Below are 57,671 nucleotides of genomic sequence, written 5' to 3' on the forward strand. Positions count from 1 at the left end.
GAGGGCGTGGTGACGGGCGTCGTCCGTGACTTCAACACCAACTCGCTCCACCAGGAGATCGACCCGACGGTCCTCGTGGTGGCTCCGGACTACGCCTACGTGGGCGCGGCGCGCATCCAGATGAACCAACGCACCGAGGCCCTGGACGTGCTCGAAGCCGCCTGGACTGACACGTTCCCGGCGTTCGTCTACGACTACGGGTTCCTCGACGACAACATCGCCAACTTCTACCAGGGCGAGGAGTCCTTCCAGCGCATCATCAACGCGTTCGCGCTCGTCGCCATCCTGATTGGCTGCATCGGGCTCTTCGGGCTCGTGAGCTACACGACGGCGCGGCGCGCCAAGGAGGTCGGCGTGCGCAAGGTGCTCGGCGCGAGCACGGGGCACATCGTGGCCCGGTTCGCCCGCGAGTTCGTGGTGCTGGTGCTCCTCGGCTTCGCGGTGGCGTCGCCCCTCGCGTTCGTCATGCTGCGCGCCTGGCTCGAAGACTTTGCCTACCGCATCGACCTCGGCCCTGGGCTGTTCGCGCTCGGGCTGGCCGCCTCGCTGACGCTGGCGCTGGTGACGGTGGGCGTGCGCACCTACCGCGCCGCCTCCGCTGACCCGGCGCGCGTGCTCCGCGCCCAGTAGACGTGTGAACGTGTGTAGGTATGAACGTGTGGACGTGCATGCAGGCCGGTACCGCGAGGCAAGGCTAGCAGCCTTGCGTTGCGCACCCGACTGCTGCTCAGTCTCGCACTTCGCGCCGCCAGCCTTCGGCGAGGTCGAACAGCGTACGGCCCTCCGCGACGCGCGTGCCGACGTGGTCCTGGCGTACGGCCTGGATGAGCGCGGCGGCCACCGTCGCGGCGTGGACGGGCTTGACGCGTGCGGGCAACAGCGGACGCACGAGCGCGCCGAGGCCCTGCCCGATGCGCTCGCCCAGCCGAAACTCGCCGCGGCCGCCGAGCAGCAGCGACGGGCGCAGCAGCGTCACGCTCTCGAAGCCGACGTTGCGCAGCAGCGCCTCCGTCTCGCCCTTGGACCGGAGGTAGAACGTGCGCGCGTCCTCGTCGGCCCCGAGCGAACTCACGTAGGCGAAGCGCGTTGCGCCCGCGACTTTCGTCACCCGCGCGAGCGAAACGGGCATATCGCGGTCGATTTCTAGGAAGCGCGCCTGTGAACCGGCCTGCTTGATTGTCGTGCCGAGCGCGCAGAGCACATGGTCCGCGCGGAGGTCGACGGCACGGTCCTCCAGCTTTGCAAAATCGACGAGCACCTGCCGTACGTTCGGGTGCTGGACGAGGAGGCCGAGCCGGTCCGAGCCCGCCAGGTCGCGGCGCGTCGGGACGAGAATGCGGGTGTACTCGGGCGTGCCGAGGAGCATGTCGAGCGCATGCCGACCGACGAGGCCGGACGCACCGGCGAGGAGAATGGTCATAGCGTCACATCGGCTGGTGCTAGCGAGTGCGGTACGTCGGGCATGGTCAGCCCGCCTGTGGACGCGAGCCAATCAGCGACGGCATCGGCGGCACGGGGCACGTCACCGTCGGAGACATCGACCTCAAACACGGGGAGCGAGGAGGCGGCCGCGAGTCTCCGCAGCACCTCTTGGTCGCGGATGAACGGCGCGAGGTCGTCGTACTGCGACGGGTTGCCAGACACCTTCAGCCGCTCCGCCCGGGCCGCCTCGAACGAGTCGGGGTACCGCGTGCAGAGGATGATGCGGAAGTTGAGCGGACGCAGCCGGTCTTCCAGCCAGCCGAAGCCGTAGTGCGCGCCGTGGAGTTGGCGTTGGACGAGTTGCGTCGAGAGATGAAAGCGGTCGATGATCCACGAGTAGAACCGCTGGAGTTCGAAGAGGTGGACCCACGTGCGGTAGGTCTCCATCGCCAAGGCCTCCTCCTCGGGTGCGAAGTTGACGAGCCCGCGCCCCCACGGGTCGTTGGTGAACGCGCACCATTCGCCCGAGACGAGCGGCGAGTGGTATTCGTACTTGCGCGGCCCGACCACGCGCGGGTGCCGGTTGAGTGCGAAGGCGAGGTCCGTCTTGTGCGTCAGCCGTGTGCCTTCGAGGATGAGGTGCGGGCAGAGCTTGGGCATCGGCTAGACGTCGTCCTGCTCCCGCGTGAGGAGCCCCTGCTTCTTGAAGTAGATCATCGTCGTGTCCAGCGTACCGTGGCGCATGCGCTGCTTGACCTCGTGGACGCTCATGCCGTCGTTGAGCCAGATGAGCGCGGCGGTGTGCGTGAGCGAGTGCGGCGTGATGCCGGGCTTCTTGAGGTCGGCGGCCTTGAGGTGCTGATTGATGCGGCTACGGATCGAGCGCGTGTTGAGGCGCTCGCCGTCGGAGCGGTGACCGTGGCTGACGAAGAGCGGGTCGGCAGGGCGGATACGCCCGCGCGCGTCTAGGTAGAGGCGGATCGCGTCCATCACGGGCGGGTCGATGGGGACTTCCTGGTCTTTCTCGGTGTGACCTTTGCCTTGCACGCGGAGGGTCCAGCCCATGAGCGTCTGCTCCAGGTCTTCGAGGTCGGCGCGCACGATCTCAATCTCGGCGAGGCCCGCGTAGAGCATCAGCATCATGATCGTGTGGTCGCGCTTGCCGATGGTGGTGTCCGTCTCGACGTGGTCGAGGAGGTGGCGCACCTGCTCGACGGTGAGCACCTTGCGCGAGTGGTCCGTGGGGCGGCGGTTGCCCTTGACCGCCTTCGCCGGGTTCTCGGCAAGTTCGCCGCGCTCGACGAGGTACTGGCAGAGCCGCCTCAGCGCCGTGAGGTAGGTGGAGACGCTAACCTGGCTCAGGCCGCGCTCTTTCATCAGGTAGGTCTTGTAGCCCTCCACGTCGGCCGTGCGGAAGCGGAAGCGCTCCATAACCGGGCGCTGCTGGAGGACCGCGAAATAGCGCTCGAATTCGTTGAGCGAGCGGCGGTACGTGCCGATGGTCTCCTTGCTCTTGCCCGCGAGGTATTCCGTTACAAAGCCGTCGAGGCGCGCCTCGAGGTCGCCGAGGGAAAGCGCAAGGCCGGGGAGCCCCGTTGAGCCGCCGATGGGAGCGGCGCTACCGATGCGGGCGTCTGGGGAGTCGGGCATGGGAGCAGAGCGAAGTGAGCAACATCAAATCAGGCTACACACGTACCGTCTTGTCATGCTGAACTTGGTTCAGCATCTCCGCGAAGCAACGAAACCCCGCAGTCGTTAGAGATCCTGAATCGAGTTCAGGATGACAACAGATGCAACACGGTAGGCAGGGGGAACCAAGAGGAGCAAGTTCTCAATGTCGGATAACGGTTATCGGACGCCGGTGCGGACGCACCGTTCCCTACGTGCAACGTCGATCGTGCCGGTGCCACTTGTGCTGTCACCCCCGATCACTTCACGCCGACGCGCACATTCTTGCCAGGACGCTGCCGCAGCAGCCCCTCCTGCGCCACCGACGCTACGAGTCGCCCGTCCTGCGTGTAGATCTGGCCGAGCGCGAGGCCCCGCGCGCCTGCCGCCGACGGACTTTCGACGTGGTACAAGAGCCACTCGTCGACACGGAATGGGCGGTGGAACCAGAGCGCGTGGTCGAGGCTGGCCGCCTGGAGGTTGGGGTCGAAGAACGTCAGCGCGTGCGGACGGATCGCCGACCCGAGCAGGTTGTGGTCGGAGACGTAGGCCAGGACAGCCTGCTGCGCGAGCAATGCCTCGGGACCCTCCGCGTCGGTGACCGTGCCCGTCGTGCGAAACCAGATGTCGTGGACCGGCGGGCTCGCCTCGGGCGCGAATGGCTCGTGGTAGTTGACCGGCCGGAACTCGAACGGGCGCGGCTGGAGGTAGACATCGCGCACCGACGCCGGAAGACGATCCGCCCGCCTAGTGAGCAGTTCGAGCTCCGTCGGGAGGCCGTCGGGGCCGGGCACGTCCGGCACCGTGTCCTGGTGCTCGATGCCGTCCTCGACGCGCTGGAACGACGCCGACATGTTGAAGATGGGCCGCCCGTGCTGGATGGCCACCACGCGCCGCGTCGTGAACGAGCCACCGTCGCGGATGCGGTCCACCTCATACACGATGGGCGCCTTCACGTCGCCGGCCAGGATGAAGTAGGCGTGCAGCGAGTGGCACGGCCGGTCCTCGGGCACGGTGCGGCTGGCGGCCACGAGCGCCTGCGCGAGCACCTGCCCGCCGAAGACACGGTTCCAGCCAAGGAAGCGGTTCTGCCCCCGGAAGATGTTCACCTCGATGGGTTCGAGGTCGAGGAGTTCGAGGAAGTCGGCGAGCGCAGCGGACATGGCGGGACGTGCGAAGTGCGAAGTGCGAAGTGCGAAGTGCGAAGTGCGAAGTGCGAAGTGCGAAAAGGTGCGGGCCACGTAGCGACGCGTCAACCCCGCAGGTTGGATCTACCCGGCTCTTCGTCTCCCCGGATCACCGATTCGCCTCAGCCATAGAGCGCCTGCGCGTCCGGCACGCGACCCTGGAGGAACGACGCAGCGGGGTCTACGAGCACGCGGCTTTCGAGCGATGCACGGCCGACGAGCATCCGGAAGCGCATCGTGCGACGGTCGGTGAGCGTGACAAGGATGGGCCACGACGGCGCATCCACCTGCGGACCCAATCTCAGCGTCGTCTCGATAGCGAGGCGCGTCTCGCTCTGCCCGTTGGACGACGTGACCGCGTGCTCGTCAACCACGGCCGCTTCGCATGCGACGACCACGCGCTCGTTCGCCCGCAGCGGGTGCACGTTGAAGCGCACCCACGGCGCTCCGGCATCGGTGAAGCGCTCCAGGTCAAACGCATGCAGCACCGCAAACTCGGCCCCGGTGTCCACCTTCGCCTCGACCCCGAGCAGCCCCAGGTCCGGCAGCGCCACCCACTCGCGCCAGCCGACAGTCAGCATAGAAGAACGTTGTGAGTACTCCACGTGGTTAGTACACGATTGTGACGGACTGGTCGTCTGTGTTGAAAACCAGTATCCGAGATTCTGGCCTCGTGACTATGACAGCCGTCTCAAAGTCAACCTGATAAGCATCTCTCACTTCGTGAGCCAGACTGCGCTCGGCAAATGGAAGCCAAGGTGGTCTGTAGAGCACTCTGGCATGCGAGTACTCGTTCGTAAACGCCCACCCTGAGGTTGAAATGCGATAGCGAAACACCTCGTCAATCGACTCCTCAGCGAACACGGTCTCTGCGTGGGGAGCGAGTGTCAACAGGAAACCAACGGGTAGCGAGACCAGCCCCAGAAGTACAAGCGCACCGAGTGCGAGAAGTCCAACCTGCTCAATTCCGCCCCAAAGCCAGTGCACCCCCGCTGACAGGGCTGCCACAGAGATAAACCAAAGTACCGGAAGAGCCGCCAGGTCGACCGCTGTGCCCGCGAAGCTCCACCCGCATGCACGGAGCACCCACGCCGCGCTCGCCAGTCCTGTAAGGCTGAGACATGCCCACTGCAAATACGGTGAGCGCAGCCAATTCGCGCAGAGGCACGATGCAGCCGTTGCAACGATCCAGAAGCCGTTCCAGATAAGCGCTGCCTCCATCACTCACGGGCACCTGGCGCCAGTAGAAACAGCACCGCCATGCGCACGGCGACACCGTTCGTGACCTGGTCGAGGATGACGGCGCGCTCGTGGTCGACGACCTCCGTCGCGAGTTCGACGCCGCGGTTCACCGGGCCGGGGTGCATCACGACGAGGTCGGGGTGCCGATCGAGGTGGTGGAGGCCGATGCCGTAGCGCGCGTGGTACTCGCGGAGGCTCGGGAACAGCCCGCCCGCCTGCCGTTCGAGCTGGATGCGGAGCGCCATCGCCACGTCGCAGCCGTCGAGCGCCTCGTCAAGGCGGTCGGTGACGCGGACGCCGAGCGTCTCCGCCTCGACGGGCAGCATCGTGCGTGGGCCGCAGAACGTGACCTCGGCCCCAAGCTTGGTGAGCGCGTAGGCGTTCGAGCGCGCCACGCGGCTGTGCGCCACGTCGCCGAGGATCGAGACGCGCAGGCCCGAGAAGTCGCCGCGCGCGAGGCGGTTGGTCCCGTCGGCGTCGAGGAACTTGGGGAGGTCGAGATCGGCGATGGTGTAGGCGTCGAGGAGGGCCTGCGTGGGGTGCTCGTGCGCGCCGTCGCCCGCGTTCACCACGGCCGAGTCGATGCAGCGGGTGAGGAAATGCGGCGCGCCGGCCGACTTATGCCGGATCACGACGAGGTCGATCTTCATCGCCTCGATGTTGCGCGCGGTGTCCTTGAGGGTCTCGCCCTTCGACACGGACGAGCCCGACGCCGAGAAGTTGACCGTGTCGGCCGAGAGCCGCTTCTCGGCGAGCTCAAAGGAGATCCGCGTGCGCGTCGACGGCTCGAAGAAGAGGTTCACGACCGTCACGCCGCGCAGGCTCGGCACGCGCTTGATCGGGCGGTCGAGGACGCTGCGGAACTCGCGCGCGGTGCGGAGCAGGAGCCGGATCTCGGCGGCGGAGTAGGTCTCCAGCCCGAGCAGGTGGCGATGCTGGAGATGTTGGATTTCCGATATCGGATTTCCGATTGGAGAAGCAGACGGGTTGGGCATAGCCAATCGATAATCGTCAATCGTCAATCTTCGTTCGTTCGACGAGCCACACGCCGTCCACGCCGTCGGTCTCGGTGAGGCGGACGCGGACCTCCTCGCCGGGGGTCGTCGGGACGGTGCGGCCCACGAAGTCGGGGCGGATGGGCAGCTCGCGCAGGCCGCGGTCGATCATGCAGAGCACGCGCACCGAGGCAGGCCGCCCGAGGTCCATCAGCGCGTCGAGCGCGGCGCGCGTGGTGCGGCCCGTGTAGACGACATCGTCCACGAGGACGAGGCGGCGGTCGTAGACGTCGAACGGGATATCCGTCGGCTGGACGACCGGCTGGCGGAGACGGCGGCGGAAGTCGTCGCGGTAGAGCGTCGCGTCGAGCTTGCCGAAGGGCAGCGTGAGCCCCTCGAAGGCCTCGATCTTGGCGCGGAGGCGCGCAGCGAGGAAGACGCCGCGCGTCTGCATGCCCACGAGCGCGAGGCGGTCGCCCGGCTCTGCGTCGTCGTCGAGGTGCTCCACGATCTGCCGCGCGAGGCGGTTGAGCGTGCGGTCGAGGTCGTCCGCGTCCATGAGGTGCGCCTTGACGCGGTCCCCTGGGGACAGTGTGAGGTCCGTCGAAGTAGGGCGATCCATAGAAAGCGACAGGGCGGTGAACCAACGGACGGGCAGCGGCGACAAGCTACGCACCGAGGATCCGTTGAGACGCCGCCCCGGCGTTTGTGGATGGGCATCAGACGCCGCGCTCAGCTCCGTGTGACGAGGTGCCAGAGGAAGCGCAACTCTGGGCGCGTGGCGGCGGCGATGAAGCCAAGCGTGAGGATGCCCAACGCAAACGGCACGGCGAACCCGAGGCCAAGTGCGCGTCCAAGCGACACCCGTGCTACCCCACCGAGGTCGACCAGCGCGCGGAGCTGCCCGACGAGCTCCGCCACGGCCCACAGCCCGAGCAGCCCGAGCGCCCACACGGCCAGGCTCAGGCTGGGCGGCTGCGATGCAAGCACCATCGCCGCGAAGAGCAGCACCAGCACGGGCCAACGTGCCCACACCGTCAGCGTGAGGGCCTGCGCGGGCAGCAGCCGGTTGGCGCGGGCAAGTACGGCCATCAGCACGACGTTGAACAGCTGCGCTAGCGCGTAGAGGCTCGCCAGGACGATCACGAGCAGCATCGACTGCTGGAGCAGCGTGTTGAGCCCGCGCAGCACGTTAGGCGGCAGCCCAGCCACGAGCAGCCCAAGCACGTCGGTCTGGCCGAGCGTCCGCAGCGCGATCGCCCAGATCACGCCGACGCCGAGCGCGAGCACGCCCGCCATCGCCGCCGTCGGCCAGCCCTCGACGCCGCGCGAGCGGCGGACGGCATCCTGGTACATCGACGGGCGGGCGACGTGCTCCGTGGCGAGCACCTGGAAGGTCGGCGTAAGCCAGTAGAGGTAGGCGAGCGCCAATACGAGCAGCCAGCCGACCATCACGAGGAGCGAGGGACGCTGTCCAGCCGGGGTCACGCCCGCATCGATGGCGAAGAGCGTCTGCTGCCCCGTGAAGAGACCGCGTGCCACGTCCAGGGCCGGGCGCGGCTGACCGTCGCCGTCGTGCAGGCCGTATTCGGTCGCGCTGACGCTGGTGGCGAGGAGCGCTCCCTCCTGCCCAGAGTCGCGCCAGCGGTAGGCGAGCAGCACCCACGGCGCGGCATCGAGCGCGGCGCGGAGGTGGGTTTCGAGCTCGCGCGCCTGCGCCTCAGCGGAGGCGGGCACGGCATGACCGCCGTCGCGCCCCGGACGCACCGCAGCCCCGGCAGCCAGTCCGACCGGCACGTCCGACCGGGCTCGCCAGCGCCCCATCAACGCGGCGGGGTCGGCGTCCAAGACGTCGAAGAGGACCGCGTCCACCTCGTCGGCGCACACATCGTCCTCGACGAAGCGCGAGACGTAGTAGGTCGTCGCGCCGGGTGGCCCAGTCTCACGCACGAGGCGTTGGAGCCGCGCGAAGTAGACGCACGCGGCCGGGTCGCTTGTGTCGCTGCTGGTGGCGAGCCCGAAGTGCCGCGCCGACGGGTGCGCCGCGCTCCGAGCAAGCGCATCGGCGAGGGTGCGTTCTGCAAAGGCGAGGGTGTCGCGCAACCGCACCGCAGGCAGCGTGCGGATCGGGAGGTCCTGGTAGAGCACGAGACCCCGACGGGACGCCGCGGCCAGCACGAACTCCCGCTCGACCACGCCGGTGCGAACCACCCGCACGCCCGCCTCCGCCATCGCCGCGAGGTCGTCGAGCGCCTGCGTCGAGTCGGCGGGTACGTCCCACACGACGCCCACGGGCACCGACGGCTGCGCCGTGGCGCACAGCGGCACGACAAGCAGCGAGACAAGAACGAGCAAAGGGGGGGGCCAGCGCATGCCGAAAGCTACGTCGCCACTCACCCCGCTTCTGCCGAGTCGAGTGCGTCGGTCGGCAGCTTGAGCACGAAGGTCGCCCCGCCGCCCGGCGTCGGCTCTACGTCCAGCGCACCGCCGTGGCCCTGCGTCACGATGTCGTAGCTCAGGCTCAGCCCCAGCCCGATGCCCTGACCGGCAGGCTTGGTGGTAAAGAACGGCTCGAACACCTTCGCGTGCAGACCGTCCGACACGCCAGGCCCGTTGTCGCTCACCCGCACCTCGACGCGGCCCGCGCTGCGCTGGGTCGTCACCGTCACGCGGGCATGGGCATCGGGCGCTACCCTCTCGGCGAGCGCGTCGGTATCTGCGAGCGCGTCGAAGGCGTTGCCGAGCAGGTTGAGCAGCACGCGCCCGATCTCCTGCGGGGCCAGGTCCACCGTTCCCACCTCCGCATCGAAGTCGCGGACGATCTCGACGCCAAAGCCTGGGTCGCGGGCACGCGCCCCGTGCCACGCCAGGTCGATGTGCTGATCCACGAGCGCGTTGAGATCGACCGGCTGGCGGGCGCTCTCGCCCGTGCGCGCGTGGTCGAGCATCGCCCGGACGATGCCGTCGGCGCGGCGCGCGTGCGCCTCGATGCGCTCGGCGTGCACGCGGAGGTCGGCCTGCAGCGCCTCGACCTCTTCGGGGTCGTCCTCCGCCTCCAGGTCGTCGAGCAGTTCGCGTGAGAGCGCTGCGAAGTTGGTGACGAAGTTGAGCGGGTTCTTGATCTCGTGCGCGACGCCCGCCGTGAGCATGCCTAGCGACGCCATCTTCTCCTGCTGCACGAGCCGCGCCTGCGCCGCCTTTAGGTCCGCGAGCGACTGGTTCAACTCCGCCGTCCGCCGCTCGACGAGCAGTTCGAGGTCGCGGTTGCGCCGTTCGAGCGCGCTCGCGAGCGTCGCCCCTGGATCGAGGATGGGGTCTTCCACCGAGAAGTGCGAGTGCGCCAGCCGCCAGCGCCCGTCGAGTTGTTCCAGGACAAACGTGTAGCGTGGCTCGATGGTGTGCTCCTCCGGCTCCGCATGAATGACCACGCGCAGCTGCCCGGTCACGATAGCGAGGTCGTCTCGCACCCGCCGCACATCGACCCAGACCTCGTCGTAGGTGGTCGCATACGGCATCTGCGCTTGCTCGATGCGGATGCTCTCGACGAAGGACGACGGATCGGTGTAGAAGTCTTCAGGGCCACTCCCCAGGCCCGCAAAGTGCGGCGCGAGGAGGGTGTACAGCCGGTCCAGCGCCTCAGGCTCCTCTGCGCTGAGCGTCTGAAAAATGTCGACTACGGCCTCCACGACCTCGGCGTCGCGCTCAGCGTCATAGAGCATGGCAGGAAAACACGGCGGACGATCGAGGGCGGTGTGGTCCCCATGATAAACCGTTGAGGCGTATCACTCCGCGTCAAACGCGCCCGCATCTACGTCCGTCAGAAAGGCGATGAGCCCCGCGAAGTAGCGCTCCATGTCGTCATACTGCGCGAGGTGGCTGCCGTCGGGGCAGTGGAGGTGGCGCCCGCGCTGCACCTGCGTCGCCATCCACGCCATGTGCTCGGGGTCCATCGTGTCGTGCGCGGCGCCGATGGTGAGCGTCGGGATGGCGAGTTGCGCGAGGTCGGCCGTCCGGTCCCACGACTCCAGCTTGCCGATGACGCCGAACTCGCTCGGTCCCTGCATCGGCACATAGACGGCCGGGTTGAGGTGGTTGAGCGAGCGCAGGACCGGCTCGGGCCAGTCCTCTGGCGGCATCCGCAGCACGTGCTCGGGATAGTAGTGCGTCATCAGGAGCGCCTCGTAGCGCGGGTCCTCGTAGTCACTGGCGTCTTCGAGCGCGCGCACCTCGGCGAGCACGTCGGGCGGGAGTTGCGGCCCGAGCACCTCGGCGGCGTAGCGGTTGTAGGCCGGGATGCTCGCCATCATGTTCGAGACGATGAGGCCCTTGAGGTGCTGCTGGTAGGCTAGCGCGTACTCCAGGGCGAGCAGGCCGCCCCACGACTGCCCGTAGAGGAAGAAGTTGTCCCGCGTCAGCCCGAGCGCCTGGCGGACCTGCTCCACCTCCTCGACGAAGCGCGCCGTCTCCCAGAGGCGGTCGTCGTCGGGCTGGTCGCTGTAGTGCGAGCCGAGTTGGTCGTAGTAGTAGAACTCGATGCCGGCCGCTGGGAAGAAGCTGTCGAAGACCTCGTAGAGTTCGTGGGTCATGCCGGGGCCGCCATGGAGCAGCAGCACCTTGATGCGCGGGTTGTTGCCGACGCGCTTGGTCCACACGCGGAAGGTGCCATGCGGCGTGGTGACGGGGAGCATCCGGACGCCGCCGGTCAGGATGTCGGTACGGTCGGTTCGGTCGAAATAGGTAGCGAGGCGATCCATGGCGCGGGTGAGGTCAGGGGGGCGGGTAGCAAAAGCCCCACCGCCGGCGTGCGACGATGGGGCTGAAGGGACAGGCTAGGACAGAACGAGCCTAGCTGCCCACGTTCTCCGTAGCCGGGATGGGGAAGCGGTCCCACACGTCGTCAGCCTCGATGACGTTGCCATCCCTATCGGTCCGCTCTTGGCGGTCGATCGGTAGCGTACTGAGGCGGTCGTAGCGCCGAGTGTCCACCCAGCGATGGCCTTCTCCGTAAAGCTCGTAGCGCCGTTGACGGAGCATCTCGTCAACGACCGCGCTCTGCTCGCTAGCTCCGCTGTAGTCAGCGAGACCCGCTGCGTTTCGGATCGTGTTGAGGTCGGCAATGGCCCCGGCGAGGTCGCCGGTCTGCGCGCGTGCCTCGGCGCGGAGCAGCACCAGCTCAGCGTTGCGCGTGACCGGGACCCCGTCCGTGACGGACTTGTACCGGAAAAAGCTGAACTGGGAAGCTAGTTCGTCGAACGAGGATACCGTAGGCTCTCCATCGTCGCCGAGCCGCTGCTCTACTTTGTCAATGCGCGTATCCCCCTCTTCAATCTCGTTGGCGTAGCTCGGGTGGGCTAGGATGGCGTCGCCGACCGCGTTAGTGGGCGGAAAGAAGACCGGGTTGGTCAAGTCACCGCCCCCCGTGGAGAAGAGGTGGGCCACACCCGACCCAAGGTCAGCGGCCCCGATCCCGTCCACGTCAAACGCGTCCGCGAGAAGTGTGAGCACCTGCGAGAAGTCACCTCGATAGGCTGCTACTCGGGCGGCAATCGCCCGGTTCATGTAGGTAATGTCTACCGTCGTGCCGAAGAAGGACGCGCTTCCCTCCAGATCGCCAAGCCCCTCGTCGAGCAACGCCGCGATCTGCGCGAGCGAGGCATCGTAGCTCTCGACCGGCCCAGCGACTTCCTCTCTAACACCGATGAACCGAAGACCGTTCTCGAACGTCAGGTTGAGGTTGAGCAGATACTGGTAGGCTTTCCAGGTCTTCGCGTAGCCCCGGGCATAGCTGGCCTCCTCAGCGGCGAGGCGGTCCACCGCGTTTTCGAGCGCGGCGTTGGACTCCACGAGCTGGAGCAAAATGTTGGCATTGCGAACGACCCGATACCTCGCATTCCAGGGCCGCGTTATGTAGAACGTATTGTCGTCCAGCACCGACGTGCCTCGGCCAAGCAGATCCCCCGTGAAGCGGGGCTCTGCGTTGCTAGTCCGCCAGTACTCCCGGCCGATCACGCCCACATCGATGAGGTAGAGGTCGAGGTCAACCCGCGAGGCAGCTTCGACGCCGAGGGCGACGGCCGAGAGGTTTTCGATGGAGGGGTCAGCGAGAATGTCTTCGAGGGCAGGGCCGTTGGGGCTCGACTCGTCGTCGACGGTGAAGAGGTCGCAGCCTGCCAGGCTCCCCACGAGGAGAAGTAGCGCTGCGGCGCGTAGGGTTAAGATCTTCATGTTTTTAAGTGCGATGGCGTTCGGTACAAGAGTCAAGGAGCGTCCTTCCATAGTGGGCTGGCGTTAGAGGCCGAAGCTGATGTGGAAGAGGAAGCTCCGGGACGAGGGGAACGGAGTCACCTCGACGCCTGTCGCCACGGGCTGCGTGCCAAAGTTGTTCACCTCGGGATCGTAGCTCTTGTAGGGGGTGAAGACGAACGCGTTGTTTGCCGAGACGCCTACACTCAGGCCACGCACCTGCGGCAAGTAGCGCCCAACGGCCTCGTCAGGAATCGTGTAGTAGAGCCCGATCTCGCGGATCTTGAGGTAGGATGCGTCCTGCACGAACTGCCGGGCCGAGACGCCAAGTTGGGAGAGCCGCTCCCCAGCACTCTCGTCAAAGTCGGGGCTGGTGCCGCCGAGGTCCGTGAGCAGTTCCGAGAGGTTGAGGTTGTCTCCACCCTTCTTCCAGTGCGCGAAGATGGTCAGGCGCAGATTTTTGTAGAGCGTGATATCGTTGAGGAACGACATCTGGAAATCCGGGGCCGCATCACCGAGCACGAACACGCCGTCCGAGGTACCATCGCCGTCGATGTCATCGATGCCGATGATCTGCGTGGGGCTCTGGCCCTCTTCGATCTGGATCGAGCCAAGGGTGTTGCCGAAGCCACCACCGAGGGCTCGGAAGGAGGGCACGGTCAACTCCGTCACTTCTGCTTCGTTGGTCCAGAAGTTGGTGCGCGTCACCCAGCGTACCGCACGGGTGTTGACTGGGATCAGGCTCAGCCCGATCTCGAAACCGGTGTTGGTCAGCTGTCCGCCGTTGAGCGTCTCCAGGGTGAAGCCCGAGGACGGCTCGACCTCGCGGGTGAGCAGGAGGTCGTCGATCACCTTGCGGTAGACGGTGAACTCGAGATTGGCGCGACCGTCGAAGCCCGACACGTCGAAGCCCCCTTCGATCTCTGTGGCGCGCTCAGGCTCCACGTCGGGGAAACCGCGCTGACCACCGATGATGATGCCCAGGCCACCGCCAACCGCGATTGGGTTGAAGATGGTGAACTTGGAGCCGAAGGCCGCGGTATTGCCCGTTTGGCCGAACGCCGCGCGAAGCTTCACCTGATCGAGCAAGTCGACGTTCCAGAACGGAAACTCGGCGAGGTTCGCCGCGAGCGAGGCTTTCGGGTAGAAGTAGATCTCGTCCACGTCGCCGTTGAGCGACGAGCGCTCGGCACGGAAGCCGAGCGTAGCCACGACTCGATCAGCGTAGTTCACTTCCTCTTGGACGAAGAACGCCCGGTCATCCTGGACGAGCCGCTGCTGGTTGGTCTGGAGCGAGGCTGCCAGGTCCACGTTGAACTGGTCCGGCACGAGGCCAGCCCCCACGCTCGTAACGATGTCCTGGTCCTGCGTGAACGCGGTAAAGCCCGCCTGTGTGGTAAAGAACACGTTCGGCTCCGGCAGCGAGAGCGTGTGGACGAGCGCGCCGCGAATGTTGGCGTTGAGGTTGTTGGTACGACCCTGGATGCTCTGACCGGGCAGACCCGCTCCCTCATAGAATTGGAGCTCTTCGGGGAAGCGGGCGTCCTGATCAAGGTTGAAGAAGTCCGCGCCGCCCTCCAGGATAGCCTGGAGCCCCTGCGTGTTCTGCTGGAAGACGTTGTAGGTGACCCGCCCGGAGGCGATCACGCGGTTGGTGGTCTCCTCGATGGACGCGAGGTCGCGCACCTGGAACGGGTTGGAGGTGTTGAACGGGTGGTCCGGGTAAGTGCCGTCCTCGTTCGGTAGGATATCGATGAAGCTCGGCGTAGCTGTCAGCGAGACGCCGAAGGTCGTGCCCGAGTTGTCGTTGCCCGTGAGACCGCGCAGGGCCGTCGAGCGGACGTAGTTGGCCGTCACGTCGGCAGAGAACTTGCTCGAAAAGCGGTGCGTGATGTTGACGCGTGCCGACTGCTTTTCGTAGCCCGTGTTCTCGATGATGCCTTCGTCGTCCTTGATGAGGCCCGAGACGAAGAACTGCGTGCGGTCGTTGCCACCCGAGGCCGAGAGGGAGGTCGTCGAGAGTAGCCCCGCGTTGCCGTAGAACTCGTCTTCGTAGTCGATGAAGGACCCGCCTGTCCGGTTGAAGAGGTCGCGGATAGCCTGCTGCCCAGCCTGGAACTCGGCGATCTCTGCTGGGGTGGCGTCATCGCGCGGGGCGGACGGGCCATACTGTGCGACGGCCGTCTCTTCCGTGAAGCGCCGCGTGCCCACCTTGTTCACGATGGTGGTAAAGCCCAGCGACTGGCGGACGCTGAACTGGACGCCGCCGCCTGCATTGCCGCGCTTGGTCTGGATGATGACCACCCCGTTGGAGGCACGCGCCCCATAGATCGCCGCCGCAGACGGCCCCTTGAGGATCTCAATCGACTCGACGTCCTCGGGGTTCAGGTCCGCGATGCGATTGGCGGGCTGGTCCTGGCTTGAGGCGTTGCCGCCCGCTGCCGCCGCCGTGACAGCGTTGACGCCGTTCGAGATCGCGTCGTTGTTGAGGATCACGCCGTCGACAATGAAGAGCGGCTGGCTCTCGCCGTTGATCGTCGTGATGCCGCGCAGCTTGACCGCGATGCCACCGCCGGGTGCGCCGGTGTTCGAAGTAATGACGCCCCCGGTAATCTTCCCGCTGATCGCGCCATCGAGCGTCTGCGGCGTCGAGATCTCGGCGAGTTCGCGCGCGGAGATCGTCTCGACGGAGTTAGCAAGGTTGGAGCGCTTCACCGACGAGGCGAGGCCGCTCACGACGACCTCGTCGATGCCGAGCACGTCTTCCTGGAGACGGATGTCGAGCGTGATGGTCCCCGAGGCCTCGGGAATGCTCACCTCACGCGTACGGTACCCCACGAAGGTGACTTCGAGGAGGCTCGCTGCAGGGGTGAGCTGGAGCTCGTAGCGCCCGTTCACGTCGGTCGTGGTCCCGATCTGGGTGCCGACGATGCGGACGTTGGCGCCGGGCAGCGTCTCGCCGGTCTCGGCGTCGGTGACTTGGCCGCTCACCGTGAGCGGTGTGTCCTGGGCCAATGCCGCAGGGGCGAACGTGGCGGGGGCGAGGAGCGCGACGAGCAAGGCTGTCACGGTCCCCCATCCGTAGCGGTGGATCATGGTTGGGGTCCTGATGATGGGAGTGAGGGTGCCGTCGCGCACCGCGGCAACGCGCCAGAGAGAGGCGAGGGAAGACGTGTCAGTAGAGCGGCGGTGTTTGACGTGCGCGCTCATGTTAAGAAACAGTGATCCCAAAATGCCACACTGGCCCAATTTTGCCCCTATGTCGCTCTTTTACGGACCCGTCCCCGTCCATTCTGCCACTATCGACGCAGGTGCCCGACGACACCGGCCCCCAATGAGCAGGCCCCACCGCCGGAGCAGTGGGGCCTGGGCTGACCCTGGCGAGGTCATCCTTGAGGACTCATATGGGCAAGCTAGCCCGAGGGGATGACAGGGTGTGTCACCCCGTTGTGACGATACCGATTATGATCATGTTGGCATCAGTCCATCATCTTGCGGAGGAACGCCGGGACGTCGGGGTCGTCCTTGCGGATGCGCTCGCGGTCCTGCGGCGCGTCCGTGGCCGGGCGACGGATGGTGACATCGCGGCGCGCATCAACATCCTCGTCGTACTCCCGGCGCAAGAACGCGGGGACATCGTACTGCTTGAGGTTGTGCTCGCCCTTATAGTCGACCGCGGCGGCGTCCTTGCGGCGCGTGCGGCGGATCACGTTGGGTTCGATCAACTCGGGCGCGTCTTCGGGGCGCGGGGCCGTCTCGCGGACCTGGGGCTCACGCGCGGGCGGCACCGGATGCACGTCGACCGGCGGCGCGGCGGGCATCGGAGCGGGGCGCGACACGGGCATCGGGGCAGGCTCCTCGCGGGCGCGGTCGAAGCCGGTGGCGATGACGGTCACGGAGAGCTCGTCGCCCATCGCGTCGTCGATGACGGTGCCGAAGATGACCTCGGCGTCGTCGCCGGCCTCCTGCTGGATGACCTTCGTGGCGTTGGTCGCCTCGCGCATCCCGAGGCTCGCGCCCGCGGTGATGTTCACGAGCACGTTGCGCGCACCGGAGATGGAGATGCCGCCGAGCAACGGGCTCGCGATAGCTTCGCGGGCGGCCCGCTCGGCGCGGCCCTCGCCCGTTGCCACGGCCGATCCCATGAGCGCCGTGCCGCCGTTGCTCATCGTCGTCTTTACGTCGGCGAAGTCGAGGTTGATGAGACCGTGCACGGTGATGAGGTCCGAGATGCCGCGCGTGGCGTTGTAGAGCACGTCGTCGGCCATCCGGAACGCATCGATGAGCGACGTGTCGGGGTCGGCCACGTCGAGCAGCCGCTCGTTCGGGATGATGATGAGCGTGTCGACGTGCTCGCGGAGCAGTTCGAGGCCGATGTGCGCGGTGCGCATACGGCGCTTGCCCTCACAATCAAAGGGCAGCGTGACCACGCCGACGGTGAGGATGCCCATTTCCTTCGCGATCTTCGCCACGATGGGGGCTGCGCCGGTGCCCGTGCCGCCGCCCATACCGGCGGTCACGAAGACCATGTCGCAGCCTTCGAGCGCGGCTTCGATCTCGGTCTGGTTCTCTTTGGCCGCCGCCGCGCCGACCTCCGCGCGCGCACCGGCGCCGAGGCCCTTGGTGCTGTCGCGACCGATCTGGATCTTGGTCGGGGCGGTGTTGGCGTTGAGCGCCTGCGCATCGGTGTTGATGGCAATGAATTCGACGCGGCCGATGCCCTTGTCGAGCATGTTGGAGATGGCGTTGCCGCCGCCGCCGCCGACGCCGATGACGCGGAGTGTCGCCTCGTCGTGCGCCTCCTCGTCAAAGGTGAAGCTGCTGAGGTGGTCTAGGATGTCCATGGTGTGGTACCTCGTGAGTAGGATTGTTTCGCCAGGGTGTGAGGGAGAGAGTCTTGTGGGTGAGGCGGTGCGGCAGTGTCGCGGTGTCGCAGTGGGTTTCGTCCACCGCCACACCGCATCACGGCTTCACCGCCGCACTCCTTACAGTTCGCGGAACCAGTCGCCCATGCGGTTGGCGATGCGTCCGAAGAGCTTGTCGCCGTCGCTCGCGTGACCATCCCCAGAGGGCACGGGCGCGAAGTAGGATTGCTGATCCGCGTTGGTCTTGAGGCCGTAGAGCACGAGGCCGACGGCGGTGGAATACTGCGGGTCGGAGACCTCCTGCACGAGCCCGCCCGCGAGGCCAAGCGGCGTGCCGATGCGCGCCTCCATGTCGAGGATCTCGCTCGCGAGTTCGGCGGTGTGCGGGATGAGCGAGCCGCCGCCCGTGAGCACGACGCCCGAGGAGAGCCGCCGCGGGTAGTGCCGCTTCAGCTCGATGTCGACGATCTCGAGGATCTCTTCGAGGCGCGGCTGGATGATCTGCGCGAGCGTGCTCTTGAGGATCGCCTTGGCCGGACGGCCGCCGATGCCGGGGATCGTGATCTCGTCGTCGAAGTCGACGCGGTCCACGACGGCGACGCCGTGGTCGCGCTTGAGCGCCTCGGCCTGGTCGCGGAGGATGCCGAGGCCCTTGTGGAGGTCGTCGGTGACCTTGTTGCCCGCGATGGCAACGACGGCGGTGTGCCGGATCGTGGTGTCCTCGAACACGGCGATGTCGGTCGTGCCACCGCCGATGTCCACGAGTGCCACGCCGACCTCCTTCTCGTCGTCGTGCAGCACGGCGTAGGACGACGCGAGCGGTTCGAGGACGATGTCAGTGACCTCGTAGCCCGCCTTCTCGATGCAACGGTAGATGTTCTTCGCGGCAGTGACGAGGCCGGAGATGATGTGCACCTTCGCCTCGACGCGCACGCCGGACATGCCGACGGGGTCGATCACGCCGTCCTGGCCGTCCACCACGTACTCCTGCGGGATGACGTGGAGAATCTTGCGATCCGCGGGGATGGAGACGTTGCGGGCGTCGTCGAGCAGCCGGTCGATGTCGGCCTGGGTGATCTCGCCATCGCCCGAGGCCGTCGTGATGATGCTCTTGCCCTGGAAGCTCTGGATGTGGTCGCCTGCGATGCCGACGAGCACGCTGCGGACCTCGACGCCCGCCATGCGCTCGGCGTCCTGCACGGCCTGCTGCACGGCCGCGACGGTCTTGTCGATGTTGACGACGACGCCCCGGTTGAGGCCGTCGGAGGGCGCCCAGCCGACGCCGAGGATGTTGATGCGGTCGTGCGCGTCGGCGCTCGCCACGAGGGCGACCACCTTGGTGGTGCCGATGTCGACGCCGACGACGATGCGTTCGTTCATGGTAGGGAGGGCTGTGGGGCCTGTGCTCCAGCGGGAGGGCTAGTCGCGGTCGGCCTCGCGTGTGATGATCTGGCCGTCGTAGCGGAGGTCTACGCTCCGGAAGACGGTGTGCGGTTGAGTCAGGACGGCCTGCTCCCAGAAGGCGCGGAGCGTCTGGAAGGTGGCTGCGTCGGGTTCCGTGCCGAGGGTCACGGTGAGGGCACCGCTCGCGCCCGTGGGCGGCGTGCGCAGGCGGTAGGTCCCGTCCGCCCGGCGCTCGACCTCGGAGACGAGCGCGTCGGTGGCGGGCGGTAGGGTGGGCAGCGCGGCGAGCAGGCCACGGAGCGCGGCGTCCTCGACGGGCTGCGTCGGGTGGGATTCGGGAAGGCGACCGCGCAGGAGCGGCAGGTCGTAGCGGACAGCTGTCTCGTTCGTCGTAGGGACGAGCGGCATGGCGTAGCCGTGGGCGTCGTAGTAGCGCGCCGGGCGTCCGGCCGCGTCGAGCGCGAGGGCGACGGGGACGCGCTCGGTCACGCGGACAGATAGGGTGCCCGTCGCGCCACGGCGGACGGTCGCTTCGGCGACCCATGGATGACGCGCGGCGCGGTCGGCGAGGATCGCTGGGTCGAGCGCAAAGAGCAGCGTGTCGGAGGCAGGCACGCCGCTGTCGGCGGCGAGGCCGATGAGGCGCAGCACTTCGGCGGGCGCAGCGTGACGGGTCCCCTCGACGGCGACCGTCTCCAGCGGCAGTGTCGCGCGCCAGCGCCAGCCGAGCACCGAGAGCGCTGCCACGACAGCGAGCACGAGCATCGTGACGACACGGCGTACCGCACGACGACGGGCGGCCTGCTTCTGGCGTTGCTGTTTTGTTAGTCGTTTAGCCATCGGCACCCTCCGCCGCAGCGCTTTCGAGATGCTGGAGGTACTGCTCGCCGTAGCGCCACACGTCGCCCGCGCCCATTGTGAGCACGAGGTCGCCCGGCTCGGTGAGGCTTGCGAGGTAGTCGGGCAGGTTCTTCTTATCCTGGACGAAGTGCACCTGGCGATGCCCGTAGCGCCGCGCGAGGTCGGCGAGCGTCTGCCCGGTCACGCCTTCGATGGGCTGCTCGCGCGCGCCGAAGATGTCGGTCAGCACGAGGACGTCGGTGTTGAAGAAGGCGCGGGCGAAATCGTCCTGGAAGTCGCGCGTCCGGGAGTAGAGGTGCGGCTGGAAGACGGTCACGATGCGGTGGCCCGGCCAGCCTCCGGCGACCGCTTCGAGCGTGGCGCGCACCTCGGTCGGGTGGTGGGCGTAGTCGTCCATCACGAGGATGTCGCGAGCCTCGCCCTTCATCTCGAAGCGGCGGCGCACGCCCGCGTAGTTGGCCAGCCCGGCCGCGATCTTGTCGAAGTCGATATCGAGTTCGAGCCCGACGGCGACGGCGGCGAGCGCGTTGCGGACGTTGTGGAGCCCGGCGGCCTTCAGGTGCACCTCGCCGAGGAGGTCGCCGCGATGGACGACGCGGAAGCGGGTCGTGGGGCCGTCCTGCACGACACCCTCGGCGCGAATCGCAGCCTGGCGGCTCGTGCCGTAGGTCACGATCCGGCGCTGGATCTGGTTGAGCACGTCGCTCACGCCCGTGTCGTCAAGGCAGACGATGGCCGCGCCGAAGAACGGAACAGAGTTGGCATACTGCACGAACGCGCCCTGGATGTCGGCCTCGTCGGCGTAGGTATCGAGGTGGTCGATCTCGACGTTGGTGACAACGGCCAGCACCGGCGTAAGGCGCAGGAACGTGCGGTCATACTCGTCGGCCTCGATCACGATCAGGTCGCCCTCACCCGAGACGGCGTTGGACTCGAACGAATCGACCTTGCCGCCGACGATGATCGTCGGGTCGAAGTCGCCCTCGCGCACCACGAGGCCCACCATCGTGGTGGTCGTCGTCTTGCCGTGCGTGCCCGCGATGCCGACGCCGTACTTCATGCGCATCAGCTCGCCCAGCATCTCGGCACGGCGGATGCGCGGGATGCGGCGGCGCTTCGCCTCCACCGTCTCGGGGTTGTCGTCGGCCCTGACCGCGGACGAGTGCACGACCACATCGGCGCCTTCGACGTTCTCCGGCGCATGGCCTTCGTAGATGGTCGCGCCGAGCGACGCGAGCCGCTCCGTGGTGTCGCTCAGGCGGAGGTCGGACCCGCTCACGCGGTAGCCGCGCGCGAGCAGCACCTCGGCGATCGACGACATGCCGATCCCGCCGATGCCGACCATGTGGACGCGGCGGATCGGGCCAAGCATTGCCTGCCGACGCGGGGCCGCTTTTTGAGGCGTCTGACTCATGCGAGCACCTCTTCGGCTGGGGCCGCTCCCCCCGTTCTCGTCGTCTCCCTTCGGTCGCTCCTCGAACTGTCCCCCTCATGCATGAGGGGGACAGCTTTCCGACCCTTCAGGGGGAGGGAAGCGGGGGGAGCCGCAGCGGCACGAGGCATCATCGGAAGCAGTGTCGTCATGCCGTCGCCCCCTGAGTCTGTGCGCCGTTGATCGTGTGCCCAGCAAGGGCGAGCACGGCGCGAGCGATGTCGTCGGCGGCATCGGGGCGGGCGAGCGAGCGGACGGCGGCGGCCATCGCGGCGCGGGCGGTGTCGTCGAGGAGCAGCGTGCGAACGTGGTTGAGGAGGTCGGCCTGCAACTGCGGCTCGGGGAGCAGCACGGCCGCGTTCTCGTCGGCGAGGGCTTTGGCGTTCTTCGTCTGGTGGTCGGCCGTCACGTTCGGCGACGGGACAAGGATGCTCGGCGTGCCCGTGAGCGCGAGTTCGGAGCAGGTGATGGCACCCGCGCGGCAGACGGCGAGGTCGGCCGCGGCGTAGGCGTAGTCCATCCGGTCGAGGTACTGCATCAGCCGCAGGCGTGGGTGCGTAGGGATGCGCGCGTGCAGGTCAGCGAAGTAGCGCTTGCCGGTCTGCCAGATCACATGCACCTTCTCGTCAAGGTCGAGGAGCGCGGTGAGGTGCTGTTCGAGCGCGGCGTTGAGCGCACCCGCCCCGAGCGAACCGCCCATCACGAGCAGCACGCTCGCGTCGGCGGGCCCCTCTCCAGTGTGAAAGCCGAAGTGGTCGAGCGCCGCGGCGCGGTCGGCCTCGGCCAGCTCAGCACGGACCGGGTTGCCGCTTACCGTCACGTCGGCCTTCGGGAAATAGGGACGCGCCGCCTCGAAGGCGGCGAACACCTGGGCAGCACGCGGGGCGAGCAGCTTATTGGCGGCTCCGGCGTAGGCGTTCTGCTCCTGGATCACCGTCGGGCGGCGCTGCATCTGCGCGGCAGCCAGGACCGGCCCGGTGACGTAGCCGCCGGTACCCACCACCACGTCGGGGTCGAAGCCCTTCACGATGCGCCAGCTCTCGCGGAAGCCGTGCATGAGCTTGAACGGGAACGCGAGCAGCTTCGGCGAGAGCCCGCGCGGGAAGCCGATCACCGTCACACCGTGGATCGGGTAGCCCGCCTTCGGGACGGCCTCCCACTCCATCCGCTCGCGCGTGCCAGCGAACGCAATCGCGATCTCGGGCACGAGCCGCCGCAGCGCATCGGCAATCGCGATGGCCGGGTAGACGTGCCCACCCGTGCCGCCGCATGCGAAGAGCACGCGCGGCGCGTCGATGGTGCGCTGGATGAGGTCGTGCATCGTCATCGGCTCCCTCTGCGCTTAGCGAGCGATGCCCTCGCGGTGGTTCCCCCAGGAGTTCCAACAGAGTGCCGCGCGACGTTGAGGAGGATGCCCACCATCAGGCCGGTCGCCACGGTCGACGAGCCGCCGTACGACACGAACGGCATCGGCAGACCCGTGACAGGGAGCAGCCCGCTCGCCACGCCCGCGTTGACGAAGCCATAGAGCACGAGCGCCGTCGTCAGACCGGCGGCGAGAAAGAGCCCAAACGGGTCCGGCGCGCCTCGGGCAATGCGCAGGAAGCCGCGGAAGAGCAGCGCGAAGAAGAGCGCTAGCAGCACGGTCGCGCCGAGCAAGCCATACTCCTCGGCGATGATGGCAAAGATGAAGTCGTTGTACGGCGCGGGGAGGAAGTCGCGCTGGACACTCTTGCCAGGGCCGACGCCGGTGAGCCCGCCCACGGCCACGGCGATGCGCGCCTGCCGCGCCTGGTAGCCTTCGGCCTGGTCGTCGAAGACCTCGGCCTCCTCCGTGTTCGAGAACATCTTGACGCCCGTCCACGCCTCCAGCCGCTTCGCCCGCTCCGGCGACGACGCCAGAAACGCGAACGCGAGCACGAGCACCAGCGCGCCGGTCCCGCTGAGGTGCAGCAGCCGCACGCGTCCGATCAGACACATCGCGCCGACCGCGCAGAACACGATGAGCGCCGTTGAGAGGTCTTCCATCCCGATGAGCGCGAGCGTGAGGCCGATCCACAGCACGAGCGGCACGTAGGCACGCGCGAAGTCCTGGATGTAGGCCTGCTTTTGGGCCAGCAGCTTCGCGATGTGCAGGATGAGCGCCACCTTCGCGAGGTCAGACGGCTGCACGGACACGCCCGCGAAGTCGAGCCAGCGCTGCGCCCCGCCCGACGCCTCGCCCGCGATCTGCACCGCCACGAGCAGCCCAATCGCCACGACGAGAAACGCCAGCGAGCCTTTGGCCAGCCACCGGTAGTCGATCATCGACGCGACGCCCATCACGACCAGCGCCGCACCCACGCGCAGCAACTGCCGGAACAGGAACGCATCGGCGGCCCCGCCCATCTTCGTCTCCACGAGATAGGCGCTCGCGCTGAACACCGTGAACACGCTCGTCGCCGCCAGCGCGAACACGGTCAGCAGGAACCAGCGGTCGGTCCGCCGGGCCAGCGTGTGTTGGATGCTATGGGAGAGGGAGGAGAGCAACGAAGGAGGCTGTGTTGCGGTGTTGCGGTGTTGCGGTGTTGCGGTGAGTTTAGTTGGCGGCTTCGGCAGCATGCGAGGCGGCTTTCTCATCACCGCAACACCGCGTCACTGCCGCACCGCCTCACTCATAGCGAGTGGACGAGGCGTTTGAAGTCGTCGCCGCGCTCCTCGTAGTTGGCGTACATGTCGAAGGAGGCGCAGGCCGGGCTGAGGAGGACCACGTCGCTGGGGTCGGCGAGGAGGCGGGCGTACTGGACGGCCTCCTCCATCGTGTAGGCGCGCGCGCTCGTGTCGGCGAGGTCGCCCAGTTCCAGCAGCACCTTGTCGCCACTCTCGCCCAGTCCGATGACGGCCTTGACACGCTCCTTCACGAGCGCCTTGATCGGCTCGTAGTCGTTGCCCTTGTCGCGCCCGCCCGCGATCAGCACGATGGGCTCGGAGAAGCTTTCGAGCGCGTACCAGACCGCGTTTACGTTCGTCGCCTTGGAGTCGTTGACGAAGCGCACGCCGCCGACCGACCGGACCGTCTCCAGCCGGTGCGGGACGCCCTCGAACGACATGAGGCTCTCGCGGATCACGTCCGAGCGGATCTCGATGGCGCGCGCCGTGATGGCGGCGGCCAAGGAGTTGTAGAGGTTGTGGCGGCCCCTAAGGGCGAGATCGCGCGTGTCCATAAGAACGGTGTCCGTGAGAACGGAGTCGGTGGGCGAGGAGGGGTGAGGCGGGGTGCTGGAGTCGGTCGGCTGTGCGGCGGCGTTTGAAGCAGGGGCGTCGGTTGGCAGGCGGAGGACGATCTGGTCGTCGCGGACGAAGGCGCCGCGCGGCACCTCGGCGTCGATGCTGAAGGCGTAGGGCGTCATGCCTTGTTCTGCGGCAATGCGCAGGGCGTGGTCGCGGACGAGGGCGTCGTCGTGGTTGTAGATGAGCCAGTCGCCGGGCTGCTGGCTCTCGAAGAGCCGGAGCTTGGCGGCGACGTAGCGCTCGTAGCTGTGCTGGTAGCGATTGAGGTGGTCGGGCGTGACGTTGAGCAGCACGGCCGCCTTCGGGCGGAACGTGGCGACGTGGTCGAGCTGGAAGCTGGAGACTTCGAGGACGTAGGTAGTCTCGGCGCCGTCGCCCTCCCCGTTCATGGACGCGAGCACGGCGTCGGCGAAGGCGCGGCCGATGTTGCCCGCGATGGCGACCCGGCGGCCCGAGGGCGCAGCGTCGTTCTGGGCGATACTCTGCTGGGCGATACTCTGCTGGACGATGAAGCCCAGAAGACTGGTGGTGGTCGTCTTGCCGTTCGTCCCGGTGATCGCGGCGATAGGGCCGTTCGCGAACCACGAGGCGGCCTCGACTTCGGAATAGACCGGCAGGTCCTGCTTCAGCGCCTCCTGGATGAGCGGGGCCTCGGTCGGCACGCCCGGCGAGACCACGAAAAAGTCGGCGTTGATAGCGCGCGCAGTGTGGCCGTCGTCCTCGTAGGCGATGCCTCGCGCGGTGAGATCGGCCGCGACGGCTTCGGGCAGCATGCCCTGCTCCGTAAGGAACACGTCCGCGCCCTTCGCCGCGAACAGCTTCGCCGCGGCCAGCCCGCTCCGCGCCGCGCCGATGACCGTAACCCGACGGCCTCCAACGTCGGCTCCCGGACCCGCGACCCACGACTCTCGACCGAGGAGATCACTCATTGGAGCCTCAGCGTCAGGAAGGTCACGATCACCAGAATCGCGGTCACGATCCAGAAGCGGATCACGATCTTCGATTCGTGGATGCCCATTGCCTCATAGTGGTGGTGGAGCGGGGCCATCCGGAAGATGCGTTTGCCCTCGCCGGTGCGCTTCTTTGTCCACTTGAAGTAGCTCGTCTGGAGGATCACGCTGAGCGTCTCCAGGAAGAAGATGCCGCAGAGGATCGGCAGCAGCAGCTCCTTGCGGATCATAATCGCCATTGCGCCGATGGCCGCGCCGAGCGCCAGGCTCCCGGTGTCGCCCATGAAGACCTGCGCCGGGTGGCTGTTGTACCACAAGAACCCGAAGCAGGCGGCGGTCACGGCAGCCGCGAAGATGGTCAATTCGCCTGAGCCTGGCAGAAAGATCTCGTTGAGGAAGTCGGCGAGGAGCGCATTGCCCGAGATGTAGCAGAGGACGACGAGCCCGGCGGCGACGAAGGCGCTCGTCCCGGCGGCGAGGCCGTCGAGGCCGTCCGTGAGGTTGACCGCGTTGGAGACGCCCGTGAGGATAAAGGTCACGACGACGATGTAGATCGCCCAGCCCACGTCGATGCCCCACCCTAGCGAATTGAGCAGCGGCGAAAGGACGTCGTAGTCGATCACGCCGTTGGCGACGAGCGGGAGGCTCGTCATCGACCCGAACTCGGCGGTGTCGGGGTGGAAGTAGAGCGTCGTCCCGAGCACCGCGCCGAAGGTGACCTGGGCGATGAGCTTGGCCTTCTCCGAGAGCCCGTCCTTGTTCTTCTTGATCGTCTTGATGTAGTCGTCGGCAAAGCCGAGCGCGCCCATCCATCCGGTCCCGAAGAGCGCGAGCAGGACATAAACGTTGGTGAGGTCGCCCCAGAGCAGCACCGCCGAGAAGAGCGCGAGCAGGATGATGGTCCCGCCCATCGTCGGCGTTCCGGCTTTGTGGGCGTGGCTCACGACACCGGCGTCTTCACCCGTCCGTACGGTCTCGCCGAGTTGCCTACGGCGTAGCAGCCGGATGATCCGCTTCCCAGCAAACAGCGCGACGAGGAGCGCCGTCACCGCCGCGAGCGTCGCGCGGACGGTGATGAACTGGACCGCCTGGAAGCCTGGAGGCTGGTAGGCGGCTTCGAGCCATTCGAACAGAGCGTAGAGCATGACGAGGAAGGGTGAGTCAGGCCAGGTCGGCGAAGACGCGACGGACGTGTTCACGGTCGTCGAAGTGGCGCGTCGAGGTGCCGACGATCTGGTAGGGCTCGTGGCCCTTGCCCGCGATCACGACCACGTCGCAGGGGCGGGCGTCGGCGAGGGCGGTCTGGAGAGCTTCGGCCCGGTCTGCGATTACGGTCGCAGCCCCGGGCCGAGTTAGCCCTCCCAGAATGTCAGTGAGGATCGCCTGCGGGTCCTCGGTGCGGGGGTTGTCGCTCGTGAGGACGACGCGGTCGGCAAGCCGCTCGGCGATCGCGCCCATGGCGGGGCGCTTGGTGCGGTCGCGGTCGCCCCCGCAGCCAAAAACGACGGTGAGGCGGGCGTCGGTCTGCTCGCCCTGTTCTGACGTGGGGGTGTCGAGCATCGCGCGGGTGGTGGCGAGCACGTTCTCCAGCGCGTCGGGCGTGTGGGCATAGTCCACGACGGCGACGATGCCCTCGGCGGAGGTAATCGTCTCGAAGCGGCCCGGCACGGGCGGCACGGCGGCGAGCGCATCGAGGAGCGTGTCAGGGTCGGCCAGCTCTAGTGACAGACAGGTGGCATAGGCCGCAGCGAGATTGAGCGCGTTGAACCGTCCCGCTAGCTTGAACGTCCGTTCGTGCCGCTCGCCCTGCCAGTCTTCGAACCGCAGCCGCAGCCCGCCGAGGGCGTTGCGGACGAGTTCGACACGGACGTGGGCGTCCTCGTGGAAGCCGTAGGTCGTCACGCGCGCAGGGGTCCCAGCCACCATCGCCGCCCAGGCGATGTCGTCGCGGTTGACGATGGCGCGGCCTTCGGGCTTGAGGGCGTCGAAGAGCTTCTTCTTCGCCAGCCAGTAGTTCTCGAAGTTCCCGTGGTAATCGAGGTGGTCGTGGGTCAGGTTGGTGAAGAGCGCCGCGTCGAAGTCGGTGCCGCGGACGCGCTCCTGGTCGAGCGCGTGCGAGGACACCTCCATCGCGCAGGCGCCGCAGCCGTCGTCCACCATGCGGCGGAAGAGTGCCTGCAGCGCCACCGGGTCCGGCGTCGTGTGGGTCGCCGCGACCACCTCGCGCCCGATGCGGTTCTCGATGGTGCCGATGAGGCCGCTCGTGCGTCCGAGTTGCTCGAAGAGCGCGTAGAGGAGGTACGAGGTCGTCGTCTTGCCGTTCGTCCCGGTCACGCCTGCGAGGAGCAGGTCCTGCGAGGGGTGCCCGTGGTAGGCCCCGGAGACCCCGGCCAGCGCCGCCCGCGCGTCAGTAGCGCGGATGAACACGGCGCTGGCCGGTTGGCCCTCCCGGATACTCGCTGCCATGTCATTCATAGCAGTATCGGAGCCGGAGGCGTCGGGCAGGACGCCCCCGGCGAATCGCTCGGGGCCGTAGGCTGGATCGTCGTAGACGACCGCTAGGGCCCCGTTGTGCACAGCTGTGTCAATGAACAGATGCCCGTCGGCCTGCTCGCCGCGAATCGCGACGAAGAGGCTACCCGGCTCCACCGCCCGGCTGTCGAAGCAGATGCGGGAGAGCGGGGAGTCCATCGCGGCCCCAGCCAGTGAGGCAGGGCTCGACGAGGGACGGGCCATCGAAATAGAAGCGGCCGCCGGCACGGAGTGGAGGGCCTCCGTGCCTTGGATCGCGGCGACCGCGTCGGAGATGGTGAATCGAGAAAAAGAACGAGGGGCGCGGGCGCCGCTGGGGGGAGTGCTCACGTCCGTGTCGGCTCATGACTAGCGGCAGGTGAGCAGCGCCGCGCGCGGCAGCGCCGCACCAGGCTCGGGGTCCTGGCGGCGGACAGCGCCGCTGCCATCGAGGCGGACGGCGACGCCGAGCGCGGCGAGCCAACTGGTAGCCTGGCGCGCGCTCAAGCCCGTGAGGTCGGGCATGGTTGCTTCTTCGGTGCGAGCCACAGGCCCGACTGTCGAGGCGAGTCGCACAGGACGACCGGCGCGCTGGCGTGCGTCGGCGGTGGGCGTCTGCTCGGTGACCGGCTGCCAGTCGTCGAGACCGCGACCGCGGCGCACCCAAAGGCCATCGGCGAGGAGGCGACGCTCGGCGAGGCGTGCAGGCATCGCTTCCACAGGCGGCACGATGGTCGTGTCGCGATCGGGCAGCGTGCCTGGCGGCGCGACGTGTGCGGCGATGCTCGGGAACGTCCCAATCCAGCGCTCGGCGACGCGCGCAAACACAGGAGCCGCCGCAGCGCCGCCATAGTAGCCGTTTTCGGGGCGATCCATCAGGACGAGCAGCGCGACTTCCGGCTGGTCGGCGGGGAAGACGCCCACGAACGTAGCGCGGTACGCGCGGGCATAGCGGCCGTCTACGACCGTGCGGGCGGTGCCCGTCTTGCCCGCGATGCGGAGGCCGTCCACGGCGGCGCGCTGGGCCGTGCCGTCCTCGGCGACGACCTGCTCGAACGCAGGCATCAGCGCGGCGGCCGTCTCGGCGTCGAAGGCGCGGCGCACGGAGTCGCGGCCCATCTCGTCGGCATCCCACAACACGCGCCCCCGCAGATCGAGGCGCTGCTGAACGAGGTATGGACTGACAAGCAGGCCGCCGTTGGCAAGCGCAGCATAGGCGGTGAGCATCTGAAGCGGCGTCACAGCCACGCTGTAGCCAATGCTCATCGAGTGCTTGGTCGAGCGACTCCAGTCCTCAGGGCGGCGGAGCACGCCTGCCGTCTCACCAGGCAGGTCGATCCACGTGCGTTGGCCGAAGCCGAGGTTGCGTGCGACCTGGTAGAGTGCTCCGTCGTCCATTGCCTCGGCGACCCGAACGAAGGCGACGTTCGACGACTTGGCGATGGCCTCGGCGAAGGTGATCGTGCCGTAGCCATGCGAATCGTTGAAGTCGTGCCCAGCGAGGCGGACGTAGCCCTGCCCCGTCTCGACGGTGTCGGCGAGCGCGATGGCCTGGTCTTCGATCGCGGCGATGGCCGAGACGAGCTTGAACGTCGAGCCGGGCTCGATCTGGTCGGCGATGGCGTGGTTGCGCCGGGACGCCTCCGTGACCCCGCCGGGACGGTTCGGGTCATAGGTCGGCACGTTGGCCATGCCGAGGATGGCGCCGGTGTGCACGTCCATCGCAATGGCGGTGCCCCAGGCCGCGCCAGCCTCCTGCACACCGCGGGCTAGCTCGGCTTCGAGGATCGACTGCCGCACGAGGTCGATGGTGAGCACGAGGTCCTGGCCAGCCTCCGGCTCGGTCGCACGGCCACCGACGACCGTGTGCACGCCGCCTCTACGGTCCCGTTGGATCGACCGATGGCCCGGCGTACCCTTAAGGAGCTCGTTGTACTGGAGTTCAAGGCCTGCCTTGCCGTGCAGGTCGGGGTCGACGTGACCGAGGAGGTGCGCTGCGAGCGAGCCGTAGGTGTAGCGCCGCCCGTAGTCGCCCTTCGCAATCAGCCCCGGCACGCCGAGCGCCCGGAGTTGCTCGACCGCACCCTGGCTCATGGACCGCGCAAGGAGGACGTACTGGGGACTCGACCGCCCGTTTACCCGCTGCCGCCACGCCTGCTCGCCGCGGCCGGTCACCTCAGCCAGCGTCGCGAAGAACTCGTCGGCCCGCTCGGAGAACCCGGCCACGGTCGGGTCGAGGGCGACCTCGTAGCGCGCCGTGTTGACGGCGAGCGCGCGGCCTCCGGCATCGTAGATCGAGCCGCGCGTGGCGGGCAGGACCTCGACCGTGTTGGCCTGGGCTGCGAACACCTTGCGCAGTTCCGGGCCATCCGTCAGGTGGATGTGGACCATCTTGCCGAGCACGGCTACCGGCAGCAGAGCCAGCAGCACGAACACGACGTGCAGGCGGGTCACTATGGAGGCGCGGGCGCTGATCGGAGCGGGGCGTTTCGGGAGGCGGAAAAGGGCGTGGAGGCCTGGGGATAGGGACGGTGGAGGGTTCACGCCCTCGTATCCCCAGACCCTCACACGCTAGTCGGACGGCGTGACGGTGACGGTAGGCGCGTAGGTGGCGTCCTCAACGAGGCCGAGGGCGCGGGCACGGTCGAGGATGACCGCCGGGCTGGTGCGGGCGTCGAACTCGCCGTTGAGACGGGCGCTGCGGAGGTGCAGCTGTTCGTTCTCGGCGCGCAGCCGGGTGATGTCGGCCAGCGCGGCCTCTATCGAGAAAACGTGCGCCACCCACAACGTCAGCAGCGCGCAGACAAGCGCGATGCCGAGCAGGAAGGAGCGCGTGGGGACCTGCGTGAGCCAGTCGAGCCGCGAGGGTGCGACGGCCCCCGCCTTACGGGGCGGGGTCGTCCGTACGTTCTTCGCTACGCCCTTCTTTTGGGGCGCGGCGCTGAGATCGCCCCAGCCGGGCAGCTCCGACCGGGCCGGCGTAGAGGGTCGCCGCCCGGTCGAAGCGCCGGACTTCGCTCGTGCCGGACGCGCTGCCTTGTCAGCGGTCGCCTTACGGGGCGACGCCGTGCTCGGCTTACGGGCCGAGGGCGTGGCGCGCGTCGCCATCGCCTTACGGGGCGACTTGTTCTCAGCCGAGGCCTTACGGGGCGTCGACTTCGAGGCGCGAGCGGGGGTCTGGAGGGTTCGTGGCATCACTCTGATGCGTGTCGCAGGGTGACTTCTTCGGGAGAGAAAAGGGGGCCGGTGCGGGAGGGACGCACCGGCGTCGACGGGGAGGGACCGTCGCAGGCGTGGAGGGGACGCCGGGTGGCGCGGAGGGAGCGCCGGGGGATAGTGGTTAAAAGAGCAGGGGCGGGAGGGACTTCGGCGTCGGGCGGCCGACATGCTCGCCCACGCGGAGGCGGGCGCTGCGGGCGCGCGGGTTGGCGGCGACCTCGGCGTCGCTCGCCTCGATGGGCTTGCGCGTGACGACCTTCCACGGCGTGAGCGCGTTGCCGAGCAGGTCGCGCTTCAGCTTGCCGTCGAGGGTGCCGCTCTTGAGGAACTGCTTCACGCGGCGGTCTTCGAGCGAGTGGTAGCTCAGCACCGCCAGCCGTCCGCCAACGGCGAGGAGGTCGAGGCTCGCTTCGAGGGCGCGGTCAAGCACGCCGAGTTCGTCGTTGACCGCAATGCGGAGGGCCTGGAAGACGCGGGCGAGGCTCTTGACCTCGTCCTTCGTCGGCACGGCCGCGCGGACGGCGTCGGCAAGGTCGCCGGTAGTCTGGAGCGGACGGCGGCGCGCGACCTCCTGCGCGATGCGCCAGGCACGGGGCTCCTCGCCAAAGGCGCGCAGCAGGTCCGCGATTGCCTGCACGTCCGACTCGTTCACGAGGGCGGCAGCCGTCTGCGGCGCGCGGTCGTCCATCCGCATGTCGAGCGGCCCATCAGCGCGGAACATGAAGCCGCGCTCGGGCACGTCGAACTGGTGCGACGAGACGCCGAGATCGAGGAGGATGCCCGTCACCGAGCCAGGCGCGATCCCAGCGTCAGCGAGAAGGGCGGGCATCGCCTCGAAGTTGCCACGGAGCGCCACGAAGCGCGAAGGGGTAGCGGAGGGGTCGGCCTTGGCGGCAGCCGACGCCCCCGCCGGGGCGGGGTGGCCCGACTGGAGTTCGGTGATGCGTTGCTGCTGGATGCGGACGGTCGCCTCGCGGATCGCGTCGGCGTCCTGGTCGATCCCGACGACGCGGCCCCCAGGGCCGAGCCGGTCGAGGAGGGCGGCCGTGTGCCCGCCGCCACCCAGGGTGCCGTCTACGTAAACGCCTGCCGGGTCCGTCACGAGCAGGTCCACCACCGCCTCCACGAGGACGGGCGCGTGATAGCTGGTCGCGTAGGGCTGGGGCGCAGACGGCGCCGCCTGCGAGGCACGAGCCTTGGAGGAGCGGCGGGCCGAGCGGCGCGGTGGACGGGGCATGACGGCGGGCATGGAGCTAACGGAAGCGGCGGTGCTTGGTACGAAGAGTTTGGCGAGGTGAGGCGGTTAGAATTCGAGACGACTAGAAGAGGCTGCCCATATCGAAGTCGGCGGCGACTTCGTTGTAGAGGTCGGCGGGCGACTCGACGGCTTCCTCCTCGGTCATGTGGTCCGGGCTCCAGATCTCGACGTAGTTGAGCACGCCGATGAAGAGCGCCGGGGAGCTGGTGCTGAGGCCGGCGTAGTTCATGAGGTCGTTGCTGATGCGGATGCGGCCCTGGCTGTCGAGGGTCTGCTCGTCGGCGAAGCGGAGGATGCTGCGGAGGGTGCGGCGGTGCTTGGGGTTCGACGTGTTCATCTTTTCGACCAAGCCCGCTTCGACCTCCTCCCACGTGTCAGCGGGGTAGAGGCGGATGTGCGAGTCGGGTCCGGGGACGAGCACGACCGTGTTGTGCGCCTCGGGGTTGAAGACAGAGCGCATCTTCGACGGCACGGCCACGCGGCCCTTGTCGTCGATCTTGCATTCGTCTTGGCCCTTGAAACGAGGCATCCCTCTAAACGAGGAGGTGAACGGAAGCGGGGAAGCTGGTGGGGAAGAGTGGGGAAGCGAAAGGCGGGCTGCGATTGGCTTCACCCACTTCCCCCCACTTCTCCCCACAACTCCAAACTAGGACGATTCGCTTTATATGGCGTGCTTTCGCCGTTTTTGTTGGCAAATAGCACCCTATCCACACCCCCGTGGAAAACCTGCCCCCGCCTCGTACAAAAGCCGAAGTGAACAAGTGTTCACCCCAATTATCGACAAGTGAAAATCTGTTCACCGTCCATATCTTCTGTACACCCTCCGCCGCCAGCCGCCGCTCTCCCTCTTTTCCCTGCCTCCATGCGCCGCCCTACTACCGAGCGTCAGACGCAAGTCTACGAATTCATCCGCGACTTTATGCGCGCGCATGGCACGCCCCCCACGCTCCGCGAGATCGGCGACGGTCTCTCGATCCGCTCCTCAAACGCGGTGTTCAAACTACTCCATGCGTTGGAGACGAAGGGCCTCATCCTCCGCGAGCCCGGAGCGGCCCGCGGCATCCGAATCGTCAACCCCGATGAGGACCCGCTGTCCGAGACCCAGGTCCCGAGCCTTCCCATCATCAGCCGGGTGTCCAGCGACGAACCAGACCGCCTCCGTCTTCGTCCACGCGGCGCGATGTTCGTGGACGAGGCCCTGCTCGACGGCCACGAGCCCGAGGCGTGTCTGATCGGACGCACCGGCGATGATGGCTTAGCTTCGGAAGGCATCTGGCGCGGCGACCTCCTGGTTGTAGCTCAGACTCCGCTTCGCCAGCTAGCCGACGGCGAGATCGTGGCTGCGCTCGTCGGCGAGACGTTCCTGGCCCGCCAGTTCATGAGCCGCCTCGACCGCTTTATCCTGCGTGCGGCGGGGCGCTCCTACGACCCCATCCCCTCGTTCGAGGGTGACCCCGAGTGCTACGTCATCGGGCGCGTCGTGAGCGTGCTGCGGAAGATGTAGAGCGCGGATCACCCGCCGAGCCGCGCTTTGAGCGTGCGGACGCGGCGACGCGAGACCGGCACCTCAGTACCGTCCTTGAGCCGCAGCCGGTACGTCCCGCTGAACCACGGCAGCAGTTCTCGCATCGCTTCGACGTTGACGATCACGGCGCGGTGGACGCGCACGAAGCGCTCGGCGGGCAGCCGCGTCTCTAGCTCCTGGATCGTGAAGTCGACGGGGTAGTCGCGTCCAGCGTGGCGTGCGAAGACGAGCTTCTCGCGCGCCTCGAACGCCAGCACCTCGCCAACCTCCGCCACCCGCAGCGAGCGGCCAGCCCGCAGCGTGAGCCGGTGCACCGGAGCGCCGACTCGCTCCGCCCGGAAGCCGTCGAGCGCCGCGTCGGGCGTACCGGCGGCGACCATCGCGGCCACGCGCGAGAGCGACCGCGCTAAGCGCTCAGCGCGGACGGGCTTCGTGAGATAGTCGAGCGCATGCACCTCGAAGGCGCGCAGGGCGAACTCGTCGTAGGCCGTCACAAAGACGACGTGCGGGCGCGGCGGCGCGAGCAGGTCGAGCACGTCGAAGCCGTCGAGGACGGGCATCTGGATGTCGAGGAAGAGCACGTCGGGCTTGGTCTCGTAGATGAGCGGCACCGCCTCGCGGCCGGAGCCTGCCTCGCCGATCACCTCGACCTCTTGCTCAGCCTCGGCGAGCAACATCCGCATCCGCGTCCGCGCCAGCGGCTCATCGTCGACCAGGACGGCACGCAGCATCAGGGGAACGAGCGAAGTGGGAAGGAAGCAGTGCGAAGTGGGGGAGGGATCACCCTCCGAGTCAGATGATCCCCCTAGCGCTTAGGCAAGTATCAAGCAGCAAGTACATGTTGTACGATCGAGGGCCTGGCGCCTCCTTGCTACTTGGCACCTGGCACTTGTCACAGGACTTAGCGCGTGTAGCGCGCGGCAGTCTGAGGCGAAACGACGGTCACCGCGTGCGGTAGGTCGTCGGCTCTGAGGCCATCGCCCAAGGCCGGATCGCTGGGCAGCCCGTCGCCGGTGAGTCCGGTACGCTCGATCTCCATTGCGCGGAAAGGGAAGCGCAGCACGACGCCGTCGGCGAGGAGATGAAGCGTAGCCGCATTGCCATAGAGCAGCCGTAGCCGGTCGCGGACGTTGGCGAGCCCGGATCCTCGTTTCAGCACCACGTCGGGGTCGCGCGAGTCGAAGCCCGGTCCGGTGTCAAACACCTGCAACTCGACCATTGGGGCCGGTGTGCGCCCAGCGCCAGCGTCCTCTGCGATATGAGCACGGACGCGGACCACGCAAGGGCCGTCGGTGCGAGCGACGCCATGTTTGACGGCGTTCTCGACGAGCGGCTGCACGAGCAGGCTCGGCACCTGCGCCCGCGCGACCGCCGGGTCGACCTTCACGTGGACGAGCAGCCGGTCCTGGAAGCGCACCTGCTCGATATCGATGTAGAGCTGCGTTGCCTCCAGTTCGTCGCGGAGGGTGACCGTCGGGTGCTGCGAAGCGCGGAGCGTGTAGCGAAAGAGGTCGGCGAGCCGTTCCGTAACGCCCTCGGCTTCGGACGGGGCCACTCGGACGAGCGCCGCGATGCTGTTGAGCGTGTTGAAGAGGAAGTGCGGGTTGATCTGCGCCCGCAGCGCCGAGAGCTCGGCCTGTAGCCGCGCGTGCTCCGCGTCGCGGAAGCGCTGGTAGAACTCGACGAGGTACATCAACGTCGAGAGCACCAGCGTCATCAAGAACGCCACACCTGCGATCACGACCAGCGGCGGGCCCTCGCCGTCGTCCTCGATGCCGAAGACCGCACACACAACGGGGTCGAGCACCCCGATGAGCACGAACGTCGCCGTCGCCGTGGTGGCGATAGCGACCACGTGCAGCGCGCCGACGCGCCACGTCGAGATGGGGTAGCGTGTCAGGAGAAACCGCTTGGTTTCGAGCAGCACGCTCCACATCGCCGTCGTGTAGATCATGCCCGAGGCCACCGAATGGATGACACCCGTGACCTCCGGGCCGCGCAGCCGGTCGCCCTCCCACCACAGCCGCAGCCCCTCGAAGTCGATGAGCGCTTTCACGGCTAGGCCGGAGAGCGCGCCGAGTAGCAGCATCCACGGCAGCAGCCGCAGCCGAGCGGGGAGGTACGTGCGAGACGGGCCAGGCATGGCGCGAGGGGATCAGAGACACGCTACAAGAACGGGGCTCGCCCGCCCAAAGGCAACGATTCCCGACCGACGGTCGACGCGGCGGGACGAGCGGTCGTGGACACGCACCCACGAAAAACGCCCGGCCCTACCATGTGGCAGGACCGGGCGGAATACGCTCGCGAGCGGGCGTGTTGGCCCACGCGGCAAGGCGCACTAGCCCACGCGGAAGGCGACGCGGCGGTTGGCGGCGCGGCCCTCTTCTGTTGCGTTGGATGCGATCGGACGGGCGTCGCCGTAGCCGACCGCGGCGATGCGGGTGGCGTCCACACCCTGCCCGGCGAGGTAGCCCGCGACGGCCTGCGCACGCTGCTGGCTGAGCGTGTCGTTGGTCTCCTGCGCACCCGTGTTATCCGTGTGGCCCTCGACGGTGATGCCGAGTTCCGAGTACGCCGTGAGGTTGGCCGCAATGGCGTCGAGCGTGGCGCGCGAGCTGGCTGTCAGCTCCGACGTACCCGTGGCAAACTCGACGGTCTGCTCGTTGAGCACCTCGCCAATGGCGTTCATGGCTGCCACAACGTCCTCACTCGGCGCCTCGACGGTGATGCCTGACGTGTAGGAGAACGGGGCCGTGAGCAGCGCCTCGGCGTCCGCGTCGATGGCGGCCTTCTCCTCGTCGGAGAAGACCACGCCGCTGAGCGTCACATTCGTGCCGTCCACGTCCATCCCGGCGCCGCTGCGGAAGCGGCCGAGGAACGGGAACACCTCGAAGAGCTTCGCCTGGAAGCCCTCGACCGCGTCCAGCTCGCCGACCTGCATGTTGTTGACGATGTCGAGGTTGGGGAACGTGCGGCGAGCACGCTGCACGAGGGCGTCCATCGCCTCCTGCGAGGCGACAGCACCCGAGAGCACGAGCGCGCCGCCCTCCTGGACGAGGTTGAACGCCGGGACGCTCGGCATCTCCACAACGGTCACGTCCGTGTCGGCCATCGTCGCGTCGGCGTCCGAGATCAGCGGCGCGATCACGAGGGCCACCACGGCGATGAGCTTCAGGAGGATGTTGAGGCTCGGGCCGGAGGTGTCCTTGAGCGGGTCGCCCACGGTGTCCCCCACGACGGCGGCCTTGTGCGCGACGGAGCCCTTGACGTGGGGCTCGCCGTTGATGGTGTAGCCCGCGCTGGAGGCCTCAAACGTCTTCTTCGCGTTGTCCCAGGCGCCACCGGCGTTGGACTGGAAGATGGCGAAGAGCACGCCCGAGACGGTCACGCCGACGAGCAGGCCGCCGAGCATCGACGGGCTGATGAAGCCGACGACGACCGGGACCGTCACGGCGAGCAAGCCCGGGGCGATCATCTCGCGGATGGCGGCCTTCGTCGAGATGTCGACGCACTTGGCGTACTCGGCCTTGGCCGTGCCTTCGCGCAAACCAGGAATCTCGCGGAACTGGCGGCCGACCTCTTCGATCATCTCGCCCGCCGCGCGGCCGACGGCGCCCATGGCCATCGCCGAGAACACGTAGGGCAGCATGGCGCCAATGAGGACGCCCGAGAGGATCGTCGGGTTGGCCACGTCGAGGTTCTCCACGCCCGCCTGGGTCATGTAGGCGGCGAAGAGGCCCAAGGCCGTCAGCGCGGCCGAGCCAATAGCGAAGCCCTTGCCGATGGCGGCCGTCGTGTTGCCCACGGCGTCGAGCTTGTCGGTGCGCTCGCGGACCTCCGGCGGCAGATCCGCCATCTCGGCGATGCCGCCGGCGTTGTCGGAGATCGGGCCGTAGGCGTCGACGGCGAGCTGGATGCCCGTCACCGAGAGCATGCCCACGGCGGCGATGGCGATGCCGTAGAGGCCGGCGAAGAAGTAGGCCCCCATGATCGCGCCCGCGAGGATGAGCGCGGGGAAGCCGGTCGAGAACATGCCCACGCCCAGCCCAGCGATGATGTTGGTCGCGGAGCCCGTCACGCTCTGCGCGGCGATGCCGTTGACCGGGCCCTTGCCGAGCGCGGTGTAGTGCTCGGTAACGAGGCCGATGGCCGTGCCGGCGATGAGTCCGATCACGACCGCCATGAACACGCCGAAGGCACTGTAGGTAAACTCACCGACGATGGGCGTCGTTGCAACCCACTCGCCCGGCAGCATCATCGTCACGATGAGCCACGCGAACAGGATCATGATGCCGACCGCGCCGAACTCGCCGATGTTGAGCGCCTTCTGCGGATCGCCCCCTTCCTTCACCTTGACGAAGAAGGAGCCAGCGACCGAGACGAGGATGCCGACCGCCGCGAGTACGAGCGGGAGCATCACGGCTGCGAGGCCCATCTCCGGGCCGATCTCGAGGAAGGCGGGGAGGAACGCTGCGCCGAGCACCATCGCGCCGATGATCGAGCCGACATACGACTCGAAGAGGTCAGCGCCCATGCCGGCCACGTCGCCCACGTTGTCGCCCACGTTGTCGGCGATGGTGGCGGGGTTGCGGGGGTCGTCCTCGGGGATGCCTTCGTAGACCTTGCCGGCGAGGTCAGCGCCCACGTCGGCGGCCTTCGTGTAGATGCCACCGCCAACCCTCGCAAACAGGGCAATCGACGAAGCGCCCAGCGAGAAGCCTGCGAGCACGTTGATGACGGTCGCGATCTCCGGCGCGTCGACGGCGCCTTCGATGAACATGGCGCTGTAGACGATGAAGAGCACGCTCAGGCCGATCACGCCGAGGCCGACCACCGAGAGGCCCATGACGAGGCCACCTGAGAAGGCGACGTTGAGCGCCGGGCCAAGGCCGGTGCGTGCCGCGTTGGTCGTGCGGACGTTCGCCTTCGTGGCGACGTTCATGCCGATGAAGCCGGCGAGGCCGGAGCAGAACGCGCCGACGAGGAACGACACCGCGATCAGCCACGACGAGTTGGTCTGGCCCATGTTGGCGAAGGCGAGCAGTGCCGCCACGGCCGCCACGAAGATGACGAGCACGCGGTATTCGCGGCGTAGGAACGCGCGGGCGCCGTCGGCGATGTTGCCAGCGATCTCCGCCATGAGGGGCGTGCCGACGTCCTGCTTGTTGACCCACTGCGTGCGGATGAACGCGTAGATCAACGCGATCACGCCCGCAAGCGGAATCAGATACGTGATGAGGGTGGAGTCCATAGGGAGGTTGCCTGTGGGGAAGGTTGCTTGGTGTTGAGGTCGGAGTAGCCCCCGCGCACGCGGTGCAAACCACCGTTCGATGGAGGGACGGCCGTTCGGGCGTGGGGTGCGCGCCCGGACGCCGCGCCCTCAGGATGGCGTCGCGTGCGGAGGAGGAGGCTTGGCCGCCGCGCCCTCGCCCTGGCGGGTCGAGGCGAGACGCTTCCGCGCTCCACCTACGTCGCGGTCTCCCTGGGGGATGGCTCGGTAGAGCGACCAGCGACGGCCCTAAAGATCAACGCGAGCCCCGCGCAGATGCCATTAATTATCAGGAAAGGACGTGTTGACGGCGCATGGACGCACGCACGCCAAACCGCGCGTTCCATCCAGAGATTCATCCTGTTCGCCTTGCGGACGCCCGACCGAGTGCCTAGTCGAGATCGAGCGTGACCCTCTGCGTACCCGCGGAGGGCGAGCCAACCGTAATCGTCACCTCGCCATCGCCGACGATCAGCATCTCGGCCTCGGCGCCGCCGCCGCCGGGGATCGGGTCGAGGAGCTGCTGCTTGGGGCGGCCTGCCGCGAGGGTCTGGCCGCCCGACAGCTCCGTCTCGATCAAGATCGGCTGGTGGGCGCGGACGGCGCGCCCGGCTTCGGCGTGCGTCGGTAGGTCGCCGGTGTTACGCAGCGCAAGCGTAACGCGGTGGACGCCGCGCCCGACTGGCTCGGCGCGGGCCGTGACTTGCAACTGGGGCAAGCGCTCGGCGAGCGCAAACAGCAACGCCGTCGCGCTGGCGTTCACGGCCGCGACGCTATCGGCAGGCGGCGTGGTCAGCGCAAACGGTGTCGGTCCGCCGACCTCGACGGTGCGGTCCGGGAGGTCGGGGTGCTCGACCTCGGTCCAGTCGAGGACAGCGCCGGGGCTGTTGGCGCGGTGGTAGGCCAGCGCGCGGCGGTCGAGGTCGTGGCGGCTCGGCGTATCCGTGGTGTCGGTCGAGTCGGCGGGGGGGAAGACCCAGGCGGGCGCGGTGAAGCTGAAGCGGCCGAGGTGGTAGTAGGCCCAACTCGGGAGGTGGCCGGGCGGCTCATCGCCGGTCCCTGTGTAGCGGGCGCGGTCGCCGAGGGCGTCCGTCGTGGCTTCGTGGGCGAGCGAGTCCGGCGCAAAGCGGCGGCCGAGGCGCTTCGAGCCTTTGATCTCAGCGAAGTAGTGAATGTTGTCGGCCCGCGAGAAGGTGTAAACGGCGACGATGTTGGGGCGGGCATAGACGAAGTCGGCGAGCGCGCGCAGCGCCGGAGCTTCCATCGGGTGACGGCCGTGCTTGGCGGTGTAGGGCTCGTGGTTATAGGTCGTGTTGCGGGCGAGCCACGTGCCGCCGGGGCCGTCCTCGTTGATGTGGTGCGGGTCGCCCGCGGCATCGCCGTCGTCGTCGCGGCCCTCAGGGCGGAGTAGCCAGCGGCCGGCATCGCCCGCGGTGCCATCTACCTCGCGCAGCAGGAGCGGCTCGGCGCTCTCGGCCTCCGGGTCGGCATACGTCCCGGCGGGGTGCTCCACGCGCATCCAGCGGAGCACGCCATCGCCGTCGAGGTCGTCGGGGCCGTCTTCGTCTGTGAGGCCGTCGCGGTCGGCGTCGTCGGGGGCGTCGTTGCCGGGCAGGCCGTCGCCGCGCGCGTGGGCGTCGAGCGCGAGCGCGGGGACGACGTAGACGGTCGCCCGGTCGAGGAGCGCGCGGACCGAGTCGGCGTCCGTTGTCAGGAGGTACTGCGCGAAGGCACGAGCTGCGTCGGCGCTGGCGCGGTCGTCATGCTCCACGCCGCCGAGGACGAGCAGCGCTGGCTTGGCATCCCGCTCGCCTGATCCAATAGCGATGGCGTCGAGCGCACGCCCCCCCGCAGTGGTACCGAGCGTGAACGCCTCGGCGCGGTCGGCAGCCTGGGCGGCGAGGTCGTCGAGCGACTGCGCGTGCGTGGTGAGCGGGACGAGGAAGAGCAGCGCGAGGAGAGCGAGGCGCATAAGTACAGGCGAGGGCGAAGTGGAACCGCAAGATCGGAAGAGACGCCGTCGCCTGCGCACGCTGCCCACGGGACCGCCCCGAAGCAACAAATCGGCGCGAACCATGCCGTACTTGGCCTAAATCGTAGGGCTTTCACCGCAATCACTGCTAGCTTCCCGTGTACCTCCGTCAACCCACCCCCCAACACGATGAAAGCTTTCCTCACCGAACTCATCGGCACCTTCTTCCTCGTCCTCACCATTGGCCTGACTGTGGTCGGCGGCAGCACATTTGCGCCGCTCGCCATCGGTAGCGTGCTCATGGTGCTCGTCTACATGGGCGGCCACGTCTCCGGCGCGCACTACAATCCGGCGGTCACGGTCGGTCTTTGGCTCAGCGGCAACCACGAGACCAAAGACATCGCGCCGTACATCATCGCGCAGCTCTTGGGCGCGATCGTGGCGGCGTTCGTCGTCCAGTTCATCCTCGGCGGGACGCTGGAGGTCGCGCCGAACGCGGAGACGAGCCTGGCGGGCTTCTTCCTGCTGGAGCTGCTCTTCACGTTCATCCTCATGCTCGTCATTCTGAACGTGGCCGTGGCGAAGCAGGTCGACGGCAACAGCTTCTACGGCCTTGCTATCGGCTTCACGGTGCTCGCGGGCGCGTTCGCGGCAGGCCCGGTCTCGGGCGGCGCGTTTAACCCGGCGGTCGCCATCGGCCCGATCCTCGTGGACGCCATCGTGGGCGACGGCTCGACGGTCGGCGGGCTGTGGGTCTATCTCGTAGCGACGTTCCTCGGGGCCGCCGCTGCCGTGCCGGTCTTCAAGATCCAGGAGCGCGAGAGCGACGAGGCCACGCGCGCCAACTAGCGGCGGCTCGTTAAGCGCCGAGCGCATCGGACGATGTCGGGAGGAGTCCGTTTTACCTCTCGCTACCGCCCGGTGCGCTTTCTCGTTGCCGCTCTCGCCCTGTTCATCACTCTCACGCTCATCGCCTCCACGGCTGGCGCGCAGGACGTGCCTACGCAGGTGGAGCCGGCTCTCCTTGCGAAGGTTGGCCCAGCTTCGCAGCCCTGCCTCGCCGAGGTCGTCGGCTTAACGATCACCGTCCCGGAGGGCTTCGAGGAGAACGCACCTCGCCCACCCGGAAGGGGCGACGGACGCCCCTGACCTCGTGCTCTGCTCGTTCGTGGACGAGGCGGGGAAGCAGTTCCTCTCCGTGTCGGCCCACACGTACTTCGGCGCGGACCAGCAGGCCGCGGGGCAGCGGGGGGACGAGTTCGCCCTGTCCACCGGCCCGACGCTCACCCTCACCTCGGCACCGATCCCGTCGCTGAACGTGGACATCGCCTCCGCCTACAGCATATCCTTCGCGGACGGGCAGGCGCACGGCATGACAGTACTCGGCTGTGCCGATGGACGGTGCTACAAACTCGAAGCGAGCGGCTCCATCGCCACAGACCGCGACGCGTTCATCGATGTGCTGCGCGGCGTGCGGTTCGAGGGCTGAGGCGCAGCGCCGAGGCGATATCCGGGCAGACTCCGCGTGGCCAAAAAAGTGCTTGCGCGCCGGTTCGGGATTGTATACTTTGAATCACAAAGTTCTTGCTGACCCATAATTCTCCAATGACCCGTCCCGACCGAAAACCGCTCCGCCGTGGGACGACCACTAGCCCACCGCCGCACGAGGCCGCGAGCGCTCAGCTTCGCTTCATCCGCGACGCGATGGAGCGCTCGGCGCGTTTCACCGCCGTGCCCGGCTGGGGCGGCGTCGCGATGGGCGTGACCGCGCTCGGGGCTGCCTGGCTCGCTGCCCAGCAGCCGACGCCCTCCGAGTGGCTCCGCGTCTGGGCGGGCGAAGCCGTCGTGGGTGTGATTCTCGGGCTGGTATTTCTCATCCGCAAGGCGCAGGCGTCGGGCCTCGACGTCCGCGTCGGGCAGGGGCGCAAGTTTCTGCTCGGGCTCGCCCCCGCGCTCCTCGCGGGCGTCGCGCTTACGCTCGCCGTCTACGGCTTCGACGTCGGCCCGACGAAGGAGTACTTCGTGCGCCAGGGTGCCGTCGAGGCGACGGCGTCGCTGCGGCTCTTGCCGGGACTGTGGCTGCTGTGCTACGGCGTCGGCGTGATCTCGGCGGGGATGTTCTCCGTGCGCCTCGTCCCGACGATGGGGCTGGGCTTCCTCGGGCTGGGCCTGCTCGCGCTCCTCAGCCCGGCGGCGTGGGGCACGGCGTACCTCGCGGCGGGCTTCGGCGGCCTGCACGTCATTTTCGGCGTCCTGATCGCCCGCAAGCACGGAGGCTAACCATGCGCGCTGCCTTCCTCCAAAAGCCTCGCTCGGCCTACCTCGCGGCGCTCACCCTGGCCACGCTGTCGACGCTGTTCCTGTTCGTAGTTAGCCTCGGCGTCGGGATCATCGGAGCCGATGGCGACCCGGCAAACCTGCTCTACCTCAGCGTGACCGCGCTCGGTGTAGTCGGGTCGATCGTCGCGCGCCTCCGGTCGGAGGCGATGGTCGTCGTGCTCGCCGCGATGGCGCTCGTGCAGGCAGGCATCGGCCTCTATGCCATCGTCGCCGGACTTGGGCGGCCGTACAGCGGCGCGCTCGAGTTGCTCGGGCTTACGGGCCTCTTCGTCGCGCTCTTTCTTACGGCCGCCTGGCTGTTTCGTCAGGCTACGCGCCCGATGCCTCATGACTGATCGTCAGCAGGTCTTTCAGCTTCATGAACTCCACTCTTGTCATGCTGAACTTGGTTCAGCATCTCAGCCATGCTTCGTGACATCATAGTCGCCAGAGATCCTGAATCAAGTTCAGGATGACGTGACTCTTGTTGTGAAGCAGATCAGACTTGCTCTCGCATTCAACCACCGCCACGCATGCCTAGATCAAAAGACAAGCTCCGCCGCGCGCCGCGCGCTGGCACATCGACGCCAGCGGCCGCGCCGTTCGCGCCCGACCTTGACACGACCATCCACCAGCGCATCCGCCTCGGCATCGTCTCGGCACTGGCGGCGGGCGGGACGATGAGCTTCACCGACCTCAAGACCGCGCTCGACCTCACCGACGGCAACCTGTCGGTTCACGCCCGCAAGCTCGAAGACGCGGGCTACATCGCCTGCCGCAAGTTCTTCGACGACCGCACGCCGCGCACCGAGTACGACCTCACCGACGCAGGCCGCACCGCCCTCACGCGCTACCTCGACCAGATGGAAGCCATCATCCGCGCCACGCGCGTGAAGTGACATGGGCAGACGCACCCCAACCTATTTCGACACGTCCGATTGGCCTGCTGAAGTTGGCCACGCGGCGTTCACGACGTTGGTGAAGTCTCATCTCCCCGAGGTGCATACCCGGATGATTGAACTCGACGCGCTCGGATTGCTCCACGTCGAAATGGGGATCCTGGAGGGAATGACGATCCAGGCCTACAACGATCGCCTGAACGTTGCGCGGCGCTACCTCGCTTTCGCTGACGAGGTCCTCGCTCGTGCCGACGCTGCCGCTCTCAATGCGCTCGACGTGTCTTTCGTAGAGGGCCTGGTATTCGGTGGCTGTGACGAGGGGATCCGTGACTGGATGCCCGCGCAGCTTCAGAAGGCATACGACGAGCAAGCTGCTCGTCGAGAAACGCAAGTGAAGTGAGGCAGAGTAACACACCACGCGTCTCCGACAGATCATCATGGCACGTCTCTACAAAGTCGACTACCGAGACGATCACATGGACTACATGTCGACATACAACGAGGGTGGCGTTCCGCCAAAAAGCCCCCCAAGCCACGTTTATGAGCTTCGCGTTGCTGGGACCACGCTAGTGTTCATCAACGAGCAACAAGTCCGCGAGGCAGAAGCATACTTTTCGAAGAAGCTTCGACCCTTGACGGGAGGCCCAAACCCACCCTACGAACACTACTGGCACGTGTGGTATGGCCGACTTCCGAAGGGCGTACTGAAGCGCACGAACCGCGAGAAAATCCAGAAAGCATTGTCCAACGGCATCGCTGAGTTCTTCGATGACTAAGCCCTACCTCGCAGTTGTCATCCCCGACTTGATCGGGAGCCGCAGGCCGACGGATTCAATCCATTCGGTGCAATAGAGCACCGCGCAATATCGCCTGGGTCCCCACCTACGCAGGGATGACTCGGTGGTGGACTGAACCGCCGAATTAAACCCTCCCACGCCGCCACCGCGGCTTTTCTTTCATCTCTAAACTTTAAAATGCAAAGCTATTTGAGTAACCCAAACTCGTTTCATCTCGCGTGCATCATGGACGGCAACGGGCGCTGGGCAGCACGGCGGGGGCGGCCTCGCACCGACGGCCACCGTGCGGGCGTCGAGGCCGTGCGCCGCGTCGTGGAGGCGGCGCCAGGACTGGGCGTGTCGACGCTCACGCTCTACGCCTTCTCCGCCGACAACTGGAAGCGGCCTCAGACCGAGGTGTCGGCGCTGATGGCGCTCTTCCGCTGGGCGCTGCGCCGCGAGATCGTGCGGCTCAAGCGCGCGGGCGTGCGCCTGAGCGTGATCGGTCGGCGCGACCGGCTCCCGGAGGCGCTCCGCAACGGCATCGCGCGGGGCGAGTGGGAGACGCGGCACGGCACGCGGCTGCACCTCCGCATCGCCGTGGACTACAGCGCCCGCGACGCGCTCGTGGAGGCCGCCCGCCGCTGCCAGTCTGCTGGCGAAGCGCTATCACCCGACAACGGAGCCCGCGACGCCTTCGCGCGCCACCTCGCCGCGGCTACCTCGCCGTCCATAGGGCACCCCCACGCGCTGCCCGGCACGCCCCAGTTCGAAGCAGGAGTCCTGGACGTCGACCTCGTCGTGCGCACGGCGGGCGAGCAGCGGCTCTCCGACTTCCTGCTCTGGGAGTGCGCCTACGCCGAGTTCGCCTTCCTCGACCGCTGCTGGCCCGAGATGGACGCCGACGCTCTCACGGCCGTTCTCGCCGACTTCCGCAGCCGCACCCGCAAGTTCGGCGCGCTCGCAGCCTGAAGGGCGAAGGGCGAAGGGCGAAAAGGTGCCGCGACCAACCGCCCGCGTCAAGCCACTTCCCCGTCAGCTCTCGCCAACCACCGCACGCACCGCAACACCGCTGCACCGCAACACCGCTGCACCGCAACACCGCTGCACCGCAACACCGCCTCACTACAACACCGCAACACCGCCGCACTCACGACACACCGCCTCACTGAACCACAGCAACACCGCAACACCGCAACACTCCTATGCTCAACCGTCTCATCGCCATCGCCTTCATCTTTTTCTGCACCTCCGTCGCCTGGCTGTTCCTCGGCGGGACGGTCGAGAAGCGGACCCACGATCAGGACACGAGCCTGCACAGCAGCGTCGGCGAGATGTGGGGCGCGCCGCTCGTGCAGCTCGCCCCGACCTTGCAGCGCGAGCGCATAGAGACGCGCGAGCAAACGCGACTCGAAGACGGCACCGTGATCAGCGAAACCATTGAGGAGACGGTCTACGACGCCGCGCCGATCGCCGGGACAGCCATCGCTGTGGACCTCGACCTGGAGCAGCGCAAGAAAGGGCTGCTGTGGTATCCCACCTATCGCGTACGGTTCGACGGGCGCTACCGGCTCGTGAATGACAGCGACGAGGACGGCACGTTTCGCTTCCGCTTCCCGCTGCCGCAGGGCGCGGCTGTGTTCGACAACGTGGCGCTGACCGTGGACGGCGCGCGGGTGGAGGACGCCGCGATGCGGGAGAGTGGCCTCGTCCATGACCTCGACGTGGCGGCGGGCAAGACGGTGGAGGTGTCCGTGGGCTATGGCTCGCAGGGCATGGAGACGTGGCGCTACAGCTTCGGCCGCGGCGTGGCGCAGGTCCGCGATTTCTCGCTGGCGATGACGACCGACTTCGACGCCATCGACTTCCCCGCGCAGTCGCTCTCGCCGACGAGCAAAGAGGCGACGGACGGCGGCTGGGCGCTCGCGTGGGACTACGGCTCGCTCGTCGCCGAGGCAGGCGTGGGGATGGTGCTGCCGCAGAAGCTCAACCCCGGCCCGTGGGTGAGCCGCGTGACCTTCTTCGCGCCGGTGAGCCTGTTCCTGTTCTTCTTCGTGCTGCTGGTGCTCGGCGTGATCCGCGGCGTGCGCCTCCACCCGATGCACTACTTCTTCCTGGCGTCGGCCTTCTTCGCCTTCCACCTGCTCCTGGCCTACCTCGTGGACCACGTGCCGGTCGTGTTCGCGCTCCTCGTCTGCTCGGCGGTGTCGGTCGGGCTGGTGGTGAGCTACATGCGCCTCGTGACGGGGCTCCGGTTTGCACTGGTCGAGGTCGGTGCCGCACAGGGCGTCTACCTCGTCGTATTCGCGTTCACGTTCTTCCTCGACGGCTTCACGGGGCTCGCGGTGACGGGCCTGAGCATCGCGACGCTCTTCGTGGCGATGCAGGCGACGGGCCGCCTCGACTGGGAGTCGGTGTTCGCCAAGCCATCGCTGCCGAATGCAATGCGGGCCGACGTGCAGAAGCGGCTCGGCCCGAGCCCCGACGCGACGTAGAAACCGACGGGAGCACATGAGCGAGTCTGGGGCCAGGCATCGGAGACGACCTGGCCCCGTCTATGTGCGGGCGGCATAGTGAAACGGTGCGGCGGATAGGGATAGAAGCGCTTCGGCGCGGCGGGGCTTTGTCCTTGACCTGAGACAACGCTTCTCGTTTTTTAGCGCTTTCGTCCCTTCACGTTTTTGTCGTCACCCATGCCCCGTTGCTTCTTGCCGGGCCGGTATGTGCTGGTCCTGCTCCTGAGTGCGCTCGTGTGCGCGCCGTCCCTATTCGCCCAGACTACCACGCGGAGCGCTGCCGCCGAGGCTGCCCTGTCGCACTTCCGCGCTCAGCACACCACGTATCGTCTCGCGGAGAGCGATGTCAGCGCCGTGGTCACCGACGAGTATCGCACGGCCCACCTGGGCGTGACGCACGTCTACTTCCGGCAGACCCACGCCGGGCTGGAGATCCTCGAAGCAACGGCCAACGCCAACGTGCGCGACGACGGGAGCGTGTCGAGCCTGCGTAGCCAGTTCCTCCCCAACCTGGCAAGCCGGCGTACGTCTGAGCCGCGCCCCGCCCTCGACGCCACCGAGGCGATCGCCGCTGCCGCGGCTGCCCTCGAACTGCCCGGTGCAGCAGCGGGCTTCGCGGTCCAAGAGGCGGCCGAAGGCCTCGCGCAGCGGCAGGTGCTCGACGGGGGGCAGCTCTCGCTGGAGCCGATCCCGGCGCGCCTCGCGTGGGTGCAGGACGACCTCGGCACGCTGCGTCTCGTCTGGAGCATTGCCATCGCCACGCTTGACGAGCAGCACTGGTGGGACCTCGCCGTAGACGCCCACACCGGGCAGGTCCTGCGCCAGACCGACTGGGTAGTGAGTGAGACGTGGACCCGGCATGACCACACCGGACACGACCACGCCAGACACGATCATGCTGGACTCGATCACGCTGGGCATGGCCATGCTGGGCATCTCCATGCCGGGCACACGTCAGCGCGCAGCTTCGCGCCGGTGATGCCTGCGGTGCCGTCCCTGGCGCCCGCCCCGAGCACCGGCGGCACCTACCGCGTCGTCGCCTTCCCGGCGGAGAGCCCCAACCACGGGCCCATCGCCCTCGTGACCGACCCGGCCGACCCGGTGGCCTCGCCCAACGGCTGGCACGACGACGGCTCCCGGACCTACACCATCACGCGCGGCAACAACGTGTTCGCCTACGAGGACCGCCGCGACCGCGACTTCTCCGGCTACAGCCCCGACGGCGGCGCCGACCTCGTCTTCGACTTCCCCTTCGCCGACGACAACGACCCCGTCGCGCACGAGGACTTCGCCATCACCAACCTGTTCTACTGGAACAACATCTTCCACGACGTGATGGCCGCCTACGGCTTCGACGAGGCCAGCGGCAACTTCCAGGCGACCAACTTCACCGGCGTCTCGGGAGGGGGCGACTATGTGCGCGCCGAGGCGCAGGACGGCAGCGGCACCAACAACGCCAACTTCGGCACGCCGCCCGACGGCAGCCGCCCCCGCATGCAGATGTTCCTCTGGACGGCCGCGTTCTTCGGCGTGACCGCCCCAGCCACCATCGCCGGCACCTACCCGAGCGGCCCGGCCAACTTCGGCCCCGCGTTCCCCGGCGACCCGCTTGAGAGCGAAGTCGTGCTGGCGTTCGACGAGGAGCTCACCGAGTTGGGGTGCACCGAACTGATCGACGACTACGATGGGCAGATCGTGATGATGGAGCGCGGCTCGTGCAACTTCGTCGACAAGGTGCGCAACGCCCAGGCGGCGGGCGCCGTCGCGGCCATCATCTTCAACTGCGAGCCGGGCGCGGACGGATGCAGCACGAACAACCCAGGCGAGGGCATCATCTCGATGGGCCTGCCCAGCGGTGACGACGAGAGCGACATCACCATCCCCTCGGTGTTTATTCAGCGCAGCACCGGCCTGCTGCTGCTCGACAACGAGCCCGCGCGCGTGGCACTCACGGGGCTCGCCCGCGACAGCGACCTCGACAACGGCGTCATCCTCCACGAGTACGTCCACGGCGTCTCGAACCGCCTCACGGGCGGCCCCGGCAACGCCTCGTGCCTCGGCAACGCCGAGCAGGCTGGCGAGGGCTGGAGCGACTACTACGGCCTCATGTTCACCATGACCGCCTATGACTTCGCCACTGAGGGCCGCGGCATCGCCACCTACCTGGAGTTCACCGACACCGACGGTCCCGGCATCCGCCCCGCGCGCTACTCGACCGACCTGAGCATCAACGGCCTCACCTACGCCGACGTAGCCGATACCGGCCGCATCTCGCAGCCGCACGGCATCGGTACCGTCTGGGCGACGATGCTCTGGGAAATGACCTGGAGCCTCATCGACCGCTACGGCTTCGATCCCGACCTCACGAACGGCACCGGCGGCAACAACGTCGCGCTGCAGCTGGTCACGGATGGCATGAAGCTCCAGCCGTGCAGCCCCGGCTTCGTCGACGGCCGCGACGCCATTCTGGAGGCCGACCTGCTCGCCAACGGCGGCGTCAACCACGACCTCATCTGGGCGGCCTTTGCTAAGCGCGGCCTCGGCTTCAACGCCGACCAGGGCAGCGCCAACAGCCGCACCGACGGCGTGGAGGACTTCACGCTGCCGCCGCCCGTCGCGGACGAGGCTGACGAGGCGTTCGCAGGCACGCACCGCCTGAGCGCGGTCTACCCGAACCCGTTCAACCCGCAGGCGACGTTCACGCTCCAGATCGCCGCGGCGCAGGACGTGGCCATCAAGGTCTACGACGTGCTCGGGCGGCAGGTCGCCACGCTCCACGAGGGCGCGCTGGCCACCGGCGCCGTGCACCGCTTCGAGGTGGACGGCCGGTCCCTCGCGAGCGGCGCCTACGTGCTGCGCGTGCAGGGCGAGGACTTCGCCGAGACGCGCCGCCTCACGCTCGTGAAGTAGCGGCACCGCCACGCCAGAACGACCGCGCGCCGGGGCCTTCGAGTCCCGGCGCGCTGCTGTTTGTGGGCCAGGCGTCACGGACCACCGAGGCCACGCGACGCGACGGAGAGCGCAACCGGGACCGAGGCGCTCCGTAGCGCGCGGCATCACTCTCACCCAGACGCCTCCATCACGACGCCCCATGCTGACTCGCCTCTTCGCGCTCCTGCTCGTTGCCTTCGTTCTCGTTCCCATCGCCGCGGCTCAGGAAGGCCGCAGCCTCGACCTCACCATCAACGACACGGGGATCGCCATCGGCGATGCGGAACGCGTCAACGGGCTCCGGCTCAACTTCCGCGACCGCTACCTCCGCGAGGTCAACGGCATCAACCTCACGCTGTGGACGCCCTACTATGACTCGACGCGGGTGCGCTACGGGACGGTCAACGGCCTCGCGCTGGGGCTGCCCTCGACGGGCGCGGGCGAGATCAACGGCCTCGGCCTTGGTGTGCTCGGCGTCGTGGCCGATGACGCGTTCAACGGCATCGGGGTCGGCGGCCTGGCCGTCGTCTCGGGCGACGAGTTCACAGGCGTCGGCGTCTCAGGCCTCGCCACCGTCGCGGGCGACAACTTCCGCGGCATCAGCGTCGCGGGCCTCGCAACGGTCGGCGGCGAGGCGTTCAGCGGGATCGGACTGGGCGGCCTGGCCTTCGTCGCCGGGGAGGAGTTCTATGGCATCGGTGGCGGCGGGCTGGCCGCGATCGCGGGCGAGGAGGCCACGGGCGTGCTCGCCAGCTTCATCGGCACCGTCTCGGGCGACAGCTTCAGCGGGATCGGCCTGGGCGGCCTCGGCACCATCGTCGGCGCAGAGGGGCAGGGCATCTTCGCGGGCGGCCTCGGGACGGTCGTCGGCGAGGACCTGACCGGGCTGGCGTGGGGCGGCCTCGGGATGATCGTTGGCGAGGATGCCTCGGGCATCATGGCGAGCAACCTCGCTACCGTCGTCGGCGAAGACGCGCGGGGCCTCGTGACAGGCGGCCTCGTAACCATCGTCGGGGACGAGCTCCGCGGGGCGCAGATCGCCGGCCTTGCCAACGTCGTCGGCGGCGACGCGCGGTGGCTCCTCGTGGCCGGCCTCGCCAACGTCGGCTATGACATCAACGGCCTCGCTGTGACGGGCGGCGTCAACCGCGTTGTCGAGAACGGCGAACACCGCGGCGTCGGCCTCGCGCCGGTCAACTGGTCCACGGGCACTCAGAGCGGCCTGATGATCGGGATCGTGAACTACACCCACACACTGCGCGGCGTGCAGCTCGGCCTTGTCAACATCGTCCGCGACAACGGCCTCGCCCGCGTCCTCCCGCTCTTCAACGTGGGGCGATGAGAGACGTGAGGAGTAGAGGGCACCCGACCTTCACTCGTTGCTCCGGATACCGAGTCTGCTCGCAGGGCCAAGGTGTGCAGGTATAAACGTGTGAAGGGGAGAGGTCTCGTCCACACGTTCACACCTGCACACCCAATACCAGCCTCGCACGTCAGGTCGGCGTTCGATGGGGCTTCCGGATTGAATAGCACTCACCGCAGCATGAGCGTGATGCCGGTCCGGATCATCGCCACGGCGATGGCGGCGAGGAAGAGGCTGGCGACCTTCGCGATGGCCTTCGATGTGCTCGGGCCGAGGAGCGTCATCAGGCGCGGGCCGAAGTGGAACGCCGTCAGCACGAGCGCCATGTTGACGACCACGGAGAGCAGCGTGGGCGCGTAGCCGTAGCTCTGCTGCGAGACGAGGATGGTGGTGATCGCCGCCGGCCCCATGATGAGCGGGATGCCGAGCGGGACAACCGCGAGGGCATCGGCGTCGGGGGCTATATCGTCCTCCTCGTCGTCGTGCTTGCCGTTGCCGGAGCGCCGCGACTGCATCTGCTCGCTGAAGAGCAGATCGGTGATCGCGAGGATGAGCAGGATCAGGCCGCCGCCCACACGGAGGTCGTTGACGGTGATGCCGAGTACCTGAAAGATGACCTGGCCCGCGAACAGCATCAGTACCGCGATCACGAACGCGACCGTGAGCGCGCGCACGAGCAGCCGCCACCGTGCGCGCGGGTCCATCGTCTCCGTCAGCCCGATGTAGAGCGGGAGGATGCCGGGGATGTTGAAGGCCACGAAGAGCGGCAGGAACGCTTCGAGGAAGACGCTCAGGAAGGAGAAGTCCACGTCGCGAAGGGAGAAGTTCGAAGGGGGAAGTAGGATGTTTGGGGTCGGGCTCCGGGACCCGGTGTGGAGCGGTACACCTGAGGGCTAAGAGCCTACCGACGTCGCATCGTGCAGGTCGAAGGGAGAGAGGTCTATGCACCACCTGCAAAAGACCAGAAACCAATGACAAAGGGCTTGCCCGGAGGGCGTCCCAAACAAGACGGGTGCAGCACGTCGGCCTTACGGGGCCGGCCGGCTGCACCCGTAGACTGGGCGCTGTGTCAGCGTCGGCCCCCATGACGCAGCGCAGCATCGGCTGTTTCGCATCCGTGAGGCCGCGGGAACGATCTCACACGCCCTTCAACGGCTCCACGCGGCTCCTTCGCAATCCACAGGACCGGCGTACAGAACTCGCTGATGCTATGGCACAGCACGTCGATGCTGTGGCACAGCACGTCTGGCGGGCTCCGCGTCACAGCATGTGTTGCGTGCTTCGTGTCGCGTGTCCGGCCGAAGCTGATAGGCAGCACGAGACGTGGCAGCAGCTACACCACCGCCTCCTCCGCCAGCGTCGGTGCCACGACGCGCGTGTCGGACTCCACGAGGCCGTCGCGCAGGCGCACGATGCGGCGGGCGTGCTGCGCGATGTCCTCCTCGTGCGTCACCACCAGCAGCGTGTTGCCCTGCCGGTAGAGCGTCTCGAAGAGCCGCATGATGTCCTCGCTCGTCGCCGTGTCCAGGTTGCCGGTCGGCTCGTCGGCGAGGAGGATGGCCGGGCGGTTGATGAGCGCACGCGCTACGGCCACACGCTGCCGCTGCCCGCCCGAGAGCTCGTTCGGCTTGTGCTCGACGCGGTCGCCGAGGCCGACGTCGGTGAGCACCTCGACGGCCCGCTCGCGGCGGGTGCGCTTCGAGACACCCGCGTAGATCAGCGGCAGCTCGACGTTTTGGATGCAGGTCTGCCGGGCGAGCAGGTTGAACGTCTGGAAGACGAACCCGATCTCGCGGTTGCGCACGTCGGCAAGGTCGTTGTCCGAGAGGCGACTCACGTCGCGCCCGTCGAGCACGTAGCTCCCGGAGGTCGGCACGTCGAGGCAGCCGATGATGTTCATCAGCGTCGACTTGCCGGAGCCGGACGGGCCCATGATGGCGACGTACTCGTTGGGGTGCACCTCCAGCGAGAGGCCGCGCAGCGCGTGCACCTCTTGCGTGCCCATCTGGTAGGTTTTCCAGACGTCTTCGATGCGGATGACGGGGTCCATTGCGGGAGTGTTGCGGTGATGCCGTGAGGCAGTGTTGCGGTGGGGGTCAAGAGCGTACTGCTGCACGGCAACACCGCCGCACCGCTGCATTCATTCGACGGCCTAGCTCCGACGGCTGCGGCGCTCGTTGTCGCCCGTGCCAATCTCGACAGTCTGGCCGGGCTTGAGTTCGGTGCGGAGCGCGCGGAAGGGGCCGGTGATGACCTGCTCGCCTGCCTGGAGGCCCGAGCGGATCTCGATGTAGGTGTCGTCGGCGATGCCGGTCTCGACCTCTACGATCTCGGCCTTGCCGTCGCGCACGACGAAGACCACGCGGCGGAGGTCCTCCTCGACGACCTCGAAGGTGTTGATCGAGTCATTCTCGGCGTCCTCCTCGTCCGCGTCCTCCTCCTCGTCAGCGCGTTCGAGGTTGTTGTAGTCGCGCACCGTCACCGCCTGGATCGGTACGACGATAGCGCTGGGCGTCGTCTCCGTGAACACGTCCACGGTGCCGCTCATGCCAGGGCGGAGCTGCGTGCTCGGCGCGGGCGGGGCCTCCCCGGGCGGGGTCGCAACGAGCGCCCGCCCATCGTCACTGACGATGCGAACCTCGACGGGGAAGTTGGTGATCTGCTCCTGCGTGCCCGCGCCCTCCACGCGCGCCGAGTTGGCGATCTGCGTGACGATGCCCTGGAAGGGCTGCTCCGGGTAGGCGTCGATTTCCACGCGCGCCGTGTCAGCGAGGGCTATGTTCACGATGTCGTTCTCGTTGATGTCGACCTCGAGGAGCATCTGGTCGAGCTCGGCGATGCGCATCAGCTCGGTGCCGTCGAACTGCGCCGTGCCGACGACGCGCTCGCCTTCCTCGACGTTGAGCTGGCTCACGGTGCCGCTCATCGGCGCGTAGATGCTTGTCCGGCGCAGCTCCGTGGCGGCCTGGCTGAGGATCGCGCGGCTGCTCTCGGTGCGGAAGCTCGCCGCGTCGAGGTTGGCCTTGGCGACGTCGGCGGAGGCGCGCGCGGCGACGAGGTCGGCGTCGGAGACGGCCTGCCGTTCGAAGAGGGCCTCCTGGCGATCGAGCTCGGTGCGGGCGCGGATCAGCTCGGCGGCAGCGCGGGCGCTGTCGGCCTGCGCCTGGAGGAGCCCGGCGCGCGCCTGGTCGCGCTGCGTGATGTAGACCTCCGGCTGCACCTGCACAAGGAGCTGGCCCCGCTCGACGCGGTCGCCCTCCTCCACGGTGAGCCGGATGATCTCGCCGGAGACGTCCGAGGCGATCTTGACCTCGATCTCGGGCTGTACCTTGCCGGACGCGGTGACGGTCTGCGTGACCGTGCGCACCTGTGCCTCGGCCGTCTCGACCTCCATACCGCTCGACCCGCCGCCGAGATTGCCTGTCGCCGCTCCGATGGCCACCACGAGGATGAGCACCACGAGCAGAACGCCCAGGCCTATGAGGATCTTCTTGGTGGGGCTCGATGAGGATGCCATGAGGTGGGTGTAGGAAGTACGAGTGGGGCTCGTAAGGGTGGAGAGTGTCGCGGTGCGGGGTTACGCCACGGCTTGCAGGATGTCTATCCGTTCGAAATTTGACCGTTTCAGACTCACATGGCGACGTTTACTTCGTTCGAGGACATTCAAGCGTGGCAGCTAGCCCGTGCGCTGACGCGGCGCGTCTGTGCGTTGACACAAAGCGGGGCGTTCGCGCGCGACTATGACCTTGTTCGGCAGATGCGGAGAGCAAGCGTGTCGGTCATGTCCAACATCGCAGAGGGATTTGAGCGTCGGAGCCGTAAGGAATTTCATCAGTTTCTGAGCATCGCCCGCGGCTCTGCTGGTGAGTTGCGTGCCCAGTGCTATGCGGCGCTCGACGCGGACTACATCGATAGCAAGACGTTTGATGAGTTGAATGGAGAAGCTCGGCGGATCGCGCGCATGCTTAACGGACTGATGCGCCACCTTCGTAGCACCTAAACACCGCTGCACTGCAACACCGCTGCGCTCACTCAAACAGCGGCTGCGCGAAGTCGAGGGCGCCGAGGGCGTAGTCGAGGAGGCGGCGGCGGAAGAAGAAGGTGTAGATGGCCTGGGCGCGGTCGGACTGCGCCTGCACGGCAGCGGCGCGGGCCTGGGCGAGGTCGGCGAAAGTGGATGCGCCGAACTCGTAGCGCTCCTGCTCGACGCTGAGCGCGGCCTCGGCGGACTCGACCTGCACGGCGGACACGTCGAGGGCGCGGGCCGCGTTCTGGTAGTCGAGGTAGGCCTGGCGGACCTCCAGCGCGACACTTTGCTCCAGGCTCTCGAGCGTCAGCCGGGCGTTGCTTGCACGGATCTGGGCCTGCTGCACCTGCGTCCGCGTCTGGAAGCGGTCGAAGATGGGGATGGTGACCGAGAGGCCGATGTTGCCGCCGCGGTTGGTGTCGAAGAACTGGTCGGAGAACGGCGTGTCCTCGAAGGCGAACTGCGTGCCCACGATGAACGGGTCGCCGTCGATCTGGACGATGTCGCCGCCGGAGGTAGTCACCGTGGTGCCCGGGTCCAGCACGATGGTGTTGCCCTCGGCATCCGTGGCGACCTGCTGGGCCGAACTGGCGTAGCTGGAGCCGTAGCCCGCGAAAAGCACCACCGACGGGAGATAGCCCGCACGCGCCTGCTTGATGTCCTGGCCGAGCGCCTCGATTTCGAGCTCCTGGGCGCGGAGGTCGTCGCGGGCGTCGAGGGCACCGCGCAGCAGTTCGTCGAGGTCGAACGTCTCGAACGTGGCTTCGAGGGCTTCAAGCGGCGGCGCGGAGAAGGTGTAGGTGCCGAAGGGGTCGAGCTGAAGCGTCTGCACGAGCTGCGTCGCAGAGACCGTCGCGGCGTTCTGCGCGCGGAGGAGGCCTAGCTCGCGCTCGGCGGCCAGCGCCTCCTGGCGCAGCACGTCCACGGCGGGCCGCGCTCCGGCGTCCACGAGGCTCTGGATGCGCTCGACCTGCACCCGCTCGGCCTCGACGGCCTCCTCCTGGATCGCCACCAGTTGTTCGTCGAGGAGCACCTGGAGGTAGCGCGAGGCGACCTCGAAGACGATGTCCTGGCGCGTGCGCTCCTCGGAGAGCGCGCCGGAACGGGCACGGAGCCGGGCCGCCGCGAGGCCGGCCTGATCGGCGAAGCCGTTGAACACGTTCACGCTCCCCGAGATGTCGGCCGAGAAGACGTTGGTGGTCTCGTTCTCCAACTGGCCCGTCGTCTGGTTGAAGGCGAGGCCGTACTGCTGCGAGGGCCGCATCGACGCGGAAACGTTGGGCAGGAACATCTGCGCGCGCTGCCGCGACACGTCGAGGTCGGCGCTTCGGGTGGTGAGTTCGGCCTGCTGGAGGCGCACGTTCTGGTCGAGCGCGATGCGGACGGCCTCGTCGAAGGAGATCGTCCGGGTCTCTTGGGCGAGGGCAAGGGGGGCGGCGGCTAGCAGGACCGCGATGACGAGGAGGCGGAGGTGCATGGGGTCGGGATAGGGCGACAGAATCGACGCGGTTGACGGAGAGGCTCGGTGGAATGTTACAAGCGGGGGT

General features: G+C 67.7%; 48 protein-coding genes and 1 pseudogene (1 of these 49 cut by a window edge). 15 read left to right on the forward strand and 34 right to left on the reverse strand.

Annotated features, from left to right (window positions below; all coding sequences use genetic code 11):
• A protein-coding gene (locus tag AAFU51_03300; protein MEO1570273.1) for an FtsX-like permease family protein crosses the window boundary here: on the forward strand, positions 1-630 show its 3' end. It extends 1,773 nt beyond the left edge of the window; the window shows 630 of its 2,403 coding nt (coding positions 1,774-2,403); the start codon falls outside the window, past its left edge; it ends in the stop codon at positions 628-630.
• Positions 631-727: 97 nt separating this feature from the next.
• Here AAFU51_03300 and AAFU51_03305 read toward each other — a convergent pair whose 3' ends face one another.
• The 25 genes from AAFU51_03305 to AAFU51_03425 all read right to left on the reverse strand — a co-directional run bounded on the left by AAFU51_03305 (position 728) and on the right by AAFU51_03425 (position 33,056).
• The gene (locus AAFU51_03305; GenBank protein MEO1570274.1) at positions 728-1,420 is read right to left on the reverse strand and encodes an NAD(P)H-binding protein; all 693 of its coding nucleotides are present in this window, start codon (positions 1,418-1,420) and stop codon (positions 728-730) included.
• Positions 1,417-2,082: a hypothetical protein gene (locus AAFU51_03310; GenBank protein MEO1570275.1), complete on the reverse strand. Its 666-nt coding sequence runs from the start codon at positions 2,080-2,082 to the stop codon at positions 1,417-1,419. Before AAFU51_03310 ends, AAFU51_03305 begins: the two co-directional genes overlap by 4 nt.
• 3 nt (positions 2,083-2,085) lie before the next feature.
• On the reverse strand, positions 2,086-3,072 hold the full coding sequence (locus AAFU51_03315; GenBank protein ID MEO1570276.1) for a tyrosine-type recombinase/integrase: 987 nt from the start codon (positions 3,070-3,072) through the stop codon (positions 2,086-2,088).
• 278 nt (positions 3,073-3,350) lie between these two features.
• Positions 3,351-4,253, reverse strand: coding sequence for an acyl-CoA thioesterase II (gene tesB / locus AAFU51_03320; GenBank protein ID MEO1570277.1), 903 nt, complete (start codon positions 4,251-4,253; stop codon positions 3,351-3,353).
• A 146-nt stretch (positions 4,254-4,399) separates the two neighbouring features.
• Positions 4,400-4,858: a RimK/LysX family protein gene (locus AAFU51_03325; GenBank protein ID MEO1570278.1), complete on the reverse strand. Its 459-nt coding sequence runs from the start codon at positions 4,856-4,858 to the stop codon at positions 4,400-4,402.
• Between the two features lie 639 nt (positions 4,859-5,497).
• A complete protein-coding gene (locus AAFU51_03330) occupies positions 5,498-6,514 on the reverse strand; it encodes an aspartate carbamoyltransferase catalytic subunit (protein ID MEO1570279.1) in 1,017 nt (338 codons plus the stop codon).
• A 16-nt stretch (positions 6,515-6,530) separates the two neighbouring features.
• A complete protein-coding gene (gene pyrR / locus AAFU51_03335; protein ID MEO1570280.1) occupies positions 6,531-7,136 on the reverse strand; it encodes a bifunctional pyr operon transcriptional regulator/uracil phosphoribosyltransferase PyrR in 606 nt (201 codons plus the stop codon).
• 110 nt (positions 7,137-7,246) lie between these two features.
• Positions 7,247-8,887 (reverse strand): hypothetical protein, encoded by a 1,641-nt coding sequence (locus tag AAFU51_03340; GenBank protein ID MEO1570281.1) that lies wholly within the window; start codon positions 8,885-8,887, stop codon positions 7,247-7,249.
• A 20-nt stretch (positions 8,888-8,907) separates the two neighbouring features.
• Complete coding sequence (locus AAFU51_03345; protein ID MEO1570282.1) at positions 8,908-10,233, reverse strand: ATP-binding protein; 1,326 nt, start codon at positions 10,231-10,233, stop codon at positions 8,908-8,910.
• A 63-nt stretch (positions 10,234-10,296) separates the two neighbouring features.
• A complete protein-coding gene (locus tag AAFU51_03350) occupies positions 10,297-11,268 on the reverse strand; it encodes a proline iminopeptidase-family hydrolase (protein MEO1570283.1) in 972 nt (323 codons plus the stop codon).
• Between the two features lie 91 nt (positions 11,269-11,359).
• Positions 11,360-12,739, reverse strand: a complete 1,380-nt coding sequence (locus AAFU51_03355; protein MEO1570284.1) for a RagB/SusD family nutrient uptake outer membrane protein — start codon at positions 12,737-12,739, stop codon at positions 11,360-11,362.
• 63 nt (positions 12,740-12,802) lie between these two features.
• Positions 12,803-15,853: a SusC/RagA family TonB-linked outer membrane protein gene (locus AAFU51_03360; protein ID MEO1570285.1), complete on the reverse strand. Its 3,051-nt coding sequence runs from the start codon at positions 15,851-15,853 to the stop codon at positions 12,803-12,805.
• A 383-nt stretch (positions 15,854-16,236) separates the two neighbouring features.
• Positions 16,237-17,601, reverse strand: a complete 1,365-nt coding sequence (gene ftsZ / locus AAFU51_03365; GenBank protein MEO1570286.1) for a cell division protein FtsZ — start codon at positions 17,599-17,601, stop codon at positions 16,237-16,239.
• A 141-nt stretch (positions 17,602-17,742) separates the two neighbouring features.
• Positions 17,743-19,002, reverse strand: coding sequence for a cell division protein FtsA (ftsA, locus tag AAFU51_03370; GenBank protein ID MEO1570287.1), 1,260 nt, complete (start codon positions 19,000-19,002; stop codon positions 17,743-17,745).
• A gap of 39 nt (positions 19,003-19,041) precedes the next feature.
• Positions 19,042-19,866, reverse strand: a complete 825-nt coding sequence (locus AAFU51_03375; GenBank protein ID MEO1570288.1) for an FtsQ-type POTRA domain-containing protein — start codon at positions 19,864-19,866, stop codon at positions 19,042-19,044.
• On the reverse strand, positions 19,859-21,259 hold the full coding sequence (gene murC / locus AAFU51_03380; protein MEO1570289.1) for a UDP-N-acetylmuramate--L-alanine ligase: 1,401 nt from the start codon (positions 21,257-21,259) through the stop codon (positions 19,859-19,861). The genes AAFU51_03375 and murC overlap by 8 nt, the downstream gene beginning before the upstream one ends.
• Positions 21,260-21,467: 208 nt before the next feature.
• Complete coding sequence (gene murG / locus AAFU51_03385) at positions 21,468-22,640, reverse strand: undecaprenyldiphospho-muramoylpentapeptide beta-N-acetylglucosaminyltransferase (GenBank protein ID MEO1570290.1); 1,173 nt, start codon at positions 22,638-22,640, stop codon at positions 21,468-21,470.
• Positions 22,641-22,642: 2 nt separating this feature from the next.
• Positions 22,643-23,848, reverse strand: coding sequence for a putative peptidoglycan glycosyltransferase FtsW (locus tag AAFU51_03390; protein ID MEO1570291.1), 1,206 nt, complete (start codon positions 23,846-23,848; stop codon positions 22,643-22,645).
• Positions 23,849-23,973: 125 nt separating this feature from the next.
• A complete protein-coding gene (gene murD / locus AAFU51_03395) occupies positions 23,974-25,518 on the reverse strand; it encodes a UDP-N-acetylmuramoyl-L-alanine--D-glutamate ligase (protein ID MEO1570292.1) in 1,545 nt (514 codons plus the stop codon).
• On the reverse strand, positions 25,515-26,684 hold the full coding sequence (gene mraY, locus AAFU51_03400; protein MEO1570293.1) for a phospho-N-acetylmuramoyl-pentapeptide-transferase: 1,170 nt from the start codon (positions 26,682-26,684) through the stop codon (positions 25,515-25,517). Before mraY ends, murD begins: the two co-directional genes overlap by 4 nt.
• Before the next feature lie 16 nt (positions 26,685-26,700).
• A complete protein-coding gene (locus AAFU51_03405) occupies positions 26,701-28,401 on the reverse strand; it encodes a UDP-N-acetylmuramoyl-L-alanyl-D-glutamate--2,6-diaminopimelate ligase (protein MEO1570294.1) in 1,701 nt (566 codons plus the stop codon).
• Positions 28,402-28,419: 18 nt separating this feature from the next.
• Positions 28,420-30,504 carry a penicillin-binding transpeptidase domain-containing protein gene (locus AAFU51_03410; protein ID MEO1570295.1) on the reverse strand — a complete coding sequence of 695 codons (2,085 nt, stop codon included), beginning with the start codon at positions 30,502-30,504 and terminating at the stop codon, positions 28,420-28,422.
• A gap of 117 nt (positions 30,505-30,621) precedes the next feature.
• Complete coding sequence (locus AAFU51_03415) at positions 30,622-31,245, reverse strand: hypothetical protein (protein ID MEO1570296.1); 624 nt, start codon at positions 31,243-31,245, stop codon at positions 30,622-30,624.
• 145 nt (positions 31,246-31,390) lie between these two features.
• Positions 31,391-32,506 (reverse strand): 16S rRNA (cytosine(1402)-N(4))-methyltransferase RsmH, encoded by a 1,116-nt coding sequence (rsmH, locus tag AAFU51_03420; GenBank protein MEO1570297.1) that lies wholly within the window; start codon positions 32,504-32,506, stop codon positions 31,391-31,393.
• 82 nt (positions 32,507-32,588) lie between these two features.
• Positions 32,589-33,056, reverse strand: coding sequence for a division/cell wall cluster transcriptional repressor MraZ (locus AAFU51_03425; protein ID MEO1570298.1), 468 nt, complete (start codon positions 33,054-33,056; stop codon positions 32,589-32,591).
• A gap of 333 nt (positions 33,057-33,389) precedes the next feature.
• Between AAFU51_03425 and AAFU51_03430 the strand changes: the two genes are divergently transcribed.
• Entirely contained in the window at positions 33,390-34,031 is a 642-nt protein-coding gene (locus tag AAFU51_03430; GenBank protein MEO1570299.1) for a S24 family peptidase, read from the forward strand.
• Between the two features lie 8 nt (positions 34,032-34,039).
• Here AAFU51_03430 and AAFU51_03435 read toward each other — a convergent pair whose 3' ends face one another.
• The 5 genes and pseudogenes from AAFU51_03435 to AAFU51_03455 form a co-directional block, all read right to left on the reverse strand.
• A complete protein-coding gene (locus AAFU51_03435) occupies positions 34,040-34,783 on the reverse strand; it encodes a LytTR family DNA-binding domain-containing protein (GenBank protein MEO1570300.1) in 744 nt (247 codons plus the stop codon).
• Between the two features lie 170 nt (positions 34,784-34,953).
• Positions 34,954-36,195 carry a histidine kinase gene (locus tag AAFU51_03440; protein ID MEO1570301.1) on the reverse strand — a complete coding sequence of 414 codons (1,242 nt, stop codon included), beginning with the start codon at positions 36,193-36,195 and terminating at the stop codon, positions 34,954-34,956.
• A gap of 195 nt (positions 36,196-36,390) precedes the next feature.
• Positions 36,391-37,164 (reverse strand): OmpA family protein, encoded by a 774-nt coding sequence (locus tag AAFU51_03445; GenBank protein MEO1570302.1) that lies wholly within the window; start codon positions 37,162-37,164, stop codon positions 36,391-36,393.
• Between the two features lie 6 nt (positions 37,165-37,170).
• Positions 37,171-39,303, reverse strand: a pseudogene (locus AAFU51_03450) (sodium-translocating pyrophosphatase).
• Between the two features lie 409 nt (positions 39,304-39,712).
• Positions 39,713-41,293, reverse strand: a complete 1,581-nt coding sequence (locus tag AAFU51_03455) for a M14 family zinc carboxypeptidase (protein MEO1570303.1) — start codon at positions 41,291-41,293, stop codon at positions 39,713-39,715.
• 189 nt (positions 41,294-41,482) lie between these two features.
• On the opposite strand from AAFU51_03455, the gene AAFU51_03460 reads away from it, so the two are divergent.
• The 12 genes from AAFU51_03460 (at position 41,483) to AAFU51_03515 (ending at position 52,076) form a co-directional block, all read left to right on the forward strand.
• Positions 41,483-42,142, forward strand: coding sequence for an aquaporin (locus AAFU51_03460; protein ID MEO1570304.1), 660 nt, complete (start codon positions 41,483-41,485; stop codon positions 42,140-42,142).
• Positions 42,143-42,214: 72 nt separating this feature from the next.
• On the forward strand, positions 42,215-42,442 hold the full coding sequence (locus tag AAFU51_03465; GenBank protein ID MEO1570305.1) for a hypothetical protein: 228 nt from the start codon (positions 42,215-42,217) through the stop codon (positions 42,440-42,442).
• 4 nt (positions 42,443-42,446) lie between these two features.
• Positions 42,447-42,782: a hypothetical protein gene (locus tag AAFU51_03470; protein ID MEO1570306.1), complete on the forward strand. Its 336-nt coding sequence runs from the start codon at positions 42,447-42,449 to the stop codon at positions 42,780-42,782.
• Between the two features lie 116 nt (positions 42,783-42,898).
• Positions 42,899-43,573, forward strand: a complete 675-nt coding sequence (locus tag AAFU51_03475) for a hypothetical protein (protein ID MEO1570307.1) — start codon at positions 42,899-42,901, stop codon at positions 43,571-43,573.
• Positions 43,574-43,575: 2 nt separating this feature from the next.
• Positions 43,576-43,968: a hypothetical protein gene (locus AAFU51_03480; GenBank protein ID MEO1570308.1), complete on the forward strand. Its 393-nt coding sequence runs from the start codon at positions 43,576-43,578 to the stop codon at positions 43,966-43,968.
• Between the two features lie 177 nt (positions 43,969-44,145).
• The gene (locus AAFU51_03485; protein ID MEO1570309.1) at positions 44,146-44,511 is read left to right on the forward strand and encodes a transcriptional regulator; all 366 of its coding nucleotides are present in this window, start codon (positions 44,146-44,148) and stop codon (positions 44,509-44,511) included.
• A 1-nt stretch (position 44,512) separates the two neighbouring features.
• The gene (locus tag AAFU51_03490; protein ID MEO1570310.1) at positions 44,513-44,911 is read left to right on the forward strand and encodes a hypothetical protein; all 399 of its coding nucleotides are present in this window, start codon (positions 44,513-44,515) and stop codon (positions 44,909-44,911) included.
• 37 nt (positions 44,912-44,948) lie between these two features.
• Positions 44,949-45,287, forward strand: a complete 339-nt coding sequence (locus AAFU51_03495) for a hypothetical protein (GenBank protein MEO1570311.1) — start codon at positions 44,949-44,951, stop codon at positions 45,285-45,287.
• A 198-nt stretch (positions 45,288-45,485) separates the two neighbouring features.
• A complete protein-coding gene (gene uppS, locus AAFU51_03500; protein ID MEO1570312.1) occupies positions 45,486-46,259 on the forward strand; it encodes a polyprenyl diphosphate synthase in 774 nt (257 codons plus the stop codon).
• 233 nt (positions 46,260-46,492) lie between these two features.
• Complete coding sequence (locus tag AAFU51_03505; protein ID MEO1570313.1) at positions 46,493-47,782, forward strand: inner membrane CreD family protein; 1,290 nt, start codon at positions 46,493-46,495, stop codon at positions 47,780-47,782.
• A 198-nt stretch (positions 47,783-47,980) separates the two neighbouring features.
• The gene (locus AAFU51_03510; GenBank protein ID MEO1570314.1) at positions 47,981-50,713 is read left to right on the forward strand and encodes a T9SS-dependent M36 family metallopeptidase; all 2,733 of its coding nucleotides are present in this window, start codon (positions 47,981-47,983) and stop codon (positions 50,711-50,713) included.
• Positions 50,714-50,894: 181 nt separating this feature from the next.
• Positions 50,895-52,076, forward strand: coding sequence for a hypothetical protein (locus tag AAFU51_03515; protein ID MEO1570315.1), 1,182 nt, complete (start codon positions 50,895-50,897; stop codon positions 52,074-52,076).
• Positions 52,077-52,267: 191 nt separating this feature from the next.
• Here AAFU51_03515 and AAFU51_03520 read toward each other — a convergent pair whose 3' ends face one another.
• The 3 genes from AAFU51_03520 to AAFU51_03530 form a co-directional block, all read right to left on the reverse strand.
• Positions 52,268-52,906: a MarC family protein gene (locus AAFU51_03520; GenBank protein ID MEO1570316.1), complete on the reverse strand. Its 639-nt coding sequence runs from the start codon at positions 52,904-52,906 to the stop codon at positions 52,268-52,270.
• Positions 52,907-53,430: 524 nt separating this feature from the next.
• Positions 53,431-54,147 carry an ABC transporter ATP-binding protein gene (locus AAFU51_03525; protein MEO1570317.1) on the reverse strand — a complete coding sequence of 239 codons (717 nt, stop codon included), beginning with the start codon at positions 54,145-54,147 and terminating at the stop codon, positions 53,431-53,433.
• A gap of 102 nt (positions 54,148-54,249) precedes the next feature.
• A complete protein-coding gene (locus tag AAFU51_03530) occupies positions 54,250-55,614 on the reverse strand; it encodes an efflux RND transporter periplasmic adaptor subunit (protein MEO1570318.1) in 1,365 nt (454 codons plus the stop codon).
• A gap of 117 nt (positions 55,615-55,731) precedes the next feature.
• Here AAFU51_03530 and AAFU51_03535 point away from each other — a divergent pair, with 117 nt between their 5' ends.
• Complete coding sequence (locus AAFU51_03535) at positions 55,732-56,097, forward strand: four helix bundle protein (GenBank protein ID MEO1570319.1); 366 nt, start codon at positions 55,732-55,734, stop codon at positions 56,095-56,097.
• A 28-nt stretch (positions 56,098-56,125) separates the two neighbouring features.
• Here AAFU51_03535 and AAFU51_03540 read toward each other — a convergent pair whose 3' ends face one another.
• Positions 56,126-57,601 carry a TolC family protein gene (locus AAFU51_03540; GenBank protein ID MEO1570320.1) on the reverse strand — a complete coding sequence of 492 codons (1,476 nt, stop codon included), beginning with the start codon at positions 57,599-57,601 and terminating at the stop codon, positions 56,126-56,128.
• Positions 57,602-57,671 lie beyond the last annotated feature (70 nt).

Source organism: Bacteroidota bacterium, from assembly GCA_039821555.1.
GTDB lineage: Bacteria > Bacteroidota > Rhodothermia > Rhodothermales > Rubricoccaceae > JBCBEX01.

What these genes read in the sequence shown, in the direction of transcription:
- AAFU51_03305 (MEO1570274.1), bottom strand. Translation starts at nt 1,420, where the DNA reads ATGACCATTCTCCTCGCCGGTGCGTCCGGCCTCGTCGGTCGGCATGCG.
- AAFU51_03310 (MEO1570275.1), bottom strand. Translation starts at nt 2,082, where the DNA reads ATGCCCAAGCTCTGCCCGCACCTCATCCTCGAAGGCACACGGCTGACG.
- AAFU51_03315 (MEO1570276.1), bottom strand. Translation starts at nt 3,072, where the DNA reads ATGCCCGACTCCCCAGACGCCCGCATCGGTAGCGCCGCTCCCATCGGC.
- tesB (MEO1570277.1), bottom strand. Translation starts at nt 4,253, where the DNA reads ATGTCCGCTGCGCTCGCCGACTTCCTCGAACTCCTCGACCTCGAACCC.
- AAFU51_03325 (MEO1570278.1), bottom strand. Translation starts at nt 4,858, where the DNA reads ATGCTGACTGTCGGCTGGCGCGAGTGGGTGGCGCTGCCGGACCTGGGG.
- AAFU51_03330 (MEO1570279.1), bottom strand. Translation starts at nt 6,514, where the DNA reads ATGCCCAACCCGTCTGCTTCTCCAATCGGAAATCCGATATCGGAAATC.
- pyrR (MEO1570280.1), bottom strand. Translation starts at nt 7,136, where the DNA reads ATGGATCGCCCTACTTCGACGGACCTCACACTGTCCCCAGGGGACCGC.
- AAFU51_03340 (MEO1570281.1), bottom strand. Translation starts at nt 8,887, where the DNA reads ATGCGCTGGCCCCCCCCTTTGCTCGTTCTTGTCTCGCTGCTTGTCGTG.
- AAFU51_03345 (MEO1570282.1), bottom strand. Translation starts at nt 10,233, where the DNA reads ATGCTCTATGACGCTGAGCGCGACGCCGAGGTCGTGGAGGCCGTAGTC.
- AAFU51_03350 (MEO1570283.1), bottom strand. Translation starts at nt 11,268, where the DNA reads ATGGATCGCCTCGCTACCTATTTCGACCGAACCGACCGTACCGACATC.
- AAFU51_03355 (MEO1570284.1), bottom strand. Translation starts at nt 12,739, where the DNA reads ATGAAGATCTTAACCCTACGCGCCGCAGCGCTACTTCTCCTCGTGGGG.
- AAFU51_03360 (MEO1570285.1), bottom strand. Translation starts at nt 15,853, where the DNA reads ATGATCCACCGCTACGGATGGGGGACCGTGACAGCCTTGCTCGTCGCG.
- ftsZ (MEO1570286.1), bottom strand. Translation starts at nt 17,601, where the DNA reads ATGGACATCCTAGACCACCTCAGCAGCTTCACCTTTGACGAGGAGGCG.
- ftsA (MEO1570287.1), bottom strand. Translation starts at nt 19,002, where the DNA reads ATGAACGAACGCATCGTCGTCGGCGTCGACATCGGCACCACCAAGGTG.
- AAFU51_03375 (MEO1570288.1), bottom strand. Translation starts at nt 19,866, where the DNA reads ATGGCTAAACGACTAACAAAACAGCAACGCCAGAAGCAGGCCGCCCGT.
- murC (MEO1570289.1), bottom strand. Translation starts at nt 21,259, where the DNA reads ATGCTTGGCCCGATCCGCCGCGTCCACATGGTCGGCATCGGCGGGATC.
- murG (MEO1570290.1), bottom strand. Translation starts at nt 22,640, where the DNA reads ATGCACGACCTCATCCAGCGCACCATCGACGCGCCGCGCGTGCTCTTC.
- murD (MEO1570292.1), bottom strand. Translation starts at nt 25,518, where the DNA reads ATGAGTGATCTCCTCGGTCGAGAGTCGTGGGTCGCGGGTCCGGGAGCC.
- mraY (MEO1570293.1), bottom strand. Translation starts at nt 26,684, where the DNA reads ATGCTCTACGCTCTGTTCGAATGGCTCGAAGCCGCCTACCAGCCTCCA.
- AAFU51_03415 (MEO1570296.1), bottom strand. Translation starts at nt 31,245, where the DNA reads ATGCCACGAACCCTCCAGACCCCCGCTCGCGCCTCGAAGTCGACGCCC.
- rsmH (MEO1570297.1), bottom strand. Translation starts at nt 32,506, where the DNA reads ATGCCCCGTCCACCGCGCCGCTCGGCCCGCCGCTCCTCCAAGGCTCGT.
- AAFU51_03425 (MEO1570298.1), bottom strand. Translation starts at nt 33,056, where the DNA reads ATGCCTCGTTTCAAGGGCCAAGACGAATGCAAGATCGACGACAAGGGC.
- AAFU51_03430 (MEO1570299.1), top strand. Translation starts at nt 33,390, where the DNA reads ATGCGCCGCCCTACTACCGAGCGTCAGACGCAAGTCTACGAATTCATC.
- AAFU51_03435 (MEO1570300.1), bottom strand. Translation starts at nt 34,783, where the DNA reads ATGCTGCGTGCCGTCCTGGTCGACGATGAGCCGCTGGCGCGGACGCGG.
- AAFU51_03440 (MEO1570301.1), bottom strand. Translation starts at nt 36,195, where the DNA reads ATGCCTGGCCCGTCTCGCACGTACCTCCCCGCTCGGCTGCGGCTGCTG.
- AAFU51_03445 (MEO1570302.1), bottom strand. Translation starts at nt 37,164, where the DNA reads ATGGCCGACACGGACGTGACCGTTGTGGAGATGCCGAGCGTCCCGGCG.
- AAFU51_03455 (MEO1570303.1), bottom strand. Translation starts at nt 41,293, where the DNA reads ATGCGCCTCGCTCTCCTCGCGCTGCTCTTCCTCGTCCCGCTCACCACG.
- AAFU51_03460 (MEO1570304.1), top strand. Translation starts at nt 41,483, where the DNA reads ATGAAAGCTTTCCTCACCGAACTCATCGGCACCTTCTTCCTCGTCCTC.
- AAFU51_03475 (MEO1570307.1), top strand. Translation starts at nt 42,899, where the DNA reads ATGACCCGTCCCGACCGAAAACCGCTCCGCCGTGGGACGACCACTAGC.
- AAFU51_03480 (MEO1570308.1), top strand. Translation starts at nt 43,576, where the DNA reads ATGCGCGCTGCCTTCCTCCAAAAGCCTCGCTCGGCCTACCTCGCGGCG.
- AAFU51_03485 (MEO1570309.1), top strand. Translation starts at nt 44,146, where the DNA reads ATGCCTAGATCAAAAGACAAGCTCCGCCGCGCGCCGCGCGCTGGCACA.
- AAFU51_03490 (MEO1570310.1), top strand. Translation starts at nt 44,513, where the DNA reads ATGGGCAGACGCACCCCAACCTATTTCGACACGTCCGATTGGCCTGCT.
- AAFU51_03495 (MEO1570311.1), top strand. Translation starts at nt 44,949, where the DNA reads ATGGCACGTCTCTACAAAGTCGACTACCGAGACGATCACATGGACTAC.
- uppS (MEO1570312.1), top strand. Translation starts at nt 45,486, where the DNA reads ATGCAAAGCTATTTGAGTAACCCAAACTCGTTTCATCTCGCGTGCATC.
- AAFU51_03505 (MEO1570313.1), top strand. Translation starts at nt 46,493, where the DNA reads ATGCTCAACCGTCTCATCGCCATCGCCTTCATCTTTTTCTGCACCTCC.
- AAFU51_03510 (MEO1570314.1), top strand. Translation starts at nt 47,981, where the DNA reads ATGCCCCGTTGCTTCTTGCCGGGCCGGTATGTGCTGGTCCTGCTCCTG.
- AAFU51_03515 (MEO1570315.1), top strand. Translation starts at nt 50,895, where the DNA reads ATGCTGACTCGCCTCTTCGCGCTCCTGCTCGTTGCCTTCGTTCTCGTT.
- AAFU51_03525 (MEO1570317.1), bottom strand. Translation starts at nt 54,147, where the DNA reads ATGGACCCCGTCATCCGCATCGAAGACGTCTGGAAAACCTACCAGATG.
- AAFU51_03530 (MEO1570318.1), bottom strand. Translation starts at nt 55,614, where the DNA reads ATGGCATCCTCATCGAGCCCCACCAAGAAGATCCTCATAGGCCTGGGC.
- AAFU51_03535 (MEO1570319.1), top strand. Translation starts at nt 55,732, where the DNA reads ATGGCGACGTTTACTTCGTTCGAGGACATTCAAGCGTGGCAGCTAGCC.
- AAFU51_03540 (MEO1570320.1), bottom strand. Translation starts at nt 57,601, where the DNA reads ATGCACCTCCGCCTCCTCGTCATCGCGGTCCTGCTAGCCGCCGCCCCC.